Here is a 56,617-nt window from a genome sequence, read left to right as displayed (position 1 = left end):
TCGCGAGGTGTCGACGTCGTCAAGACCCGGGCCAACCCCCGCGCCGGTCTCGCCGAGCAGGACCCCCGCGAGCTCGTCTACGACCGTGAGCAGCTGCACGCGGTGGTCCGAGCCGCCGGCAGCCGCCCCGTCCTGTGCCACGCGTACAGCGAGGAGGGCATCGACGGCGCCGTCCGGGCGGGCGTGCGCAGCATCGAGCACGGCGTTTTCGTCGGCGACGCGACGATCGCCGAGATGGCCCGCCGGGGCACCTACTTCACCCCGACCCTCGCCGCCATCACCGGGATGATCGGCTCGAGCAACCCGGTCCTCGACGGTCGTGGCCGGGCCTACACCCCCGTGCTGCAGGCGGCGGTCCGCGAGGCGCACGCCCGCGGCGTCACGGTCGTGGCGGGCACCGACTCCTTCGGCACCGACGTCGACCCCATCGGCAGCGAGGTGCGGCTGCTCGGCGAGGCCGGGCTGTCGCCGCTCGAGGCGCTGCGCGCCGCGACGACGTACGCCGCCCGGCTGCTCGGCACGCCGCGCGCCGGACGGCTCGTGCCCGGTGCCTACGCCGACGCCGTCGTCGTCGACGCCGACCCGCTCGCGACGGCCGCGGCGGCCGAGCAGGTGCGGGTCGTCGTCGCGCAGGGTGTCGTCGTCCGCCAGGACTGAGCGAAGGACGTCGACGGGCCTCGCGGCGTCCTCAGGGGCCCGCGAGGCCCGCCAGCAGGGTGACCGCGCCCGACAGGGCGACGGTCACGAAGAAGAACGACACGACGATCGCGGCCACCGCCCACCGGCGGGCCGAGCGCGAGGCCGCCCAGGCCTCCTGGTGCCGGCCCGTCGCCCACAGTGCCGAGACGCTCACCGCGCGCAGCACGGCCACGAGCCCGAGGGGGAAGAGGGCGATCAGGGCGACGATCGCCAGGAGGAGGAACGAGGGCGGGGCTCCGGGTGTCAGGCCGGTCGGTGCCGGCTGTGCCGACGTCCAGCGTCCGGGCCTCGGCGGCGGGAGCGGGTCGCCGGTCGGCGGCCTCGTGGCGCGTGGCCGTGGTGGCGGTGCGGTCGGGGCCGGCGGGTACGGCAGGGCCGGGTTCGGAGGCGGGGCTGGCGTGCCGGGCGCCGGGGGAGCGCCGCCGCCGGTCGCGCCTGCCGGGCGATGGCTGTCGAGGTCGGGCAGCCAGGCGGTCCACTCGTCGGACGTCGGGTCGGGCGCGGCGTCGCGGCGCGACGCGTCACGCGTCGGGTCCGGTTCGGGGGTGCCGGCCATGGCGTCGAGCCGGTCAGATGATCCTGGCGTCGCCGTCGGCGACGACCGCCTTGCCGGCCCGCTCCCACTCGAGCATGCCGCCCTCGACGTTCGCGACGTCGTAGCCCTGCATGACGAGCCACTGCACCGCCCGGGCCGACCGGCCGCCCATGCGGCAGACGATGCCGACCGTGTCGTCGGACTCGGGCAGCTCGCCGAGGCGGCCCGGCAGCTCGCCGAGCGGGATGTGGACGGCGTTCGGGGCGTGGCCGGCCGCCCACTCGTCGGCCTCGCGGACGTCGACCATGACGGCGTCGTCGGGCAGCTCGGAGACGGTCGTCGTCGGGATGCTCATGCCCTCATCGTGACACGACGGGCCGTGAGGGCGGTCCGAGGTCAGGACTCCCGCGCCGCGAGGGTGTTGAGCACGGCGGCGGCCTCCGACGCGTCGTCGACCGTGACGACCACCGCCGGCTCGCCGACGCGCTCGACGACGAGGGCCTCCCCGCCCCGGGTGACGAACCCCCGCCGGCCGTCCCGGCCGATGCGCCAGCCCCAGCCGCCGAACTCCCGCAGCGGCGAGACCGTCGTGACGTCTGCGCGGGCCACCCGCCGCAGGGGGACGTGGGCCCACGTGATGAAGAGGCTGGTGACGCGCAGCCCGTCGGCGTCGACGACGACCCGGGCCGAGCAGGTGACGACGAGGAGGGCGACGAGGGCCGCCACGAGGAGGAGCACCCAGGGCGTGCCGACGACGGCGACGACGAGCAGCGGCAGCAGGGCGAGGACGACGACGAGCACGACGCCGCGGCTGGGCAGGGCGGCCCGGCCGGTCCACGCGAGGCGCGTCGTGTCGGGCACGTCGAGCCGCGGGGCGTCGGCGGGCACGGGCGCGCGGGTGGCGTCGAGCGGCGGGGGCGGCACGCGTCCCCACCACCAGAGGGCCAGCCCGGCGGCGATCGCGCCGAGGACTGTCGGCAGCACCCACGGCGTCGGGAAGGCCTGGGGTGGCACGCCGGGACGCTGCGCGGTGAGCCCGCCGAACGACAGGCCGAAGAGCAGGACCGCCAGGGCGCCGGCGATGCCGGCGAGCGGGCCACGCGTGGTGGGGTGCATCGCGGCTCCGAGCCCGACGAGCAGCAGGGGGAGCAGTGCCGTCATGGCGGCGGCGGTCGCCACGGCTCCGGCCACCGACGCGTACCGGTCCGGTTCGCCGTCGAGGCCCCAGTGCACGGCGATGCTGGCGGGCAGCTCGTCGCGCACCGACCACGTCAGCACCAGCCCCACGAGGGCGAGGACGGGGCCGACGAGGGCGCTCGCGACGAGCGCGGCGGTGGGGCGGCGGTGGTGGCCGGGCTCGCGCGGGCCGGAGGTCATGTCAGTACTCGCTCTCGATGAGTCGGGCCAGGTCGGTGGGGGTCGCGCCGACGCGTCGTGCCTCGGCGACGAGCTCGGTGACGAGGGTGCGCAGGCGCGCCTGGGGGGCCGGGTCGGCGGCACTGACGACGGCGCCGCGGCCGCGACGCAGGTCGATGAGGCCCTCGTCGCGCAGCGACTGGTAGGCACGCAGCACGGTGTGGAGGTTGACCTCGAGCAGACCGGCGACCTCCTTGGCCGAGGGCAGCCGGTCGCCGCGGTCGAGGCGCCCGGCGGCCATCTCGCGCCGGACGCACGCCGCCACCTGGACGTGGAGCGGCGTGCTCGAGGTCGGGTCCACCTGCCACAACATAGTTCTAGTATGACTAGAACTAGTGGGGATCTGCAACGCACTAGGGTGAAGCGGGTGAAGATCCTGTCGATCCAGTCCCACGTCGCGTACGGCCACGCCGGCAACTCGGCCGCGGTCTTCCCGCTCCAGCGCCTCGGCCACGACGTCTACCCCGTGCTCACGGTGACCTTCTCCAACCACACCGGCTACGGCGCGACGCGGGGACCGCTCATCGCCCCCGCCGACGTCGCGGAGGTCATCACCGGCGTCGAGGAGCGCGGCGCCTTCCCGTCGATCGACGCCGTGCTGTCCGGCTACCAGGGCGCCGAGTCGGTCGGTGAGGTCGTCCTCGACGCCGTCGCCCGCGTCAAGGCGGCCAACCCGGCGGCGATCTACTGCTGCGACCCGGTCATGGGCGACGTCGGGCGCGGCTTCTTCGTCCGCGAGGGGATCCCCGAGTACATGCGCGACCACGTCGTGCCCAAGGCCGACATCGTCACGCCCAACCAGTTCGAGCTCGAGTTCCTGTCCGGTCGCACCGTGCAGACGCAGGACGACCTCCTCGCCGCGGCCGACCAGCTCCGCGCGACCGGTCCGGACGTCGTGCTCGTCACGAGCGCGCACACCTCCGACACCCCGGACGGCTCGATCCAGATGGCGTGCGTCACCGGCGAGGGTGCGTGGACGGTCACGACGCCGATGCTGCCGATGACGGTGCGCGGCGGCGGCGACGTCACGGCCGCGCTGTTCCTCGCGCACGTCCTCACCGACGGCCCCGAGGTGGCGCTGCGTCGCACCGCGGCGACGATGTACGCCGTCCTCGAGCGCACCCACGCCGAGGGCTCGGACGAGATGCTCCTCGTCGCCGGGCAGGACGCCATCGCCCGTCCCGACAAGAAATTCGAGATCACCCGGGTTCGGTGACCCATTCCGGCTCCGGAGCCGTTATAGTCACAGGCGCGCCGTTCCGCATGACCACCCCTGACCGTGCGGAACGGCGCCTTTTTATGCCTGTTTTCAGTGGAATTCGCATCTAACGACCGGTGATTGCCATCAGACCGTGCATCGGTCGGGGCGACACGCTCTCGCCCCGTATGCGGATGTCTCCGGTCTGCCGTAGAGACGCGTATAGCCTCCGATCGTGGACCCGATCACGAACCCGTACGCCCCGGGCGCGGGCCAGCGTCCGCCCGAGCTTGCCGGTCGCGACGAGCAGCTGCGCACCTTCGACGTCGTCCTCGAGCGCATCGCCCGCGGGCGCGCCGAGCGCTCGATCGTGCTGACCGGTCTGCGCGGCGTCGGCAAGACCGTGCTGCTCAACGCCCTTCGCTCCTCGGCCGTTCGGGCCGACTGGGGCACGGGCAAGTTCGAGGCGCGCCCGGACCAGCGGCTGCGCCGGCCACTCGCGGCCGCGGCCCACCAGGCCGTGCGCGAGCTGGCACACCCGCGCGGCGACGACGTCGACCAGGTGCTCGGCACCGTCAAGGCCTTCGCCCTGCGTGACAACCCGACCGGCGCCAAGCTGCGCGACCGGTGGCAGCCGGGGATCGACGTGCCCACCGTGTCGGGTCGGGCCGACAGCGGCGACATCGAGATCGACCTCGTCGAGCTGTTCACCGACGTCGGCGGCCTTGCGGCCGACGTCGGCAAGGGCATCGCGTTCTTCATCGACGAGATGCAGGACCTCGACCCCGACGACGTCTCGGCGCTGTGCGCGGCGTGCCACGAGATCTCCCAGTCCGGCCTGCCGGTCATCGTCGTCGGCGCCGGCCTGCCCCACCTGCCCGCGGTGCTCTCGGCGTCGAAGTCCTACTCCGAGCGGCTGTTCCGCTACTCGCGCATCGACCGGCTGCCCCGCGAGGCCGCCGACCACGCGCTCGTCGGCCCGGCCGCCGAGGAGGGCTGCGCCTTCACCCCCGACGCCCTCGACGAGATGTACGCCGTCACCGCCGGCTACCCGTACTTCATCCAGGCCTACGGCAAGGTCGTCTGGGACGTCGCGCCCACCTCGCCCGTCACGGCCCAGGACATCCGCGTCGCCGTGCCGGAGGCCGAGGGCGAGCTCGCCGTCGGGTTCTTCGGCTCCCGCTTCGAGCGAGCCACCCCCGCCGAGCGCGAGTACCTGCGCGCCATGGCCGACGCCGCGATCACCGAACCCGCTGCCTCGCAGGAGGATCCGCATCCCGAGGAGCGCGAGGCCGTGCCGACGTCAGCGGTCGCCGAGGTGCTCGGGCGCAAGCCGCAGTCGCTGTCGCCGGCCCGCGACTCACTCATCAAGAAGGGCCTCATCTACTCGGGCGAGCGGGGCCTCATCGCCTTCACCGTCCCCCACTTCGGCCGGTACCTGCGCACCCAGGCCTGACCGCGCTCCTCCGGGCCCGACTGCTTCTTCCGGCGGCGTGGCCCCTCGGTTGGCGATGCTGCTCCGTGCCGCGCCGGACCGCCGTAAAGGCGTCCGTCGAGCTGGACGCAGGCCCCTTCCCCGAGGGCTTCCACCACGTCGAGTCGTAGGTGCCGCAACGGGTCGTCACTGCGACGGGCCCGAATCCGTTGCCGCGCTGAGCGACGGTGCCGTCGGTCGCCCCGCCCGCGGCGCCTCGGGCGCGGGCTCGATGCCCCTGAATGCCAGGACGGCGGCCAGGCAGATCTCCCAGGCGAAGAGCGGTACGGCCAGGGCGGGGACCGGGTGGGCCACGCCGAACAGGACGGCGAGGTTGCCGCCGGCGACGAGGAGTGCGCCGCCGATGCCGAGGACCGGCACGAAGAGCGGTACGAGGCGGCGTCGCAGGAGCAGTAGTGCGAGGACCGTGGCGTTGACCGGGTTGACGAGCCCGGGGCCGACGAGGAACGTCCAGTCGTGGACCAGCTGGAGGGCTGCGGTGACGTCGCCGCCCAGCTGCGGCGGGGCCGTGGTGGCGGGGCGGGCTACGGCGGGCAGCACCGCGACCACGCCGACGAGGACCACTGATGCCTCGAGGGTGCGCAGCGCCACGTAGCCGAGGGCCGGGCCGGCGCCGTGCGGACGCAGCAGCGGGTAGAGGGCCACCGCCGTCCCGACGACGGCCAGGGCCAGGACCACCTCGAGCAGGGCGGCGACGAGGACCGAGGAGCGGCCCGCGAGCGCGCTGGCCGCGTCGAGTCCGGAGCCCCCGTAGAGCGGGAGGGCGGCCACGGAGGTGACCCAGGTGACGAGGAAGAGGACCGCGGCGAGGCGGGACCGGACTCGTGGACGGCTCATCGTGTTCTCCCGGTGGTTGTGAGGTGTACGCCGTACACCATCGATCTCCGAAGGGTGGCATACGATGTACACCTCGTCAACGTCGGAGGGTGGATGGCGCGTCAGCAGGGCACGGACCGTGTGCCGCTCAACCGGGCCCGGGTGCTGCGTGCCGCGGTCGCACACGCCGATGCGCACGGCATCGACGGCCTCAGCATGCGGCGGCTGGCGGAGTCGCTCGGGGTCGTCCCGATGGCGCTCTACAAGCACGTCGCCGACAAGGAGGACCTCCTCGACGGCATGGTCGACACCCTCGTCGCCGGCATGCCGAGGGTCGCGGCCGAACGGCCGAACCGGTGGAGGACCGCCGTGCAGGACACGGTGCTCGGCGCCCGCGACGTCGTGACGAGCCACCCGTGGGGCCGCCGGGCCGTCGAGACGCGCGTCGTGCGCACCCCGGTCGTGCTCGGCCACATGGAGCACCTGACCAGCCTCTTCCTCGCGGGAGGGTTCACCCCCGACCTCACCCACCACGTCATGCACCTGCTCGGCAACCGCATCTGGGGCTTCAGTCCCGAGCTCTTCGACGAGTCGGGCGCACCGACCCCGACCACCGGGACCCGACGCCGCACGTCCGGCGAACCCGACCCGGCCGACTACCCGGGAATCCTCGCGGTCGCCGCCGACGCCCGCGCCCGTCGCCCCGGCGCCACGAGCTGCGACGAGGACTTCGAGTTCGCCTTCGCCCTCGACGTCCTGCTCGACGCCGTCGCACGGCTGCACCGCGCAGGCTGGCAGTCGCGCCCCGCTCCGGCCGGCTAGCCGGTCGCGTCCACCCGGGGTGCCGCCCGTACGCGTTCCGTGTGCGACCCGGGTCGCGCTGCAGGGCAGCCGTTCTCGCGCCACGGGTGGATGCGCCTGGAGGCCGGCGGCCGTAGCGTCCGAGCCGGGCCAGAGCCGCGCCCGCCCCGAACGCCCGAGGAGCCCCGATGCCCACCGCCCGACACCGACCACCCGCCCCCACGGGCTCCCGCGCGCTGCTGATCCCCGCCGCAGGCGTCCTGGCCGCCCTGGCCGCCGTGGCCCTGCTGCCCTTCCCCGCCGCGTCGCTCTGGCCGGGCGGCGGGTATTCCGACGTCGCCGCGCTCGGTGCCGCCCTCGCACGCGGCCTCGAGCACTGGTGGCGGTCCGGTGCGGTCGACGCCGGCCCCGACCTCGATGCCGCCGTGGCCTTCTGGGCGCGCTTCCACGTCGTCAAGGCGATCCTGTCCGCGGTCCTGCTCGTGCTCGCGGTGCGGCTCGGCCGGCGGACGTGGCACGAGTACCGGCAGGCCACGGGCCGGGGGCGACGCGCCCGGCTCGCGGTGGCGGGCCTGGCGGTGTCGCCCGTGCTCGTGCTCGCGGTCCTGCTCGTCGCCGCGAACGTGCAGGGCGCCCTCGCGCCGCTGTCCTCGGCCCTCGGCCTGCTGCCGGTCGGGCGCGTGGGCGCCGGGTCGGGCTCGGGCGGGGGCGGTCTGGCCGGCACGGTGCGCGAGATCCGGCTGGCGCTGCATTCGCCCGACGCGTCGGTGCCGCCCGCGCTGGCGCGCCTCGTCGGCGACTTCGCGGCCTACCACGCGGTCATGGTGGGCGTCGGCGCCGTCGTGACGCTCGGGCTGGCCGCCGCCGCGGTGCGGGTCCGGCAGCGCCGCCGCGGGGTCGAGGCCGAGCCCTGGCGGCTGCGCGGCCCCCGCCTGCTCACCGCCACCTCGATCCTCGGTCTGGCCGTCGCGTTCGCGGTGGTCACGGCGGCCAACCTCAGCACGTACCTGCACCCGGCGCCGGCGCTCCTCGGCTTCTTCGAGGGCGGGGCCTGACGCGTCGGCCCGGGTGGGCGGATGGGGAGTGCTCCCCGGTTCTCGGCGCGCCGCGACGAGCGTCGCTGCCCTAGCGTGATCGCGCCAGGACCGGGGGCGCGACCGCGCCCGCGGCGCAGGGGCCTCGGCCCCGAGACCACACAGGGGATCACATGAAGAAGACCATCGCGGTGGCCGCGGCCGCGGCCGCCGTCGCCGCAGCGCTCGTCGCACCCGCGCCCGCCGCGCAGGCGGCCACCGCCCGCAACGGCGTCTGCGAGACCGGCGAGTTCTGCCTCTACTACAACTCCGGCAACGGCGGGTCGCTCGTCGACCTCGCGAACAGCCAGTCGGACTACGGCACCGGTGCCGGCTGCGTCACCTTCGTGTCGGCCGGCAACGGCCAGGGCCAGTGCGTCAAGAACAACGCCGCGTCGGTGTGGAACCGCGAGGCGGCCGTCGCGACGGTCTTCTACCGCAGCGGCTGGTCCGGTGCCATCGACTCCATCGAGCCCGGCGTCAAGGCCGACCTGCGTTCGGAGCTGAAGAACGAGAACGCCGGCCACCTCGTCGGCGACACCGCGAACGACTCCTTCGAGTACGGCGTCTACCACTCGTCGGCCGCCCGCGTGACCGCCTGGTTCGACGGATACCTCAACACGGCCGGGCGCCACGAGGGCATCGACGTGGCCGACGCGGCGGGCGCGGACGTCTTCGCCGTGCTCGGCGGGACCGTGACCCGGGTGACCGAGGGGAGCGATGCCACCGACGCCCTGTCCACGCTCGCGGTCTACAACGCGACCTACGACAAGACCGTCGTGTACCTGCACCTCAACCCGCTGGGCCTCGCCGTGGGCCAGTCGATCTCCAAGGGCCAGAAGATCGGCGACGAGGCCGCCCGCGGCGCGGCCGGGTCGCACACGCACGTCGAGCTGCGGCCGGGCCGGCAGACGGCGGCGACGTTCAGCAGCGACACCGACCTCGTCAACCCGGTGCCGACCCAGTTCTGGATGGACCGCGGCTACAACGCGTGCTGCCAGTGACCGGCTGAGCCCCGCGGCGCTGCCACCTGCCGACGCGGGTGGCAGCGCCGCCGGGCCTGCGGACGCGTCAGGCGCGGGCGAGCACCGCCAGCTGGACGCCGCCCGGCAGCGGGGTCGTCGACACGTGACGGAACGCGCGGGGCGTCGTGAGGCCGCGGAAGAGCGGCACCCCCGAGCCGAGCACGACGGGGTTGACCTTGAGGTGCAGCTCGTCGATCTCGTCGACGAGCTGCCCGGCGAGGTCGCCGCCCCCGCAGAGCCAGATGTCGCGGCCCGGCTGCAGCTTGAGCTCGCGCACCGCGCCCACCGGGTCGTCGGCGACGACGGTCACGGTGGGGTCCTCGGGCAGGTCGTCGCGACGCGTCACGACGTACTGCGCCAGGTGCGGGTAGGCGCTCGTCAGGCCGGCGTCGAGCGCGGGCTGGTGGGTGGCGCGGCCCAGGACGACGGCGTCGAAGTGCCGGGCCGGGGCGTCGACGCCGAGCGCCTCGCGCACGTGCGTCGGGCACGTCTCGGGGTACTCGGCGAAGAGCGCGGCGAGGGTGAGCGGGTCGTCGACGAAGGCGGCCCAGGAGCCGGCGTCGTCGGCGATGAAGCCGTCGAGCGAGGTGGCGACGTAGTACACGAGCGAGCGCATGGGGGTCCCTGTCGTCGGCGGTCGGCGAGGCGCGTCGGCGCGGTGCCCCACGGTAGCCGGGTGAGGCGTACGCGACCCGAACGGGTACGTACCGCAACGTCCGCAGACCAACCGTCCGCCCCGGGAGACGTCGTGCCGGCCTACCGCCTCGACTCCGTCGCGCCCAGCCTGACCGCGCGCATCGGTGCCGCGACCCCCGGGGGTGCCCGCCGCTTCGCCTTCGCGGCTGCGCGGCTCGCGTGCGGGGTCGCCGGCGTGCACGACCGCACCGCCCTCGACGTCGCCCGCGGTGGGCTCAGCGCGGGACCCGGCATGGACGAGCTCGTCCGCCTCTGGGAGCTCGAACGCCGCCTCGACGCCGCCTGCGACCAGGGCCTCGACCCCGACGCCGCCTACCCCGACGCCGCGACGCTCCGCCTGCACGACGAGTGCGCCGAGGCCAAGGCGGTCGCCTCGGTCATCGCCGCCCTCAAGCCCGACGCGCACGACGCGGCCCGCGAGTCCGCCTACGAGGCGTGGGCCGCCGGCTGCGAGCCGGCCGCGCTCGACGCCCTCGCGGCCCACCTCGGGGCCGCCGACGCCGACGCGAGCTCCTGACCCGAGCGCCTGACCCGAGCGCCGCAGGCGGGCGTGCGGTCGAGCCCGTTGGGTCACCGCGCGGCGGAGCCCACCCCGACGAGCTCGAGCGTCGCGTCGATGGAGGGGAGCAGCACCTCCACACCACCGGCGAGCGAGAAGGTCAGCCACGCCGCGGCGAGGAAGAGCGCCGGCCCGACGACGAACCGCTCCGTGGCGTGGTCGGTGCTCAGCGAGGCGTAGTTGTACCGGTGCCGGTTGAACGGCCAGAACAGCGGGCAGCCCTGGACGGTGGCCATGTCGCCGACGAGGTGCGTCAGGGCGCCGACCGCGACCGCCCACGGCACGACGTCGACCGGGAAGGAGTCGGCGAGGGCGCCCCGGGCCAGCAGCGCGCCGACGACGAGGCACATGAGCGTGTGGCCGACCGTCGCCCGGATCATGCTGAGCCGCAGGGCGGCCGAGGCGATGGCGAAGAGGAAGGCGAGGAAGAGGCCGAGGGCGAGGCCGCCGACGTGGGTCAGGAAGGTCGCGAGGCCGGTGAAGAAGGCGACGCCGAGGATCGAGTGCGTGCCGTTGCGGTGACCGCCCGAGATCGCGCCGACCCCGCGCGCGAGCAGGGCCGTGACCGGTCCGACCGACCTGGCGATCGTGGCGTGGTGGTGGTCGAAGTCGGGCAGCATGGCGGCACCCGCCCCGACGACGGCCGCGACGGGCACCGCCCAGCCGTCCACGGTGACGCCGTGGTCGCGCAGCACCGGCACGAGGGCGAGGACGGCGACAGCACCCGACGTGGCATGCGTCCTACCGAGCACGGCTGGCCGCCAGACCGATTCGCGCATTGCGATGGCGGCAGCCAACGGGGACAACGGATCTCGCGGGCAGCGTCACGCGCCGAAGCGTAGCGGCGACCGCCGACGGCCATCCGGCCACCCACGGCGGAGTCGTCGCGTGGCTCGGGCTCGGCCGGCCGGCGCGTCTCGCCCACGGCTCGCCCGTAGGGTGGGTGCATGACGCCCGGGGCACGACGCTGCAGCGACCGGGCGCCGTGGGGTCTCCCCGCGTGAGGCCGGCCCTCGACCTTGCCGCCGCGGTCCTCGCCCTCGGGCTCGCCGGAGCGTGGTGGCGCCGCGAGCCGCGCCGCTGGCGCATCGGGGTCGCGCTCACGGTCGTCGTGTGGCTCGCAGCCGCAGCGGCTCTCGACGGCCTCGACGCCATCCTCGACGGGACGCGCTGGGGCGACGCCGTCGTGCTCACCCTGCCGTGGGCGCTGGCCCTCGTCGCCGGCGTGGTCCTCGTCGTCAACGGCCTGCGGATGGTCCGGCGCGAGGGCCGCACCCTCGCCAACCTCCTCTCCTTCGCCCTCGGGGCCGCGATGACCGCCGCCACGGTGCTGGGGGTCGCGCTCTTCTGGTTCGGCTCCGGCTTCGGCGGCGGGTCCACCCCGCTCGCGGTGCTCGGCGTCGTCGTCCTGCTCCTGCCCGGCTACCCGGCGCTCGTCATGCTCAGCTACCTGCTCTACTGCCTCGCCTACGTCGCCTCCGTGCGACGCCGTCCGCGGCCCGCACCGGCCGCCGTCGTCGTGCTCGGCTCCGGGCTCGTCGACGGGCAGATCCCCCGGCTGCTCGCCAACCGGCTCGACGCCGCCCTGAGGGTGCTCCACGCCGAGCAGGCCCGGGGCCGCGACCCGCTGCTCGTCCCCTCGGGCGGCCAGGGCGAGGACGAGCCGATGGCCGAGGGTGCCGCGATGACGACCTACCTCGCCGACCGCGGCGTCGACCCGGCGCGGATCCTCACCGAGGACCGGGCCACGACGACCGAGGAGAACCTCGTCCTGTCGCTGCGCCTGCTCGAGGAGCGCGGGGTCGGCGGCCCGCTGCGCGTCGTCACGTCGAACTACCACGCCGGTCGCGCCGCCCTCCTGACGCGCAGCCTCGGCATCGACGCGGACGTGACCCCGGCCCGGACCGCCTGGTACTTCCTGCCCAGCGCCTTCCTGCGCGAGGTCGCCGCCGCCGTCACCTACCGGCCCTGGGTCAACGCCGCCGGGCTGGTGCTGTGGGCGGCGTCCACCGCCGTCGTCGCCGTGGCGGTCGTCCTCGGCTGAGCCGTTCGACGCGGCGCCACGGTCCCACGTGACGCCCGCCACGGAGCCCGGCGTGTCGGGAATGTTCCGGCGTCGACGCGTCGTTGCCCACGACCGTACCGATCGTCGAAATGTCAACGAACGAGGAGCTGTCCCCATGTCGCGTGCCTTCGAGAGCATCCGGGTCGGAGCCTTCGACCTGCCCCAGCGGTTCGTCATGGCGCCCCTGACGCGCAACCGCGCGGGTGCCGGCGGAGTGCCCACCGACCTCAACGTCGAGTACTACCGCCAGCGCGCCTCCGCCGGCCTCATCGTCACCGAGGGCACCCAGCCCTCCGCCGTCGGCCAGGGCTACCTCGACACCCCCGGCATCCACAGCGACGAGCAGGTCGAGGGCTGGCGCCGCGTCGCCGACGCGGTGCACGAGGAGGGCGGCCACGTCGTCGTCCAGCTCATGCACGCCGGCCGGATCGCCCACCCGGACAACAAGGGCGGGCTCGAGTCAGTGGCCCCGAGCGCCATCGCCGCGCCGGGCGAGATGGTCACCGCGAACGGCCAGGAGCCGCACCCGGTGCCCCGTGCCCTCGACACCGACGAGGTCCCCGGCATCGTCGCCGACTTCGTGCACGCCGCCCGCCAGGCCCGCGCCGCCGGCCTCGACGGCGTCGAGATCCACGCCGCCAACGGCTACCTGCTGCACCAGTTCCTCGCGCCGTCGAGCAACACCCGCACCGACGCCTACGGCGGCTCGCCCGAGAACCGGGCGCGCCTGGTCGTCGAGGTCGCCCGCGCCGTCGCCGAGGCCATCGGCGCCGACCGCGCCGGCATCCGGATCTCGCCGGCGCACAACATCCAGGGCGTCCTCGAGGAGGACGCCGCCGACGTCGCCGCCACGTACGGCCACCTCGTCGACGAGATCGCCCCGCTCGGCCTGGCCTACCTCAGCATCCTCGCCGACCCGGCCTCGGACCTCGTCCGCGACCTGCGGCAGCGCTTCGGCGGGCCGGTCGTCGTCAACACCGGCTTCAGCGCCGTGACCGACCTCGAGGAGGTCGAGGACGTGCTCGAGCGCGACGACGCCGACCTCGTCGCCGTCGGCCGCCCGTTCCTGGCCAACCCCGACCTGCCGCGCCGCTGGCGCGAGGGCCTGCCGCTCAACGAGCCGAACCCGCAGACGTTCTACGGCGGCGGCGCCGAGGGCTACACCGACTACCCGTACGCCGCGGCCTGACCGGCCGGCCGACCGACGCGCCGGCCGCCGACGACGAAGGGCCCGACCGGGACGTCCCGGTCGGGCCCTTCGGGCTGTCGACGGCGATCGGGCGACGGCGATCAGGTCAGCAGGGCGTGGATGCCGATGGCACCGAACACGACGACGAGGAGCACGAGGGTGATGCCGCCGAACCACAGCGCCCCGAGCTGCTCGCCGTTCATCTGCTCCTTCCAGCCCAGGTCGGTCGCCGCGCGCCGGACGAGGTCACGGCCCTCGCCGGCGCGGAAGGAGTAGTCGACGACCTTGCCCAGCTTCCCGGTCCGGGCGTCGACGCCGAGCTCGACGCGGCGCTGGTAGCTGAGGACGCGTCCGCGGGAGACCTTCTTCGCGGCCGCGAGGCGCACGCCCGCGGGCCCGGCGCCGCCGCCGTAGGACACCTCGTTGTCGATGTCCGTGATGCCGTAGCGCCCGGGCTTCTTGACGTGGACCTCGTGGGTGAAGACCCGCTTCAGGCCGTGCGCCGCCGTGAGCGTCAGCCACCGCGCGTCGGCGAGGTCGACCGTGAGGTCGAAGCCGTACGGCTTCTCGACGACCGTGTACGGCGTGCCCTCCGCGTCGGCGCGGACGCGCTCCATCAGCTCGTGTGCAGACTCCATCGAACTCCCCTGTGGTGTGGTCGTGCCCGGGTCAGGCCTCCGGCTGGAGGCCCGCCTCGACCGCCGCGATGATGCGCGGCCGGATGTCGTGCGGTGCGACGACCTCGTCGACCGACCCGACGGTGACGGCGCGCTGGATGCTGTGCACGCCGTCGAACTCCGAGGCCACCTGGCCGAGCTTCTCGGCCCGGACCGAGCCGCGCACCTCGGCGAGCTCGGTGGCCAGGCGCGCTCGCTCGACGCCCGACGCCGCGGCGACCTGCTCCTGCAGCTGCGCGACGCGCGGGTCGGCGGCCGTGCGGGCGTCGACGTCGCGCGAGAACACGACGGCGGCGGCCGGTGCGCCACCGAGCACCGAGGCGAAGGACCCCTCGACGGCGAGCACGGTCATGCGCGGGTTGAGCGTCTTGGAGAAGACGACGAACGCGCCACCGTGGTAGCGGGACACGACGGTGAAGACGATCGGGCCGTCGAAGTTGACGATGGCCCGGCCGATCTCGGCGCCGTACTCGAGCTGGAGGCTGCGCATCGACTCCGGCGAGCCGTCGAAGCCCGACAGGTTGGCGAGCACGACGACCGGGCGGTTGCCGCTCGCGGCGTTGATGGCGCGAGCCACCTTCTTGCTCGACCGCGGGAACAGCGTCCCGGCCGTGTACGTGTCGGGGCCGTCGGTGGGCGGGAACCCGCGACGGGGCACCGGCTTGGACTCGATGCCGATGAGCGTCACCGGGATGCCGCCGAGGTGGGCGTCCTGCACGACGGCGGTCTCGGCGTCGGCCATTCCGGCCCAGCGCTCGAGCGGCTCGTGGTCCTGGTCGCTGACGGCCCGCATCAGGGTGCGGATGTCGAACGGCTTCTTGCGGTCGGGGTTGGTGACCGCCGAGAAGATGTCGCCGACGGTCTTGAACCCCGACTCGGGCAGCTCGTGCGGGTAGAGCGTGACGTCGCGGTGCGACGGGTCGCTCGTCGGGACGCGCCTCGGCCCGGACTCGCCCGGCGCCACGTACGCGTGGTCGTAGTGCGCCATGAGGATCGCGCGCGCGCCGACGAGGTCCTTGGCCCAGTACTGCGCCTGGCCGTTGGGGCCCATGACGCGGTCGTAGCCGCCGATGCCGAAGTTGTCCTCGGCGCTGACGCCGCCGGAGAAGTCGAGCGACTGCTTGCCGGTGAGGACCATGGCGCTGTCGGGCGTCATGACGAGGATGCCCTTGGTGTGCATGAGCATCGTGGCCTCGGCGTTCCAGTACGGCTGGGCGCCGACGTTGATGCCGGCGACGACGATGTTGATCTCGCCGCCCGCCTGGGTGAACTCGATGATCCGCTTGAGGGCGCGGGCCACCCAGTCCATGTTCTCGGTGCCGGAGTCCATCGAGATGCGGGCGCCGGCCGACAGCGAGTACCACTCGAGCGGCACGTGCATCTGCTCGGCGAGGTCGATGGCCGCGATGATGCGCGCGCACTCGGCCTCGGCGACCGAGCCGAGCGAGCGCAGCGGGTCACCGGACAGCACGACGCGCGTCACGCCCTGCGGGTGGCGCTGCGTCGGCGTCGTGACGACGGCGACGATGATGCCGGCCTTGTTGAGCCCGACCGGGCGGTCGACCGGCACGAGCGCGCCGGTGTCGTCGAGGTCGTGCTCGACGACGGTGCCGCCCTGACCGGCGATCATCGACTGCAGCTCGTACGGGTACACGAGCCCGCGGCGGCGGGCCCGCACGACCTTCGAGGCGTAGTCGTCGAGCGGCGCGAGCGGCTCGGTGGGCGGGGCGCCGACGGATGCCTCGACGCCGGAGCCCGGCTGGTAGAAGAAGCGCCCGGCGATCGGGGCGGGCTTCTGGTCGGGGGCGGTCGCGACGTCGGCCTCGACGAGGACCTCCTCGATGCCCGCGCCGGCGGTGAGCGGGGCGATCTTGCCGCGCAGCGCCGTCAGCTGGCCGAGATCGGCCTCGATCGTCGGCCAGATCTGCACCCAGACGTGGTTCATGTCGAGGCGCGAACCGCCCGGGCCGCGCGCGGCGCGGACCCGGCGGATGGCCTCGAGGCAGTTGGCGATGGCCCGCTCGACGTGCGGCAGGCCGGACACCTGGCCGTGCTCGTCGCGCACGACGACGATCTGGCGCACCTGCGCGAGGGCGACGAGGCGTCGGTCCTCGGGGTTGTCCTTGGCGACGCACTCGTAGAGCAGGACGTCGTCGGGGGCGTCGAGGCGCGTCACGTCGAACGCGGTGAGGCGCCAGAGGTTGAGGCGGCGGCCGACCATCGGGTGGACGCCACGCACCAGGCGGTCCTCGACGAGGCGGCCCTCGACCGGGCGGAACGTGAAGTAGTCGACGTTCCGCTCGGTGCCGCCGCTGACGGCCACGGCGACCCGACGCGTGTCGTGGGCGAAGCGCAGCTCCTGGAGCAGCGCCGCGAGCCGGTCGCTCGCCTCGTCGGGCGACTCCGGCTCGTCGGGCCAGCGCAGGTAGAGGTCGACGACCGAGTGGCTGCCCTCGGTGCGGGCCCAGACGTCGGCCGACACCGCGGTGTCGAGGGCGCTGCCCGGCACGAGCTCGTCGACGGCGCCGATGCTGGAGGTCAGGTGCGTGTGGCGGTCGTCGAGGGTGTAGTCGGCCGTCGCGAACGGGCGGCCGGCCTCGGTGAAGGTGCGCAGGGCGTGCAGCTCGTGCCCGCGGTAGTGGCGCTTGATGAGCACCTCGAGCATCGGCTCGTGCGCCTGGATGCCCTCGGGCGTGTCGGCCGAGGCGTGCAGCCGCTCGGCGAGGAACCGCACGATCTGCTCGGGGATCGCCGCGAGCTCGTCGACGCGCAGGGCGTGGTCGGCGGCGTCGGCGTCGGCCGCGAGGGCCGCCACCTTGTCGCGGACCCCGGCGAGCACGCTGGCGCGGCCCTCGTCGACGAGCGGCTGGTCGAACCAGCGGAACCGGACGCTGCGCGCGAGGTCGCCGATGACGGGGAAGCGCAGCTGCGTGGCGACGACGAGGCGGTCGAGCGCGTCGCGGGCCGACGCGTCGAGCGGGGGAGCCGGGACCGGCTCGGCGAGCCAGCGCTGGAGCACCGACGTGGCGAAGGCGATCTCGGGTGCCGAGCGCTGCTGCGACAGGAAGATGCGGAACACGGCCTCCTCGAGCTCGGGGGTGCGCTCGAAGTCGGTGAGGCCGTAGTGGCGCAGGACGCGGGCGAGCTTGTCGCGGAAGTCGGTCGGCAGGCCGGCCCGGTCGGGGTCGAGGCTCTGCAGGTAGGTGTGGAAGAACTCCTTCGGGCTGTGCACGAGCAGCTCGGTGTGGCGCTCCTCGAGGGCCGGCCGGTTGCGGCTCAGCTCGGCGAAGTCGCTGATGAGGTCGAGGATCGCGATCTCCTCGACGAGCGGCTCGTCGCCGCGCGGGCCCGTGGCGGCGAGCTCGTCGCGGGCCGCGAGGTAGGCGGCGAGGGTGCCGCGGTCGCCGCCGTCGGCGCCGCCGTCGAAGCCGAGGACGGTGGCCGAGAGGTCGGCCAGGCCACGGGCGGCGCGCTGCTCGGCCGTGGCGGTGCCGGTGGTCGGCTCGGGCAGGTCGAGGTCGACCGACTCGTCGGCCGCCGGGGCCGCGTCGGCCGCCTCGTCGGCGTCCTCGAGGGGCTCGAGTCGCACGAGCGGCGCACCGGTCTCGACCTGGCTGCCGACGCTCGCGAGGATCTCGCGGACCCGCGCGGCCATCGGGGCGACGAGGACGGTCTCCATCTTCATCGACTCGAGGACGAGCACCGGGGCGCCCGCGGCGACCTCGGCGCCGACCTCGACCGGCGTCGCGACGACGAGCGCCGGCGCGGGGGAGCGGACGACGCCGCCCTCGTCGCGGCTGACGCGGTGGGTGACGCCGTCGACCTCGACGAGCTGCACGGGACCGTGCGTCGCCGTGACGAGGCGGTGGTTGCGGCCCTCGACGCTGATGCGGCCGGCGTACTCGTCGATGAGGTCGAGCTCGGCCTCGACGACGTGCTCGGCGCCGCCGCCGGCGACGGTGACCCGGTAGCGGTGCGAGGCCGTGCGCAGGACGGTGACCTTGTAGGCCGTGCCGCGCAGCTTGAGGTCGATGGCGCGGCCGACGGTGTGCTGCACCTGCGGGCGACCACCGCGCGCGGACTCGAAGAGGCGTGCACGCTCGATGGCCTCGGCGTCCTCGTAGGCCTCGATGCCGGCCGCGACGAGCGCGACGCCGGAGTGGCGGTGCGAGACGAGGCGGCCCTCGGCGCGGACCCGGTCGATCCAGCCGGTGTCGGCCGAGCCGTCGATGACCTCGGGCTGGTCGAGCAGGTCGAGGATGAAGGACTTGTTCGTCGAGCCGCCCTCGATGACGACGGTGGTCTCGGACATGGCGCGGCGCAGGCGGGCCAGCGCCTCGTCGCGGTCGCGGCCGTAGGCGATGATCTTGGCGATCATCGAGTCGAAGTCGGCGGGGATCGAGTCGCCCTCTCCCACACCGGTGTCGACGCGGATGCCGGGGCCGGCGGGGAACTGGAGCAGGCTGATGCGCCCGGGGCTCGGGGCGAAGTCGCGGTCGGGGTCCTCGGCGTTGAGGCGGGCCTCGACGGCGTGGCCGCGCTCGGTGGGCCGGCCCTGCGGGAGGGCGTCGAGGCGTCCGCCGTCGGCGACGTGGATCTGCAGCTTGACGAGGTCGGTGTCGGTGACCGACTCGGTGATCGGGTGCTCGACCTGCAGGCGGGTGTTGACCTCGAGGAAGGCGAAGAAGCGCTCGCCCGGGTGGTAGAGGAACTCGACGGTGCCCGCGCCGGCGTAGCCGACGGCGATCGCGAGCCGCTCGGCGCTGTCCTTGACCTCCTGCGCCTGCTCGGGGCTGAGCACCGGCGAGGCGGACTCCTCGATGACCTTCTGGTTGCGGCGCTGCACCGAGCAGTCGCGCACGCCCACGGCCCACGCGGTGCCCTGGCCGTCGGCGATGACCTGCACCTCGATGTGGCGGGCGCCGGTGACGAGCTTCTCGAGGAAGACGACGCCCGAGCCGAAGGCCCGCTCGGCCTCGTCACGCGTCCGCTCGTAGGCGTCGGCGAGGTCGGCGTCGGAGTCGACGCGGCGGATGCCGCGCCCGCCGCCGCCGGCGGTCGCCTTGAGCATGAGCGGGTAGCCGATGCGCCCGGCCGCGGCCGTGGCGTCCTCGAGCGTGTCGACGCCGCCGCGGCTCCACGGCGCCACGGGCACGCCGACCTCCTCGGCGATGAGCTTGCTGCCGATCTTGTCGCCGAGCTTGGTCATCGCCTCGGCGCTCGGGCCGATGAAGGTGACGCCGATGCGGTCGCACAGCTCGGCGAAGGCGGGGTGCTCGGCGACGAAGCCCCAGCCGACCCACGCGGCGTCGGCGCCGGTCTCGCGCAGCGCGCGCTCGAGGACGGCGTAGTCGAGGTAGGGACGCGCGGACGCCGGCCCCAGGTCGTAGGCGTGGTCGGCCTCGCGGACGAACATCGCGCGGCGCTCGCCCTCGGTGTGCAGGGCGACCGTCTCGATGCGGTGGCCGTCCGGCCCGGCTGCTGCGTTGAGGTCACGCACCGCGTGGATGAGCCGCATGGCGGCCTCGCCGCGGTTCACGATGGCGATGCGCGAGATCATCGAGTGCTCCTTCACAGGGGGCTGACGGGGTGGTGTCGCACCCTGCAGCCTTCCACGCCACCTCGGTGACCGGCGAGTAGAGGGTGTGGGTCGTGTCGGCGATCAGGTCAGCTCGGCGAGGACCGCCTGCACCATCCGCCGACCGTGCTCGGCCATCCGCGGGAAGGTGTGCCGGTAGTACCCGATGCCGGTGAGCGAGGGTGCGAGCGCCCAGCCGCAGGCCCGCAGCCACGTCGCGTCGTCGGGGGCCACGGCGTCGCGGTACGTGTCGCGCGCTGCGCCGGTGAACGTCCACAGGGCGGCCGCGACGTCGGGTGCCGGGTCGCCGACGCCGAGGGCGCCCCAGTCGATGACGGCCCGGAGCCGACCGGCGTCGACGACGAGGTTGCCGGGCTGGAGGTCGCCGTGGATCCACACGGGGTCGCCGTGCCAGTCCGGTGCGGCGAGGCACGCGTCCCAGGCCCGCTCGGCGGCGGCGAGGTCGAAGCCGTCGTCGTGGCCGCGCAGCCGCCCGAGCGCGGCGCGGACGGCGTCGTCGGCGTGCCGCAGCGGCGTGCCGCGCGAGCCGGGCGGCTTCGAGGGGCCGCCGGCGGCCTCGACCGCGTGCAGGGCACGGGTGAAGGCCGCGAGCTCCCGGGCGAGAGGGGCGTCGTCGGAACCGAGGCGCGGCGGTGTCGTGCCCTCGACCCACGGCACGACCGCCCACGCCCACGGGTAGCCCTCGCCCGGGCGCCCGAGGTGCGCCGGCACCGGGACCTCGGCGGGCAGGTGCGGCGCCAGGCCCGGGAGCCACCGCGCGTCCGACTCCGCCTGGCCGGCCGCGTACTCGACCTTCGGCATCCGGACGACGAGGTCCTCGCCGAGGCGGAAGAGCACGTTGTCGGTGCCCTCGACGTCGTCCGGCAGCGGCGTCACCGGCCGGTCGGCCCACTGGGGGCACTGCGCGTCGACGAGCCGGCGCACCAGCTCGGGGGTGGCTCGGACCTCGTCGGCATGCATCGGCACGCCGACACGCTAGGTGGCGGCGCGCCCGGCGGGCGAACCCTTTTGCCGCGCAGTAGCGTCGGCCCACGGTGCGCACAGGGGCGCGCCACGTCGACAGGGGATGACATGGGGACGACCTCTCCTGACGCCGGCGGCTCGCCGCGCGTCGACCACCGGGCGCCCGCCGCGCCGCAGTACGCCGAGCACGGTTCGCAGTCGCCGACGGGGGCCGTCGAGCGCAGCCTGCGCCGGCCGCTCAGCGTCGGGCTGGCGCTGGCGCTCGTCGTCGGCAACGTGCTCGGCTGGGTCTGGTTCGTCGACAGCCAGGACCGCCGGTTCGAGTCGCTCGAGTCTCAGGTCAACGAGGCGCAGTGGCAGGGGGCCGGGCTGACCGTTGCCGACCCCGACCTGTGCTGGCTCCTCGGTGCGCAGGCCCGCGCGGCGGGTCATGCCGACGCGTTCCTCGCCGCCACGGGTTCGGAACCGCAGTTCACCGCCTGCCAGGAGGCGGCGGTCCACGGTGCCCGCGGCGAGCCACGCTGAGCGCCGTCGGTCCGGGCGGATACCGTTGCCGCCCGTGACCACGATCGACGACGTCAGGCAGGCCGTCCGCACCGCGAGCGAGGTGTCGCTCGACGTCGTCCTCGGGCCGATGAAGTCGGGCAAGAGCCTCGAGCTCATCCGCCTGCTCTCGCCGCTGCAGTACACGCGCGTCAAGCACCGCGTCTACCAGTCGGCACGCCACGTCCGCGACACCGGCGTCACCTCCCGCAGCGGCGGCGTGCTCACGACGACCAAGACGCTCGCCCTCGCCGAGGCCCTCGACGCCGAGCTCGACCTCGTCGCGGTCGACGAGGTGCACATGTTCGACGTCGCCGACATCGAGGTCGTCGACCAGCTGCTGCGCCGGGGCACGCGCGTCGTCGTCGCCGGCATCGACCTCGACCACCGCGGCGAGCTCTTCGCGCCCGTGCGTGCTCTGCTCGAGCTCGGGCCCGACGCCGTCACCTACCGCCGCGCGGTGTGCGACGTGTGCCGCGACTTCAGCGCGACGCACACCCAGGTGCTCCGCGCCGGCGTGCCGTTCCTCGAGCGGCTCGGCACCGGCGAGGCGGGCGGGTCGGAGGCGCTGCCCGACGACGGCACGTTCTCCTACGAGGCCCGCTGCCGCACGTGCTTCGTGCGCCCGCGCGACTGAGGCCGGCTCCGACGCCGTCGCGGGTCAGTCTCCGCGGTGCCGGGCCCGGTGCGCCGCGGCCTTGACCCGGCTCTGGCACCGGGCCGAGCAGAACCGGCGCCCGCCGTTGCGCGAGGTGTCGACGTAGACGCGGTCGCACGCGGGCGCCGCGCACACCCCGAGCCGGCCGGCGAGGTCGGAGCCGAGGGCGACCGCGAGCCCGGCGGCGATGCCGGCGGCCCAGCCGCGGTCGAACGAGTCGTCGGGTCCGTGGAAGTGCAGGCGGTAGGCGCCGGAGGCGTCGCGGTCGAGCTGCGGCCGGGGGGAGGTGGCGTCGACGAGGGCGTTGACGCGTGCCGCGGCGGCGTCGAGGTCGCCGGCGTCGGTCGCCTCGAACACCTCGCGGAGGCGCGGCGCGAGCTCGGCGAGGCGGCCGGTGGCGGCGCGCTCGGGCCGGGGCCGGCGTCCGTCGGCGTCGAGGAGCGCGCCCGTGACGGCCTCGTGGCGCTCGGCGCCCGCGGGGGCGGCGACCGGGTGTCCGCCGTCCTGCCCCGGCGTCAGGGCGTTGACGAGGCCGGCCGCGGCGTCGAGGAGCCGTCCGAGATGACTGTCGAAGTCCACTTGACCAGTCACGCCTCTCGTGGTTGGGTGCGTCGGGTGGTGACCGCTCAACCTTAGGTCACCAGTCATCGTCTCGAGGGAGTCCCATGCCCCGCGCGTTCGCCGTGCTCGTCCTGGCCCGCTGCGTCAACCGCCTCGGCGGCTTCAGCATGGCTTTCCTCGGGGTGCACCTCGGCACCGCCCTCGGCGCCTCGCTCGCCGTCGTCGGCGTCGTGCTCGCGGCCTTCGGCCTCGCGACGATCCCGTCGCGGCTGCTCGGCGGGTACCTCGCCGGACGCTTCGGGGCCGTGCCGACGATGGTCGCCGGCCTCGTCGGGTGCGCCGCCGCCCAGCTCGTGCTCGCCGCGGCACCGACGCTCGGCTGGGCGCTCGTCGGCGCCGTGCTGCTCGGGCTCGCGTTCGAGGTCGTGGAGCCGCCGAGCCAGGCCCTCGTCGCCGACCTCGTCGACCCGGCCGACCTGCCCTCCGCCTATGCGCTCCTCTGGTCGGTGCTGGCCGTCGCCGGGGTGGCGGCGGGCGGGATCGCGGCGGTCGTGGTGCGGGCCGGCATCGCGTGGCTCTTCGTCGTCGACGCGGTCACGTGCCTCGCGTGCGCCCTGCTCGTCGCGCTCCTGCTGCGGGCGCCGGCCGCAGGGGCCGAGGCGTCGGAGCCCACCGGGCGCGGGCCGATGCTCGCGGCCGCGCGCGACCGTGGGCTCCTGCGGCACACGGCCCGGGGCACGGTGTTCGCGACCGCCTACATGGTCGTCGTCTTCGCGCTGCCGCTGTCCGTCGAGGCGCTGCGTCTCGGCCCCTCGACGACCGGGGTGCTGCTCGCGGTCGAGGCGGCGGCCGCGCTCGCCGCGCAGCCGCTCGTGCGCCGGGTGCGCGACCGCGTCCGGGCCGATGCGACGGCGCTGCGCCTCGGGTACGGCGTCGTCGCGGGCGGCCTGGTCGTCGCGGGGCTCGCCGTCGGTTCGGTCGGCTCGCTCGGGACGCCGGGCCTCGAGGCGGTCGTCGTGCTCGGGGTGGGCCTGTCGGTCGTGGCCGTCGGGTCGACGCTCACCCTCGGCCCCCTGCAGGCCGGGGCCGCGCGGCTCGCGCCGGCCTGGGGTCGGGCCGCCCACCTCGCCGTGTTCGGCCTGGCGTGGGGCGTCGCGACGACGGTGGCGCCCGGCGTCGTGTCGACGCTGCTGCCGCACGGCGTCGCGTGGCCGTGGGTGGCCGCGGCGGTGCTCGTCGTGGCGCTCGCCGCCCTGCCGGCGCGCGACGAGCCGGTGCCGGGTGCGCCCACGCCGTCCGGGATGACGACCACGACTCCCGCCCGCGCCACGCGCTGAGCACGCCTGACGCGTCCGTCAGCGGATGGTGGTCGTCATCCGTGACGAGCGGCGTCGAGGTCGGCGCGCGTCAGCACCGACCGCGTCTCGACCCCGACCTCGTGGAGCCGGTTGGCGCCCGGCTCGCTGCGGTCGATGGCGCACACGACGACCCCGACCGACGCGTCGCGCTCGCGCAGCGCCACGGCCGCGTTGCGCACGGCCCCGCCGGTCGTCACGACGTCCTCGACGAGGGTGACGCGCCGCCCGGCCACCGCGGGACCCTCGGCGAGCTTGCGGGTGCCGTACGCCTTGGCCTCCTTGCGCACGAAGATGGCGGGCAGGCCGGTCAGGCCGCTCAGCGCCGTGACGATGGGGATGCCTCCGAGCTCGAGCCGAAGTGGGAGCTCATCCCGGCCATGCTGCCAGCGGGACAGGTATCAGTGCGGACCGCGCGGCCCACTGTCTGGGATGAGCGATGATGTCGTGTTCGTCCATGGCAGCCCCGTGCGGGTGGAGGACGGGGAGTGGCGGCGCGGCGACGGCCCGAGGGTCGTCGTCCGCTTCGGCACCCCGGTCGACGCGCGGCTGCGGTCGGCCCTCGACGCCGCCGGCGTGACCGTCCGGTTCTGGTGCCCGCCCTCGGGCGCGTGCGTCGACCTGCCCGACGCGTCCGGCCCGCTCGAGGATGCCGTGCCCGGAGCGGTGGGCGCGGTGCCTTACGACGCGGCGGCCTGCGCCCGCGAGGTCGTGCCCCCGTCGGTCGTGGGGCGCGACGTCGTCGACGTCGTCGTCTTCGCGCGGGCCGAGCGCGACACCGTCGCCCGACGCCTCCGCCGGGCCGGGCACACCGTCCTCGCGCAGGAGCGGAGCAAGCTGCGGGTGCGCCTCGCACCGGGCACGACGCCGGGCGACCTCGCCGGCGTCGTCGGGGTCAAGCTCGTCACGACGCCGCGGCTGCCGCACGTGCTCGACGACCCGCTCGACGCCGCGGTCGGCGCGGCGGTGCCGCGCCACGACGGCCTCGACGGCACCGGCGTCGTCGTCGGCGTCGTCGACACCGGCCTCGACTCCGGGCGCCTGGACGACCTGCACCCCGACCTGCGAGGGCGCGTCGCGAGCCTCGTCAGCCGCCCGATCGACGCCAGCTGGGACGCCGTCGCCGTGCACCCGGGTGCCGACGACGGGGCGGCCGACACCAACCGCGGCCACGGCACCTTCGTCACCGGTACGGTCGTCGGCACGGGCGCCGCGAGCCAGGGCGCCAAGCACGGCGTCGCGCCCGGGGCGAGCGTCGTGGTGCAGGCCATCGAGCAGTACGTCGACGCCAAACCGTTGCAGGAGAACGCCTTTCCCGACGGCTATTACCTCGCGGGCCGGCCGCTCGACCTGCGCGACCTCTTCGAGTCCGCCGCCGGGCGTGGCGCGCGGATCCACGTCAACGCCTGGGGCGACGCCGTCGCGGGCGCGTACACCGACGACGCGCACGAGGTCGACCTCTTCCTCGCCGAGCACCCCGAGCACCTGGTCCTCTACGCGTCGGGCAACCTCGGCTCCGACCCCGACGGCGACCGCGCCCCCGACGGCACGACCGTCTACTCGCCCGCCTGCGCCAAGAACGTCCTCGCCGTCGGCGCGACCGAGGGGCCGACCGTCGGCGTCGGGGAGCGTCGGGGCTGGGCCGCGTTCGAGAACGCGTCGCGTCGGTACCCCAACCCCGCCGACCGCGTCGACCCGGTCAGCGGCGAGCCCGACCGCATCGCCCTGCTCACCTCCACCGGACCGACGCCCGACGGGCGCCGCAAACCCGACCTCTGCGCGCCGGGCACCAACCTCGTGGGGCTGCGCAGCCTCGTGTCGCCGGACGTCGGCAACGGCATCGCGTCACCGCAGCCGTACTACTGCTACCGGTCGGGCACCTCGATCGCCGTGGGCGTCCTCGGTGGGGGTGCGGCGCTCGTGCTGCAGGGCTGGCGGCTCGCACGCCGTCGCCCGACCGGCTTGGGGCTCAAGGCGATTCTCATGATGGGCGCGGCGCCGGTGCTGCGACGCGGAGGCACGAGCGGGCAGCGCGAGGACCCGCAGGTGTGCGGGTGGGGGCGGCTCGACGTCGCCGGCTCGCTGCCCTCGGGGCCCGACCACGTCGCGTGGCTCCTCGACGCCGCGGACGACGCCGTCGACACCGGCGGCCGGCGCGGCTGGACGCTGCGCGTGCCGCCCGGCGGCGGTCCCGTGCGCGTGGCCCTCGCCTGGTACGACGCGCCCGACCCGCGCCTCGTCGACGACCTCGACCTCGTCGTCGCCACCCCCGAGGGCACCACGTGGTGGGGCAACCACCCCGAGGGTGCCCCCGGCCGGCCCGACACTCTCCACACGGTCGAGGTCGTCGACCTGCCGTCGGCGCCCGGCGGGCTGCTCCGCGTCGAGGTCGCCGGCAGCCGCGTCATGACCGGCCCGCGACGCTTCGCGCTGGCCGTGCGTGCGCCGCGCGGCAGCCGGCTGCGTCGCACATCGGGACGTATCACCCCCACGCCGTCCTGACTCTGACCGGCATCGGGGGCACGGGTCCGCCCCCGTGACGGTCTGCCGAGGCAGACCGGCCACGCAGAGAAGTCAGGAGCCACATCATGGCTGACACCAAGACTGCGTCCCGCGCCCGCCGGTCCTCGGCACGTCGTCCCGCGACGGCGTCCAGGGCGGCGAGCGCGGTGGCGCCCACCGACGGCGCGAACGGCTCGAACGGGTCGAGCTCGCGGGCCGTCACCCGACGGGCGACGCGTCCCGTGGGCGGGGTCGCGCTCGACGACACCGTGCCCGCCGGGGCCGCGACGACGCCCGCCGAGCTCGGCGCCGACGTCACCGACGAGCTCGGACGCGTCGCACCGACGTTCGGCAACGTCCTGTCCTCGATCGGCCTCGGCGTCGCGACGTCGCAGACCGCGCTCGACAAGGGGCTCGTCGACAGCGTCCAGGCCTTGTCGGACAAGAAGATCAAGGTCGTCACCGACGTCATCCAGACGCTCGACGACGACGGCCTGCCCGACCTCGACGCCACCGAGCTCGTCACCTCCGAGGTGTCGGTTCTCAACTTCATCACCCCGACGGTGCACGAGTGGAAGTACGTGCGCCTCGCGATGGACCTCGAGGTCGGCGAGATCGACAACACGCAGGCCATGACGTTCAAGCGCGAGCAGGTCTCGATCGGCTACAACGCCGTGGGGATGTTCTGGGGCTTCCTCGGCTGGTTCGACACCCACGACACGTCGAAGACGACGAACGTCACCTCGAGCTCGGAGCAGGAGGTCGACTGGTCGCAGGGGCAGGTCCGCGTCGACGCGCTCCTCGCGCCGCGCGAGGCCGACGGGTTCACGCCGCCGGCCAACGTCGACATCGGCCCGCGCCTCTACTTCTCGCAGGGTTCGGTCACCGACACCACGGCCGCCGGCGTGCGGACGCGGTCGGTCAAGGTCCGCGTCAAGGTGCTCAAGGCCTCCGGCGCCGTCAACCCGGCCAAGAACCTCGTCGTCGAGGCGACCGGCCTCGGCATCAGCTTCACGACGGGTGGCGGGTTCAACGGCAGCACGACCAACACCGACGGCGAGGTCGAGGTCACCCTCTCGCGCGTCGTCCCGGTCGCGGCCACCGTGACGCCCCGCCAGTTCCCGGTCACCGCCTCGCTGGGGCAGGTCCGCCAGAGCAGCCAGGTCACGCTCTGACGCGTCGCGCCGGAGCCCACCCACCACCGCGCGACATCCGCGTCTTCAGCGATTTCAAGGAGCAACCATGACCATCACACCGGTCGGGGCCGGAACGGCCTCGCTCGACATCCCCAACTCCGACGTCAGCGACGAGCTCGCCCGCGCCGGAACCTCTTTCGGTGACCTCGTCGCCGGCGTCGGCCAGGCCGTCGCGACGACGCAGCGCAAGCTCAACGACACCGCCGTCACGACGACGACCGCCCTCGCCGAGACCACCGTCGACATCCTCGCGGTCCAGGAGACCGTGTACGACGACGACGGCAACATCGACGAGTCGGTGTCGCACGAGCAGCGCCTGCCGCTCATCACCTTCATCGACCCGGTGCTCTACCAGTGGAGCCAGGTGCGCCTGCAGGGCAGCTTCGTGGCGAGCGAGCTGTCGGCGGGGTCGTCGAGCACGACGACGACCACGACCGACAGCGAGGGCTCGAGCCAGGGCGGCCTCTTCGTCATCCTCGGCGGCGGCCGCACCTACCTGGACTACGACCGGACGACGACCTCGGGCACGAGCAACGTGACCTCCGACGTCTCCCGCGGCCGCATCCGGATGTACTCCGAGCTGACGCCGCGGCACGACATCGGGGTGCCGAAGCCGCGCCAGGCAGTGCAGGGGCCGCGCCTCGCGGTCAGCGCCGGCGAGATCATCGACATCCCGGCGGCCGGCGGCACGCCCGCCCAGCGGACGATGCAGGTGACGGTCGAGTACTTCCGTCGCGACAGCACGCCCATCGCCGGCAAGACGATCTCGATCGAGACCTCCGGCGTGCCGTTCGAGTACGTCGGAGGGGTCGACCAGACCGACGCGGACGGCACGGTGGAGATCCTGCTGCGGCGGACCTTCCTCGACGAGACGGCGGACCGCTCGCCGGTCGAGTCGATCGTGTCGGCCCGCATCGGCATCGTCTCCAACGACACGACCGTCGTCTTCTGACGGCCGCGACCGCCATGGGCAGCACCAGCCCGGCCGCGGAGCTCGGCGACCTCGTCGCCGGGCTCCTCGGCGCGGTCGTGTCGGCGCAGTCGACGATCGACGCCGACGCGCAGGCCCGCACCGACGCCTGGCTCAACGACGCGCCCGGCGACGTGCCGGTCCCGCCGCCGCTGTGGTTCACCGTGGGCTCGACGGCCCTCGAGGTGCAGCTCGCGGCCCGGGTCTCGGCGACGGTGCCCGGGCGGCCGAGCCTGCTCGTGCGCACGGCCAGCCCGGTCGACGCCGCGCTGCTGGGTTACGACGCCTCGACGCAGGTGCGCCTCCGCGTCGTCATGGACGCCCGGCCGCGCAGCGCCCTCCCGGCCGACTCACCCGATCCGGCCGACTCAGCCGATCCGCCTGACCCGGCCGGCCCTCCCGCCGGACCCACCCCCTGAACGCTCTCACCCCGTGGAGGACGATCCTCATGACCGACCACATCACGCTGCCGCCCGGCTCGGCGACCCACCTCGGCACCGCCACCTCGGGCGGTCTGTCCGGGTCGCTGTCCGGTGCGGTGCTCTCCGGGGCCGTGCTGCGCCCGAGCACCGCCGTCATCCGCAACGACGGAGTGCTCGGCATCTTCCGCCCGGTCGACTCGGTCGAGGACGACAGCGACCGCAAGCTCGTCGAGGACCTCGCCGCCGAGGTGGCGCGCCTGCAGAAGGAGAACGACGCCCTGCGCTCGCAGGTCGCCGCGCTGCAGGGTGAGGGCCGCCACTACGACGAGCTCGGCACGGCCATCGCCAACGCCACCGACCAGCTGCAGCGGCAGCTGTCGGAGTCCGCCAACGGCGTCACCCGCTTCGCGCTGCGCGAGGTGCAGCTCGACACCAAGGTCAGCCTCGACCTCGACGAGCTCGGCAACCTGCGCTACCGCTTCCCGACGCCGGGCGCGCCGGAGGACGCGTCGGTCGGCCGGCTGGCCATGACCATCGTGCCGATCCCCGTCGAGAACGCCGAGGCGGCCTCGTTGCTGCGCCCGTCGGTGCCGCTCGAGGCGCTCCCCTCGGTCGACGCCACCGGTCGCAAGGCGCTCGCCGCCGCGGGGCTGTTCCGCGCCGGCGACCTCGTCAGCGTCGGCTCGCGGGCGCGCGTCGCCACCGAGCTGCAACGCCTGCTCGGCGTCGACCGGGCCACGCTGCGCACCTGGGTCAGCGAGGCCGAGCTCGTGACGTTGCCCGAGGCCACCGGCAAGCACGTGACCGTGCTGCGCGCGGCCGGCTACGACTCGCTCGCTGCCGTCGGCACCGCACCGGTCGAGGACCTCGTGGCCCGCTTCGACAAGGCCGCCGGCTCCGTGCCCGGCGCCAAGCCGCTCGACCCCGCCCTCGCCGAGCGCTGGGTCTCCGCGGCCGCTGCGGCCCGTCGCCCCTGACGACGCGGCGCCGTCGCCCGGCGACGTGTCACGGATGACGACCACCATCGCCCGACGCGTCGGGCGCCGAGCACGTCGCGGGCCGGCGCACGCTCGTGTTGGTCGTCATCCTGAACGCAGCGCACCGGAGTCCGCCCCGGGCGGGGCGTTAGGTTCGGGTCATGACCGCACCCGACAGCGTCGTCCGGCTCGTCCGGTCGACCTCGCTCACCGACATCGCTCCGTACGCGTACGCGGCGACGACGGACGGGCCGGCCCGCCTCGTCTTCGCGGCCGGCGCATGCCCGCTCGACGCCGCGGGGGCCACGGTGGCGCCCGGCGACATCGAGGCCCAGGCGCGGCACTGCATCGCGAACCTCGTCACCGCCCTCGCCGAGGCCGGCGCCCGCCTGAGCGACGTCGTCTACACGCGTGTCCTCGTCGCGACGACCGTGCGCGAGGACCTCGTCTCCGCCTGGATGGTCGTGCACGACGCGTTCGGCGAGCACGAGGTGCCGAGCACGCTGCACGGCGTCACGGTGCTCGGCTATGCCGACCAGCTCGTCGAGATCGAGGCCATGGCGGCGCTTCCCGCCGACTGACCTCGCTCAGTACCTCCGGGACGTGATGGCGTCGATGCGCACCGGAGCGGACGTCGTCGAGATGACCCGCACCGTGGCGCCGGTGAAGAGGATTCCGCGAAGCACGAGCGTCTGGCGGCTCCACGTCGAGGCGGACAGGGAGTAGCGGCCGAAGACGTGGTTGTTCGCGCGGACCTCGACGGTGCCCTGCCCCGGCCCCTTGAGGACGGTCAGGTGCACCTCGTCACCGGACAGGCCGGCGCGGTAGGCGACCGCGCCCTTGGCGTTGAGGCGGGTGATCGTCCCGTTGACCGCGAGCGAGCTGGTGATCCGGCTGGCACTGCCGGTGGTGGACATGGCCCGGTCGTCGAGCGGCACGATGGTGCACCGCTGGCTCGTCCACGCCGTGGTGTTGCCGATGACGTCCCGGGCTCGGACCGCGAAGCACACCTGGCCGCCGGGAGGGACGGACAGGCTCGCCTGCGTGGCGGTCGTGCCCTGCCAGTAGGACGCGTAGCGCCACCCGCCCATCAGCTGGCCCGGCGCGGCGTACCGGTAGGCCACGTCGTAGCTCTTGACGCCGAGGTTGTCGGTGGCCCGGTAGGCGAACGTGACCTTCGTCGTCGTGGCGCTCGTGCGGAGCAGCGGCCCGGCGCTCGCCGAGGTGATCGTGGGAGCGGTGCCGTCGGGTGAGGAGCATCGGCTCGCCGACCAGGCCGACAGCCGTCCCGCCTTGTCACGGGCCCGGACCTGCACGCAGACGTCCTCCCCCTTCCGCGCGGTGAGGCCGGTGGACGTCGCTGCTGTCGCCTGCCGGTCGGAGCTGTAGACCCAGGCGCCGTAGGCGCCACCGACCGTGGACGCGCTCTGCATCCGGACGTCGTAGGAGGCGACGCCGGTGCCGGGCACTCCCGCCGCCTCCGCCGGATCGGTGAAGGACCAGCTCCACCGGAGGCTCGTCGTCGACGCGACTCGGGGACTGGACGTGAACGAGGTGAGCGACGGGGCGTGCCCGTCGGCGAGGGTGCAGCGGGCCGTCGACCAGGCACTGGTGTTGCCGGACCGGTCGCGGGCTCTGACTGAGAAGCAGGTGTCAATCCCTGGAGCAGGCGTGAGGGCGGCCGCGATGGACGACGTGGCCTGCAGGTGCGGCGGTTGAGTCCACGCCCCGTACGGACCACCGAGCGGGCCCTGCTGATAACGCACGTCGTAGTCCCTGACCCCACTTGGCCGCTCCGCCGGGTCGCCTGTCGTGTCGGTGAAGGTCCACGTGGCCGAGACCCCGGGACCGCTCACTCGCGGGCTCGTGGTGAAGTGCGCGAGGGTGGGTGCCACGGTGTCGAGCGATGTCGTGGGCGCATCGGTGAGCCACGCGAGCTCGACGACGCGCAGCTGACTGCCGTTGTCGACGTACGCGAGTCGGGCGCCGCCGGACTCGTCCGCGGCCGCCGCGGGGAGAGACCGCGTTTCCAGGGCGAGTGGACCGTAGGTTCGCTCCGCGCCCCCGGGAGCCAGGTCGCGCACGCGCAGGACCGCAGACCGCGTACCGGACGCATCCGTCCGGATCTCGCGGAATCCGACGAAGCCGTTGCCCATGACATCCGGGAACGGGAGGTGCTGGTCCACCAGGACGCCCTGGAGGTCGGTGACCACCACCTCCGTCTGCGGACCGCACCACAGGAATGCCCAGCGGCCCTGGACGTCGAGCAGCGAGCTGCACGACGGGTCGACGGGAATGGTCCGACGTGTCGCCCCGGTCAGCAGATCGGCTTCTTCGATCGCATTGTTCGAGGGTCCTCTCCACAGGGTCGCTCCGCTGACAAGCGCGCCCGTCGTACTGCTGGCGAGCTGGTCACCGGTGCGCGCGTCTTCGACGATCGTGGAGGTCGAGGTATGACGCACGATCGCCCGACCGCCGTGGCCAACCTGGGGTTCCGTAGTGCTGAGGACCATTCGTTCTCCACCGGGCCACGTAACGCGATAGAGCTGCCGCCCGCTCACTGCGGTGATGGCGACGTCACCCGATGTGCTGATGAGGCCGCCTTGGAAAGAGGGCGAATCGGGCGAGGATCGGTCCTCCCAGGTCCCGGAGCCGTCGGCCGCCGTCGCGCGGGTAGGGCCGGAGCCACCCGCCCGACCGAAGGCGTTGAAGTCGGCCGTCAGACGGGTTCCTGAGAGTACCCACGACGCAGCGTCCAGCGGTGGGCCAGTGAGGGTGCCGACCCGACGCGGCGTCGACGTGGCGCTGTCGACCACGAGGACGGCACCGCTGGTGGGGGACTCCGTCGCCACGACGATCGCCTGGCCCGGCCCGGCCTGGCCGGGCAGGGCATGGGGCAGGTGCGTGACGATCGGCGCGCCAGCAAGACCAGTGGCCGGGTCGAAGGGCACGAGCGACCCCTCGTCCGTGAGGATGTCCCAGGAGTACACGGCCAGACCGTCGCCGACGGCAACCCATCCCCGCGTATCCAAGGGCGCCCAGATCTGCACCGTTCCGCCGGCCGACCCGTCATAGGCCGACCAGTTGAGCCACTCGGCCTGGTCGTGCGCGGTCCAGTAGATGCGGTCGCGCTGGAAGACGACCTGGTCGATGGTCTGCCCGGGCTTGCTCGGCAGACTGGTCACCACTCCGGAGGAGAGGTTCACAGTGAACAAGGCGTTGTCGAACGTTCCGCGGAGCACGAGCAGGTCGCCGGTGCTGCCCAGGGCGCTCGACACGTGGTCCAGGGGGCGCACGACATCCGAGCCGTCAGGACGGTGGACGTGCAGTTCGACGCAGGGGTCCCCGCAGGTGACGATCCTGCTGGCCGAGGCGCTCATGACGCTGTGGCCCGGCGCTGGGTCGAATGTCCAACGGAGTGCATCGGACTCGACGTCGCGGACCGTGACTCGTCGGCTGCTGGAGCTGTAGTCCGTGGTCACGTACGAGGGGCCGTCGAAGGTCAGGCCCCCGACCTCCTCGACCGTCCGGACGACACTGTTGTCCGACATCCGCCGGATGCGCGAGGCCGACGGAGCGTAGGTGTCGCGAGTTGGATCCAGGTAGTAGTCGATGCCCCCCACGAGCGGGCCGGTCACGGGCTGGCCCGGAAAGGCCGGAAGCCGGACTCCCTCTGTCACATCGGGCCCGGCTCCCGTGGCGAGCGCCGACGGAGCAGCGGGGGCCGTCAGTACAGCCGTGGTCATCAGGACCGCCGTGACGGCGGCACGCAGGACGCGCATGTCGTTCCCCAAACCCTTGCGGGCCCCCCTGTCGTACGCCCGTCCGGGCGCCATCGTAGGCGCGATTCGCACCTTTCGTGGCGGCCTGGCGAAAGCGATGAGCGGTCCGTCAGGCGGGTGGGTCGGGCTCGTGGGTCGTGACGATGTCGTTGGCGGCGGCCCACGCGGTGATGTCGCGCTTCTCGATCGCCGTGGCCATGAGCTCGGGGAACCGGTCGGGGGTGCAGGCGAACGCCGGGACGCCGACGGCCGCGAGGGCCGCGGCGTGCTCGGCGTCGAAGCTCGGGCTGCCGGAGTCGCTGAGCGCGAGCAGGGCCACCATCGTGGCGCCCGAGGCGACGATCGAGGACGCGCGGCGCACCATCTCCTCGGCGATGCCGCCCTCGTAGAGGTCGCTGATGAGGACGAGGACGGTGTCGGCCGGCTGCTCGATGAGCGACTCGCAGTAGGCCAGGGCGCGGTTGATGTCGGTGCCGCCGCCGAGCTGGACGCCGAAGAGCACGTCGACGGGGTCGTCGAGCTCGTCGGTGAGGTCGACGACCTGGGTGTCGAAGACGACGAGGCGCGTCTCGACCGACCGCAGCGAGGCGAGCACCGCGCCGAACACGCTCGAGTAGACGACCGACTCGGCCATCGAGCCGGACTGGTCGATGCAGAGGATGATCTGCCGCTCGACGCGGTGCGCCCGACGCGCGTACCCGACGAGCCGCTCGGGCACGACGGTGCGCAGGTCGGGCTGGTAGTGCCGCAGGTTGGCCGCGATGGTGCGGTTCCAGTCGATGTCGGAGTGCCGTGGGCGGCGGGTGCGGGCCGCCCGGTTGAGCGCCCCGGTGACGGCCTCGACGGTGCGCTGGCGCAGCCGCTCCTCGAGCTCGTCGGTGACGGTGCGCACGACGGCACGGGCGGTGGCTCGCGACCGTTCGGGGATGACGCGGCCGAGCCCGACGAGCGTCGACACGAGGTTGATGTCGGGCTGCACCGCCTCCATGAGCTCGGGCTCGAGGAGCAGCTGGGTCAGGCCGAGCCGGTCCATGGCGTCGGCCTGCATGACCTGCACGACCGACGAGGGGAAGTAGCCGCGGATGTCGCCGAGCCACCGCGCGACGCGGGGTGCCGACGCGCCGAGCCCGCCCCTGCGCTGCCCGTCGTAGAGCTCGCGCAGGGCCTCGTCGCGCTTGACGTCGTCGGCGTCGAGCGACGCGTCCTCGCCGATGCCGTCGGCGTCCTCGCCGCCGAGGACCAGACGCCACCGCGTCAGCCGGTCCCGACGCGTCGGGGAGGCTTCGGGCTCAGGGTGTTCGGTCATCGCACGCCTCCGGTCTCGAGCCCGAGCAGGCGGGCGACGGTGGCCACGGCGGGCGCAGCGCGCTCGAGGTCGACCGACGCCGCCGCGTCCGCCCCCGGTGCGCGGGCGCCGCTGCCGAGCGCCCGCAGGTGCTGGCCGATGAGCCGGCGCTCGGCGTTCTCGTACCGCGAGAAGGTGCGCCGCACGAGCGGCAGGAGGTCTTCGAAGACGGCATCCGGCGCACCGGTGAGCCACTCGTCGATGATGGCGAGCAGCGCGTCGTCGGTGACGAGGAGCAGCGCCTCGCCGGTGAGGAACCCGTCGACCCAGGCCGCGGCCGCCGGGGCGCTCGCGCCCGTCGAGAGGCGCCGGCCCAGACGACCCGCGGCCTCGTCGCGCTCGAGGAGGCCGGCATCGAGCAGCAACCGGTTGGCCCGCCCGGCCACGGCGCCGTGGAGGTTCTCGTCGGCGGCGACGGAGGCGAGGGCGCGCTGCCACGGCTCGCGCAGGTCGGGCAGGTCGAGCAGGGCGACGCCGCGGTCGGCCGACTCGAGGGAGGCGCGCATCGCGGCGGCCGCGTCGTCGTCGAGCGAGGCGCTCGCGGCGCGCAGCCCGACCGACGCCCGCACGACGACGGTGCGCAGGACGTGCTCCACCTCGCCGACGTCGACCCCGCGCACGTCGCCGTAGCGGCACGTGCGGGCCAGGGGTTCGACGGTGTCGAGCAGGGCCCGTGTGTCGTGCTGGCGCGCCGTGCGGTCGGCCAGGGCGGTGACGACGGCACGGAGGGCGTCGGGCAGCTCGGCCAGGAGGCACTGCTCGATGAGGCTGCCGAGGCGGCCGAGGTCGTCGGCGGTGCCGGCCTCGTCGGCGACCTTGACCTCGGCCGCGCTCTGCACGGTGTTGCCCCAGAGGCTCGCCTCGACGACCGAGACCGCGAGCTCGGGATCCCACTCCAGCTGCCAGGCCTCCTTGAAGGTGCCGGTGGAGCGGCCGGCGTCGACCTGCTCGCCCCACGGCACGCCGAGCAGGCGCAGCCGGTGCAGCAGCACAGAGCGGGCCAGCTGGGCCTCGCGCCGCAGGTCGAGCTGCACGGTGGTCACCGACGCGGACGGCTTGAGCCGCAACGACTTCTGCTGCCGGGTGAGGTCGGCGGCGAGCGGCACCATCGGCGTCGAGTCGGGCACCCGGCCGAGCAGCTCGCCCACCACGATGCGCCGGTCGACGAGCCGCAGCGGCAGGTCGGAGCCGTCGGTGAGCACCGCCTGCGCCGCGTCGGTCAGCTCGGCGAGGCCCACCGACGGCCGCCCGCGGACGGCGGCCAGCGCGTCGGCCAGGCGGGTGGCCTCGACGACGGCTGCGGTGGAGGTGTCGAGGTCCTCCTCGCGCAGCGCCCGCGCGACGCGGACGAACCACGACGGCACGACGTCGTCGTCGGGCGTGACGAAGAGGTGCTGGTACCAGCCGGGGGAGCGGACGCCGGCGCCGTAGCCGCTCGCGTACGCGAGGCGCGCGGCGGTCCACGGCGCCCACGTGGCGGCCACCTTGACCTTGGGCAGCTTCGCGAGCAGGGCGTTGTCGCGGCTGGCGGGCGGGAACGTGTCGGGGTCGAGCACCGGCGCGTGGAAGGCGCCGCAGACGACGGCGACGCGCTCACGACCTGCCTTGACCTCGGCGCGGATCACCTTGCGCATGAACGCTTCCCGACGCGCGTCGTCGCCGACCGTCGTGTCGCCGCGGACCCCGCGCATCGCCTCGAGCAGGAACCGGAAGTGCTCGAGCGAGGAGGTGCGCCGGTGCTCGACGGCGTCCTCCCACCAGCGCTCGGGGTCGTCGTAGCCGGCGGCGCGCGCCAGCGTCGAGATCGGGTCGACGCGCTCGCGCACGACGCCCTGGGACGCACCGTCGGGCTCGGGCTCGGGCTCGGGCTCGGGGGCGTCAGGCGCCGGCGCGTCGGCGAGGAAGTGCGCGGCCGGCAGGTCGGCGAACCGCACCGCGACGCCGCGCGCCACCGCCCACTGCAGCGCCACCCACTCCGGCGAGAAGACGGCGAAGGGGTAGAACGCCGCGCGCCGCGGGTTGACGACGGCGTAGACGAGGCCGGCCACCGGAGGCACGAGCTCGGGGTCGGCGACGAGGGGCACGAGCGCGTCGAGCTCGGGCGGCCCCTCGATGACGACGGAGTCGGGCTCGAGCTCGTCGAGGGCGCGCGCCACCGACCGGGCCGACCCGGGCCCGTGGTGGCGGATGCCGAGCACCTCGACGGTCATGCGCAGCGGCCCCCGCTCAGCCGAGCTCGCGGCAGGCGCGGTAGAGGTCGGTCCACTCGCGACGGTCCTTGACGACGGTCTCGAGGTACTCCTGCCAGACGATGCGGTCCTGGACCGGGTCCTTGACGACTGCACCGACGAGCCCCGCCGCGACGTCCTCGGCCCGCACGACGCCGTCGCCGAAGTGGGCGGCGAGCGACAGGCCGTTCGTCATGACCGAGATCGCCTCGGCCGTCGACAGCGTCGCGGACGGCGACTTGACCGTGGTGCGCTGGTCGGCGGTGACGCCGGAGCGCAGCTCGCGGAACACCTGCACGACCCGCTCGATCTCGGCCAGCGACTCGAGCTCGGCGGGCAGCTGCAGGCTCTGCCCGAGCGACGCGACGCGCGTGCGGACGATCTCAACCTCCTGGTCGAGGCTGTCGGGCAGCGGCAGGACGACGGTGTTGAAGCGTCGCTTGAGGGCCGAGGAGAGGTCGTTGACGCCCTTGTCGCGGTTGTTCGCCGTGGCGATGACGTTGAAGCCGGGCCGGGCCTGCACCTCGGAGTCGAGCTCGGGGACCGGGAGCGTCTTCTCGGACAGGATCGTGATGAGGGAGTCCTGCACGTCGGCGGGGATGCGCGTCAGCTCCTCGATGCGCACGAGCGCGCCGGTCTCCATGGCGCGCATGACCGGGCTCGGCACGAGGGCGCCACGGGTCGGGCCCTCGGCGAGGAGCCGGGCGTAGTTCCAGCCGTAGCGCAGCGACTCCTCGGGCGTGCCCGCGGTGCCCTGCACGACGAGCGTCGACGCGCCGCTGATCGCGGCGGCGAGGTGCTCGCCGACCCACGTCTTGGCCGTGCCCGGCACCCCGAGCAGCAGCAGCGCCCGGTCGGTGGCGAGGGAGGCGACCGCGACCTCCATGAGCCGCCGCGACCCGAGGTACTTCGGCGCGATCTCGGTGCCGTCGGGCAGGGTGCCGCCGAGCAGGTAGGTGGTGACGGCCCACGGCGACAGGCGCCAGCTCGGCGGGCGGGGCCGGTCGTCGGCCGCGGCGAGCGCCGCCAGCTCGGACGCGTAGGCGTCTTCGGCGTGCGCGCGCAGGACGTCGGGGGTCGTCGCTTCGGTGGTGTCGGTCATCGGAACGCCTCGCTGATCGATCGCTTGACGGAGTGGAACTGGAGCAGGTTGCGCAGGTGGGTGGCCAGGGCCCGGTCGGCGTCGCCGAGCGCGCGCTGCCAGCGCTCGAGGGCATCGAGGGCGGCGGGGTGCAGCCCGGCGACGAGGTGCGGCATCGCGTACGACACGAGGGTCGAGGCGGTGCGGGCCTGTCGCAGGCGGCCGACGAGGGCGACGCTCGTGTCCGGCGACCACGGCGCGTCGAGCGTCGCGATGGCGCCGACGACCTCGCCGACCTTGTCGCCGGACGCCTTGACGCGGTCGAGGACGACGGCCTCCCGCTCGGCGCGGGGGAGGGCCGGGACGAGCGCCGCGTCCCAGCCGCGGCGCAGCAGGGCCGCGGCCCAGACGGCGTCGCGACGGGCGGTCACCGCGCGGCGCAGGCCGAGCAGGGCGTCGTCGTCGGCGAGGCGGCCGAGCGTCGTGGCGACGTCGGCCCCCGTGGTGTCGGTCCACACCTCGAGGGGCGCACCCGCCACGATGCGCTCGAGCCACCAGCCGCGCGCGGACCGACGCGGCGGCGGCTTGCCGAGGCCGTCACGTCTCCCGGCGACGTCGGGCTCGTCGGGCAGCGTCACCTCGAGCCCGCGCCGCAGCATGCCGGTGGTGTGCACCAGGGGCCGGAGTCGCTCGGCCATCCGGGCCGCCCGCGCCGACCCGGGGAGGCCGTCGAGCAGGTCGGCGGCGACGTCGCGCACTCCGGCGGAGCGGTCGTCGAGGGCCCGTTCGAGCAGCGGTTCGTCGGCCGGGCCGAGGCCGACGCGGAACGCCTCGAGGTGGGCGCGGCGGTCGCGGGCGGCGTCGGTGGACCAGGTGGACTCGACGAGGTGGCGGGCGGCGTCGGGGTCGCGGGCCCGGAGCGAGGCGACGACCGGCACGCGCTCGGCCGAGGGCAGGCGGGCCCAGTCGTCGGGGTCGATGTCGGGCTCGGCCGACACGTCGGCGCCGGCCGCGGCGTCGATGACCCAGGACCAGTCGGGCCGCTGCCCGGCGAGCCAGAGCCCGCGCTCGTCGACGACCCGGGCCGCGACGCGTCGCAGCGACCGCTGGGCCGTGGCGAGGTCGAGGAGGGTCGGCAGCAGGGCGTGCGGCACGCGGTGGCCGCCGGCGTCGCACTCGCGCAGCCAGTGGATCAGCAGGGCCGGACGCTGCTGGGCGCCGGCGGGCGGCTGGGTCATGACGAGCTCGAGCAGCTGCACCGCGAGCCGCGACGCCTCGGGCCGCGCGTCCGCCGGCGCGGTCGGCGGGGTGTCGGCCGGGTGGGACACCCGCCCCGACTGCAGGGCCGCGGCGCCGAGCGCAGCGGCGTCGAGGAGGGCGGCCTCACGGGGAGCGTCGCCCGACGCGTCGGGGCGTCGGACGCCGAGGACGTCGAGCGTCGGGGCGCTGCGGCGGGCCGTGCCGACGAGGGCGGCGTTGCCGACCTCGCGCCACCAGGCGTCGAATCCCGTTGGGGTCGTGGGGTGCTCGGTCACAGCGCAACCGCCTCACCGCGCTGGACGATGGTGAGGGGCCGGAAGCGTCCGTGGTCGAGCTCGCCGAAGACGTCGGTGGGGTGGCCCCCGGTGCGTGCGAGCAGCGCCCACACGTCTGCGTCGGTGGTGAGCCGGATGCCGGCGCCGGACGGGTCGACGGCACGGGCGACGGGCGGCGGAGCGTCGGTGCCGGAGCGCGCGCCCCGGGTCGGACCGGCGGCCTCCACGCCGACGCGGACGGCGGCCAGCCCCACGGGGACGCGCCGGGTCCACGGGTTCGCGGCCCACACCCGGGCCGCCCACGCGTGCGCTGCGTCGACGTCGGTGCCGCCCGGCAGCGTCCCCTCGGTGGCGACGGGCGCGGGCTCGTCGACGAACAGCGCCCGCCGGACGCCGCGGCCCGGGTAGCGCGCGACGGTGGCGTCGAGGACCGAGCCGGCGAGGCGGGCGACGGGCAACGACTGCGTGCCGGCGGCGAAGTCGAGCACGACGACGGTCTCGCCGGAGGTGGCGCCGCGCAGCCAGGTGCGCTGCTGCTGGAGGCGTCCGTCGTCGGTGCGGTGGGCGCCGAGGACGGTCCAGCGGTCGGGCAGGGCGTCGCCGGCGCGGACGGTGTCGGTGGGCACCGACCAGCCGAGGTAGGTGCGCAGGTCGCCGAGCTCGTCGGGCTCGAGGGTGTCGCGCCCCGCCCAGGCGCGCGTGGCGGTCCACCAGCGGCCCAGCGCGAGCAGGAGACGCTCGGACCAGTCGGCGCGCCAGGCCACCTCGCTGCCGACGGAGCGGACGTCGTCGGCGACGCCGGGCAGCTGGGCGTCGACGAGGCGGGCCGCCGTGGTCTCCCACCACGCCTGCGGCTGGCGCCGGGCGGTGGCGGTGCCGCTGCGGACGAGGTCGCCGAGCCAGCGGGAGAAGTCGTCCATGCCGCTGGACATGAGGGTGAGCCGGTCCTCGAGGCGCCTGGCCTGGGCGTCGGGGTCGGGGGCCTTGCCGGCCCGCGCCTCGGCCCGGGCGTCGCGGGCGGCACCGCGGGCGGCACCGCGGGCGGCGCGCTCGGCGGCCCACTCCTGCGCGAAGCCGGCGGCCTCCTCGACGTCGGCGACCGAGCCCGACCCGTCGACCCAGAGCAGCAGCAGAGCGAGGCCGTGCTTGCACGGGAACTTGCGGCTCGGGCACGAGCAGCGGAACGCCGGCCCGGCGAGGTCGACGCTCACCTGGTACGGCGTCCGGCCCGAGCCCTGGCACTTGCCCCAGACGAGCGTCTCGGTGGAGCCGGTGTCGCTCCACGGCCCCGGGCGCGCGAGCCTGCGGGCCGCCGCCAGCGACGCGTCGTCGGGGGCCAGCCCGGCCACCTGCGCCGGAGTCCATCGGGTCATGACGGGCACATCATGACCGAGAACGCGGACAGAGGGGGCCGGTCCGGGTGGGTCGGGTCAGTCCTCGTGCAGGTCGAGGTCGACGAGCAGCTCGGTGGCGAGGCGCTCGAGGTCGGCGCGCAGGTCGGCGAGCTCGGTGGAGGCCGGCACCTCGACGACGACGTGCGCCTCGAAGAGCAGGCCGCCGGCCATCGGCGCCTCGCGGGTGCCGGTGGTGATCGTCTCGATGGAGAGGTCGTGCCGGCTCAGCACCGAGGACACCTCGCGCACGATGCCGGGGCGGTCGTTGCCGAGCAGGTGCAGCGTCAGGCGCCGCGCGGGCTCGGCGGGCGTGGCGTCGGCGGACGCGTCCGCGCCGGGGTGGGCGGCGACCTCGAGGAGGCCGTCGAGGCCGCGGAGCGAGGTGGTCAGCTCGTCGCGGCGCGCGTCGGGCACGGTGACGACGACGATCCCGGCGAACTTGCCGGCGAGCTCGGCCATCTGGCCCTGCTCCCAGTTGCCGTCGTGCGCGGAGACGACGTCGGCCAGGGCCGAGACGAGTCCGGCGCGGTCGTCGCCGATGACGGTGAGCACGAGACGGGCCATGACCGCAGCCTAGTCAGCCGGCGCGGCGTCGGTCGCCTCCGGCAGCAGCGGCGTCTCGGTCGGGTCCGGGGGCAGCTCGACGGCCATGTCGGGCGTCGGGTGGTCCTCCTCGACCTCGCCGATGTGGATGATGGCGTCGCCGCGGTTGAGCAGCGGCGCGTGCGTGCGGCCGATGACGATGCCGGGCCGGTCGGCCCGCACGAGGCGGACGCGTCGGCCGAAGGAGTCCGACAGCCCGCCGAGCCGGTCGCCGGGCTGCACCCGCTGCCCGAGCGTCGCCTCGAGCTGGAGGATGCCGCTGCCCGCGGCGCGCACCCAGCCGCTGGAGCGGCACACGAGGCTCGGCGCGGGCTCCGGCTCGTCGATCGCGTCGATCATGCCGAGCCGTGCCAGCACCCGCCGCACGCCGACGACGCCGGCCTCGATGGCCCACTCGTCGAACCGCCACGACTCGCCGCCCTCGTAGAGCAGCACCGTCGACCCGCGCTCGCGCGCCGCCGCCCGGAGCGAGCCGTCGCGCAGCTTCGCGTGGTAGACCACGGGCGCCCCGAAGGCGCTCGCGAGCTCGAGGGTGCGCGGGTCGTCGAGGTCGGCTCGGATCTGCGGGAGGTTGCTGCGCCGGTCGGCGCCGGTGTGCAGGTCGATGCCGACGTCGCCCTTGGCCACGACCTCGGTCATGAGCAGGTGGGCGATGCGCCCGGCCAGCGACCCGCGCGCCGAGCCGGGGAAGGCCCGGTTGAGGTCGCGGCGGTCGGGCAGGTACCGCTCGCCGGTCTGGAAGCCGAGCACGTTGACGATCGGCACGGCGATGACGGTGCCGACGAGCGAGCTCGGGCGCAGCGAGGCGAGGACCCGGCGCACGACCTCGACGCCGACCACCTCGTCGCCGTGGATCGCGGCGGTCAGCCACACGGTCGGGCCGTCGGTGCGGCCGTGGACGACGCGCACCGGCAGGCTGACCTCGGCCCCGGTGACAAGGCGCGTGATCGGCAGCCCGACCTCACGCGTCGAGCCGGGGCGCACGCGGACGGCGCCGATCGCGAACGACGGTCGGGGCATCAGCGTCCTCGGTTCCTGCGTCGGACGGCGAGCGGGGGCCGCTCGCCGAGGTAGGAGCGTCCCGAGTCGACGAGGAAGCCCTGGCGCAGGGCCTCGCGCCCCACGAGCATCCGGAAGCCCATCTCGTCACGGTCGGTCAGCGACACCTCGGCCGTCACGGTGCGGCCGACGAGGCCGACGTCGAGCAGGACGATGAACCGCTCCTCGGCGTGTCCCGACGACGAGCGCACCGAGCGCCGGTCGTGGACCGGGCGCTCGACGACGGCGGCGTCGGACTCGGACCGCTGCCACGGGTGGATCGAGAAGCGCACCCAGTCGCTGCCGTCGCGCTCGAACTCGACCACGTCGAAGGCGTGGATCGACGAGGACCGGGCGCCGGTGTCGAGCTTGGCCTTGACCCACTCGACATCGCACCCGGGCAGAGTCACCCATTCCCGCCAACCGGCGAGAGTGCTTGAATGTGGCGGCCCGGACACCCGACCATCCTTGCAGGCATCCTCCATGAAACTTGCGATCCTCTCCCGCGCCCCGCGCGCCTACTCCACGCAGCGGCTCAAGACCGCTGCCCTGTCACGCGGCCACGAGGTCAAGGTGCTCAACACCTTGAGGTTCGCGATCGACCTGTCCGGGCCCGAGCCCGACCTGGTCTTCCGCGGCCGGCCGCTGTCCGACTACGACGCGATCCTCCCGCGCATCGGCAACTCGATCACGTACTTCGGCACCGCCGTGGTGCGCCAGTTCGAGCAGATGGACGTCTACACGCCCAACACGGCCAACGGCATCAGCAACGCCCGCGACAAGCTCCGTGCCACGCAGATCCTCTCGCGCCACGGGATCGGCATGCCCGCAACGACATTCGTGCGCAACCGTGCCGACGTGCGGCCCGCCATCGAGCGCGTCGGCGGCGCCCCCGTGGTCATCAAGCTGCTCGAGGGCACGCAGGGCATCGGCGTCATCCTCGCCCCGGAGATCAAGATCGCCGAGGCGATCATCGAGACGCTGCACAGCACCAAGCAGAACGTCCTGATCCAGAGCTTCGTCAAGGAGAGCAAGGGCCGCGACATCCGCGCGCTCGTCGTCGGCGACCGCGTCGTCGCAGCGATGCGTCGCAGCGCCGAGGGCGACGAGTTCCGCTCCAACGTGCACCGGGGCGGACGCGTCGAACCCGTCGAGCTGACAAAGGAGTTCGAGGAGGCGGCGGTCCGGTCGGCGCAGATCATGGGCCTGCGCGTGGCCGGTGTCGACATGCTCGAGGGCAACGACGGCCCGCTCGTCATGGAGGTAAACTCCTCGCCGGGCCTCGAGGGCATCGAGCGCGCCACGAAGCTCGACGTCGCCGGCGCGATCATCGACCACATCGCCAACCAGGTGGCCTTCCCGGAGATCGACGTGCGCCAGCGGCTCACGGTCTCCACCGGCTACGGCGTCGCCGAGCTCGTCGTGCACACCGGCGCCGACCTCGTCGGCAAGACGATCAGCGAGTCCGGCCTCGACGAGCGCGACATCCAGGTGCTGACGCTGCACCGCGGCACCGCGGTGATCCCCAACCCGCGCCGGCGCACCGAGCTGCAGGCCGAGGACCGGCTGCTGTGCTTCGGCCGGCTCGAGGAGATGCGCTCGATGATCCCCGAGCGACGACGCCGTCGTACCAAGGTGCGTCGCCTGCCGAAGGAGCCGATGCTGATCACCCGCACCGACGCTCCGGCGTCGGTCGCACCGCCCGCGGCACCCGCAGCGCGCTGAGCGCCACGCCGAGCGCGACGACCGCCAGCGTCACGACCGACGCCACCACGCCGGCCCAGCCGCGTCCGGACCATGCGTACCCGAGCAGCCAGCCGACGACGGCCGACCCGCTGTAGTAGGCGACGTTGTAGAGCGCCGTGGCCTGGGCGCGTCCGGTCGTGGCCCGGGCGCCGACCCAGGCCGACGCGGTGGCGTGGGCGGCGAAGAAGCCCGCCGTGAAGACGAGCAGCCCGGCCACGACGATGACGAGCGCGCCCGAGAGCGTGGCCACCGCTCCGGCGACCATCGTCGCCGTGCCGCCGACGAGGACGGCGCGACGGCCGAACCGCGGCACGAGGCGCCCGGTGAGCCGCGAGCTGACGGTGCCGGCCGCGTACGCCGCGAAGATGAGCGAGCCGATCGTCGCCGGCAGGGCGAACTCCGGGCCCTCGAGCCGGAAGGCGAGGTAGTTGTACACCGCGACGAAGCCGCCCATGAGTAGCGCGCCCTGGGCGTAGAGGGCGAGCAGCCACGGGTCGCGGACGCTGGTGCGGACGCCGGCGAGCACGACGGCCAGCGTGGCCCGGCCGGTCGGGGCCCAGCCACGGGCGCGCGGCATGAGGCGCAGGAAGACCGCCGACGCCACGGCGCAGAGGGCGGCGACCGCGAGCAGCGCACCCCGCCAGCCGATGACGCCGGCGAGCGGCCCGGCGACGAGGCGCCCGGTCATGCCGCCCACCGTCGTGCCGGAGATGTAGGCGGCCGCCGCGGCCGCCGTGTGCGACGCATGGACCTCGTCGTGGAGGTAGGTGACGGCGAGCGCGGGCAGGCCGCCGAGGGCCATCCCCTCGACGAGCCGGAGGCCGAGCAGCGCCGGCAGGTTCGGGGCGAGCGCGACGGCGACGCCGAGCAGCGTCGAGGCGATGATCGCGACCTGCATGGCGCGCAGGCGTCCCACCCGGTCGGCGACCCACGACCACGGAAGCACGGCGAGGGCGACGCCGAGCGTCGCGACCGACACCGACAGCGCGGCCTCGGCGGCGTCGACACCCAGGCCACGGGCCAGCGTCGGCAGCAGGCCCTGCGGCGAGTAGAGCTGGGCGAAGGTCGCGATGCCCGCCGCGCCGAGCCCGACGAGGATGCGCCGGTACTCGCGGCTGTCGGGCAGGTGGCCGTCCCAGGTCATGACCCCGACGCTAGGAGGCGTCGGCGCAGAGCACCAATGCATGTCAGGATCGCCAGTCATACGCTGAGTGCATGAGTGTGGACCGACGGGCCGTCGCCGCCCTGCTGCCCGTCCTCGTCACCGTCGCCGAGGTCGGGCAGGTCACGACCGCCGCCGCCGTGCTCGGACTGCCGCAGCCGACCGTCAGCCGAGCCCTCGCCCGCCTGGGCACGCTGCTCGGTACGCCGGTCGTGGAGCGGCAGGGCCGCGGCATCGCCCTGACCGCGGCCGGTCGGGCGCTGCTGCCGCACGCCCGCGACGCCGTCGCCGCGCTCGACCGCGGGGTCGACGTCGTCACCCGGTCGACGCTCGTCGGGCACGGCACCGTGGCCCTGACCTTCCAGACGCTGCTCGGCGAGGTGGTCGTGCCCGCGCTGATCCGCCGCTTCCGCGACCAGTGGCCCGGCGTCGGCTTCGACCTGTCGCAGGGTGCCCGTGCCAAGTGCCTCGACGAGCTCGAGGCCGGACGCGCCACGGTCGCGCTCGTCGCGTCCCCGCCGGACCAGCCGGGCGTGTCGACGACGGTGCTCTACGACGAGCCGCTCGTCGTGGCCGTGCACCGCACGCACCCGGCCGCCGCGACCGCGTCGGTCACCGTGGACGCGCTCGCCGGCGACGACGTCATCGTGCTCAAGACCGGGTTCGGCCTCCGCGGTCGCGTCGAGGAGATCTGGGCCGACGCCGGGGCCGACCTGCGGGTCGGGTTCGAGGCCGAGGACGTCCACACGGCCCGGGGCCTGGTCGCCGCGGGCCTCGGCGTCGCCGTGCTGCCGGCCTTCGCGCCCGAGGGCGACGTCGTGCCGGTCGGCCTCGACCACCCGCAGGCCCAGCGGACGATCGGGGCCATGGTGCGCAACCCGGCGCACGACCCGACGGTCACCGCCTTCGAGGAGTTCGTCGCCCGGTCCGGGCGCTCGGTCGCGCTGGCGGCCCTCAACCGGAGAAGCTGATCACCAGGGCCACGAGGCCCCCGACGAGCGCCGCGGCCACGGCGATGCCGGCGACGGCCAGGGCCACCCTCGGGTCGCGTCGGTCGAGGACGGGAGCGAGCGGCTCGGGGGCCGCGTCGGTGAGGGAATCGGGGGCCGCGTCGACCGCCTCGCCGCTCAGGGCGTCTGCGAGCGTCTCTTCGGGACTCATGGGCCGCGAGCCTAGTCCGGCACGGCGCGAGGAGGAAAGACCTACACCGCAGTGGATTCCGCGTCGTCGACCCCCGGGGCGACCGGTGCGTATCCTTCGTCGACGACGCGCGCGGCCTGCACCGGGTCGCCGTCGAGCCAGACCGCGTCGCACAGCTCGGCGACCTCGGAGGATGCACCTGCCGCCCCCACGTAGACGGTCGTCGTCCGGGCGAGGCGGCGCAGGGCGGGGGCGTGCGCCGCGAACGCGGTGGGTCGCAGGGCCGACACCACGACGGCGTCGGGCAGCACGGTGCGGCACGCGAGCGAGAGCTCGGCCGTCGGCGTGTTGGCGCCGAGGTAGCAGACCTGCCAGCCGAGCCGCGAGAGCGTCAGCGCGGCGGCCATGAGCCCGAACTCGTGGTGCTCCCCGGGCAGGCAGGCCAGGACCACCAGGGGGCGCCGGGCCGTGACCTCCTCCGCGGCGTCCTGCATGAGCAGGGACAGCCGCGAGCGCAGGACGTTGCTCGCGAAGTGCTCCTGGGCGACGCCGATCCGCCCGTTCTCCCACCGCTGGCCGACGGCCCGGAGGTAGGGCAGCACCACCTCGCTCAGCGCGTGCTCGACGTCGAGCTCGGCGAAGACGTCAGCGAGGACGCGGTGGCCGCCGGCCTCGTCGAAGGCCTCGAGGGTCTGTTCCAGCTGCTCCACCCGGGTCGCGGGGAGCGTGCGGTCTGCCGACATGTGGGGGGTGCCCCTTCCGGGGTGGTAGTGCGGGCGTCAGGCCAACGTACCCAGCCCCGGGCGGCTCAGACAGCCTGCGCGCCACCGGTCGGCGACCGTGACCGAAACGTGTCGTCGGGCCCGCGCCGGGGACACCCAGAGCCGGCCGCGCGCGCAGGAGTGAGCTGCGGCGCACGGCCGGATCGTTCTGTGTGACAGAGGTTTTCGGACCCTCGTGGTTCAGCGGAAGAGGTCGAGCTTTCCGTACTTCTCGGCGAGGAGGTAGTAGACGGTGACGCGGTTCTTCGTGCGGTCCGCGCTCATGGTCTTGCCGACCTCGGCGAGCGCGGCGTCGAGGTCGGCGTCGGAGTCGGTGAGCCCGAGCTTCTTCTTCATGAAGCCGTCCCGGACCCGGTCGGTCTCCGACGCGTCGCTGAACGACACGAGCGCGGAGTCGCGCTTCTGGAGTGCGATGCCGCAGTGTCGGACGATGCCCTTGATCGCGGCGTCGTCGGCGTTCGGCGAGTACTTCCTGACGTCTGCTGCCCAGTCTTCTGCCATGTGCCCTGCCCTTCTCCATCGATGGACGGCGACACGCGTGACGCTAGTCCTGCCGAGGGCCGGGTGGTGGTGAACGGACGGCGAACTCTCAGGCCGTCAGCTTGGCCCAGGTGCGCGTACCGACGACGCCGTCGGCGGTGAGGCCGTGGGTGGACTGGTAGGCCTGCGTCTTCGTCGCCGTCATCGACCCGAAGACGCCGTCGGCCGTGAGGCTGTAGCCGCGGTGGGTCAGCAGCTTCTGTGCGGCGACGACGGCCTGGCCCTTCGAGCCGCGCTGGACGGTGACGACGAGGGCGGTCCACGTCTTCGGCCCGACGACGCCGTCGGCGACGAGCTTGCGCGAGGACTGGAAGGCCTTGACCTTGCTCTCGGTGCCGGCGCCGAAGACGCCGTCGACGGTGAGCGAGTAGCCGCGCTGGCGCAGCAGGTGCTGGATCGCCGTGGTGCGGAAGCCGCTGGCGCCGCGCTTGACCGTGGTCCAGGCGATCGGCGCGGGAGTCGGGGTGCTGCCGCCGCCGATCTTCTTGACCAGCTGGGCGATCCGCGGGTCGCCCGGACGCACGTTGATCTCGAAGTGCATCTCGTCCTTGCGGCCCGAGTAGTCGCCGCCCCAGCGGACGACGCCGTTGCACGAGGCGACGATGGCGTGGATCTTCGAGCGCTGCGCGGACGAGAAGGTGCCCGACTTGCCGAGCGGGTGGCGCGGGGCGTTGCAGTCGATGGCGGTGCCGCTCGAGTGGTTCGACAGGCTCGTGCTGCCGGAGATGACGCGGTAGCTGTGGCCCCAGCACCAGCCCTTGACGAGCGCCTCGACCTCGCGGTCGAACCGGCCCGCGACGTAGGCGAGGATCGTGTGCACCTGGCCGCTGCGGACGCCGGCGGGGAAGGTGACGCCACCGACCGTGAGGCCGACGATCGGGATCTGCGAGGTCGAGCCGGCCGGCCAGCCGTTCTGCGAGGTGGCGGCGCTCGCGGCGGTCGCGGTGGCGGCGACGAGGCCGCCGCCGAGGAGGAGGCCGCCCGCGCCGCGGATCAGCGTCCGCCGGCCGACGCCCTCGGTGAGCGGCGAGGCCGCCGCGCCGGTGCTGCCGAGGTCTTCGTGGAGCTCACACATGACTACCCCTGTGTTCCGTGTGGTGGAGGGCAGGTGCTCCTGCCCGCGCCGACGCTAGGGGCCCTCGGGCCGCACGTACATGGGGAGAACTACCCGGCGCCGGACGCGACGAGGGCGTCACCGAGAGCCGTGCGCCAGTAGAGGACCTCACGTCCCGAGCGGCGTCGGAGCACGACGCCGGCGGCGAGGAGCACCTTGAGGTGGTCGCCGACCGTCCCGAGCGCCATCCCCGTCGTGGCAGCGAGTCCCGTCGTGCTGCTGGGGGACTCGAGGGCGACGAGCAGGCTGGCGCGCGAGCGGCCGACGAGCCGTTCGAGGCCGTCGGGGGCGCCGGCGTCGACGCGGGCGAGCGCGCCGGTGACGGGGTAGTACACGGCGTACCGACGCGGCAGCAGCCACCCGACCCACCGCGCCTTGTGGTTGACCGGCACGAAGAAGAGGTCGGCGTCATCGGGCAGGACGCGCGAGGGCAGGTCGTAGTGGTTGATCCGCAGGTGGCCGTCGCCGACCCACTCGCGGTCGCGGCCGAGATCGCGGACGACGGCGGCCCAGCCCTGGGAGGCGAGGCGTGAGGTACGGGCGACGACGTCGGCGCGCAGGATGCGCTCGCGGCGTGCCCAGTCGGTGGCGAGGACGTGCGTCCACACCCACTCGAGGAGGTCGGCGGCGTGCTCGGTGACGCCGTCGCGGAGCAGCACGTCGGGCAGGTGGCCGGTCGGCGAGCTCTCGGCGAGGCACGTGCGCAGGTGGTCGTCGCCGAGGTCGCGCACGTCGTCGAGCTCCTCGGCGAAGGTGCGGGTGCCCGACGTGGGCGCGACCGGGGGCAGGCAGAGCCAGTCCGAGATCCACTGCGGCCGCCAGCTGTGGTCGAGGACCACCTGCCGCACCGGGTGTGCGTCGAGCATGGCGCGGAAGGCCTCGCCGTGGGCGGCTGCGAGGGCCCGCCCCTCGGGGTCGGACGGGCGGACGAGGTCGTTGAGGGCGCCGACGGTCTCGATGCGCGGCGAGACGACGAACCGGCTCCGCGCGAGCAGGTCGGCCGAGATCTGCCAGGTCCCCACACCCACCACCTTTCGCCTCGAACCGAAACATTAGCGCCGAGGCGCCGGCGTCGGGCACCGTGTGCCGGTGCAGACGTACCGACAGCTGTTCGCCGTGCCCGAGTTCCGTGTCCTCTTCCTCGTCCAGTGCCTCAACATCGGCGCGTACTCCGTCGCGTCGCTCGCGCTCGGGACCATCACGTACGCCGCCACCGGATCGCCCGTGCTCACCGCGCTGTCGATGTTCGGCGCGCCGCTCATGCGGATCGTCGGCCAGACGCTCTTCGGCTCCGGGTCCGACCTCGTGCGGCCGCGCACCGCCCTCGTCCTCGTCACGAGCACGACGCTCGTCTCCGACCTGCTCCAGGCGATCCCCGGCCTGCCCTGGGGCTGGCGCTTCGTGCTCCTCGCGGTCGGCCCGCTCATCACCTCGGCCCTCGGCGGCAGCATGATGGCGCTCGTCTCCGACATCCTGCCGCCCGACGGCTTCATCCTCGGCCGGGCCACGATGAACATCGCCGTCGGCGGCATGCAGATCGTCGGCTACGGCATCGGCGGCCTGCTCCTCATCGCCTTTTCGACGACCCAGCTCTTCCTCGGTGCCGCCGGGGCCCTTCTCGTCGCCGTGCTGCTGCTGCGCCTCGGACTCTCCGACCACCCGCCACGGCACGCCGGCGCCTCCATCGTGAAGCGCACCCGCGAGGTCAACCGCCGCCTCCTCGGCTCCCGGGTCGTCCGACCGATCTACCTGACGCTCTGGGTGCCCAACGGCCTCATCGTCGGCTGCGAGGCGCTCTTCGTACCGTTCGCGGGCGAGCGCGCCGGTTACCTCTTCGCGGTCACCGCCGCAGGCATGCTCATCGGCGATGTCGTGGTCGGGCGGTTCCTGTCGATCCCGCTGCGGGACAAGCTGATCGGGCCGCTTCGGCTGCTGCTCGCGGTGCCCTACCTGGCGTTCTTCGTCGTGCCCTCGCTGCCCCTCGCCGCCGCGCTCGCGTTCGTCGCGTCGGCGGGCTACTCCGCCAGCCTGCCGCTGCAGGAACGACTCGTCACCCACACCGACGCCGAGGCGCGCGGCCAGGTGTTCGGCCTGCAGGGCACCGGCCTCATGGTCGGCCAGGCCGTCGGCGCCCTCCTCGGTGGCACGGTCGCGAGCGCCCTCGGCGTCGGCCCGGACGCCGCGGCCCGGGCCATGGGGGTCATGGCCGTCGCGTCTGTCGTCGTGTCGGTCGCGCTGACGCCCGGGCTGCGTCGGTCGCGCCCCGGCGCCGACGTCGCCGACGTCACTCCCGCGCGTCGGCCATCCGGAGGAGCAGCTCGCTCGCGCGCCTGAGCACCTCGCGGTCGGCGTCGTCGAGGACGCCGAGGTGGCCGGAGATCCACGCGTCGCGCTGCCCGCGGGCAGCCACCGAGAGCCGCGCGCCCTCCTCGGTCGCGGCGATGAGCACGCGTCGGCCGTCGGCGGCGTCGCGGACCCGTTCGGCGTACCCGCTCGAGGTGAGGCGGTTGACCGTCTGGCTCATCGACGCCGGAGTGACGCGGTAGAAGTCGCTGAGGTCGGTGAGGGAGAAGGGGCCGTACTTCTCGACGCGCGCCAGCACCTCGAGCGCGCCGTCGCCGAGGTCGCCGGGCGGGCGCTCGGACCGGATCCGCGTGTAGAAGCGGCTCACCGCCCGTTTGACGGCCAGGACGAGCTCGGCATCCGACCCGGCACTTGATCTGCGCGTCACAAGTGCTTAGTGTACCTAAAGAAATGGTTAGGGTTACTAAGGATCTCCTGCGTCGCCGCGCCCCGCGCGACCGGTCGGGCTTCGACCGCCGGCTCGTCGCGCCCATGGTGCTCGGGTCGGTCCTCAACCCCGTCAACAGCTCGATCATCGCCATCTCGCTCGTCCCGATCGGGCGCGACCTCGGCGCCGCCCCGGCGCAGACCGCCTGGCTCATCTCGTCGCTCTACGTCGCCACGGCCATCGGGCAGCCCGTCGTGGGCCGGCTCGTCGACCGCTTCGGTCCCCGCGCGCCCTACCTCGTCGGCACGGCGATGGTCGGCGCGGCCGGCGTGCTGGGCATGGTGGCGCCCGGCCTCGGCTGGCTCGTCGTGGCCCGGGTGGTGCTCGGCCTCGGCACGTGCGCCGGCTACCCGGCCTCGATGCACCTGATCCGCCGCGAGGCCGAGCGCACCGGCCAGGACTCCCCGAACGGCATCCTGACGACGCTCGCCGTGGCCAACCAGACCGTGGCCGTCATCGGCCCCACCCTCGGCGGCCTGCTCATCGGCGTCGGCGGCTGGCGCGCGACCTTCGCCGTCAACGTCCCGCTGTCGGTCGCCTGCCTCGTGCTCGGCGCGACCCGCCTGCCGCGCGGCACCGGAGCGCTCGGGGTGTCCAGGGCGCCCCGACGGGAGCCGACGCGACCGGGCCGACGCGACCCGCTGGGCCCGCTCGGCGTGGTCCGCGGCAACCGTCCGCTCGGGCTCACCTACGTGCGGATGCTGCTGACCGCCGTCGTCAGCTACTCGGTCCTCTACGGCTTCACCCAGTGGCTCGAGGAGGGCCGCGGGCTCGAGCCGTCGCAGGCCGGGCTGCTGCTCCTGCCCATGTTCGGCACGGCGATCATCGTGTCGACGCTGACCGGGCGTCACGCCGCCGTGCGCGGCAAGCTCATGGTCGGCGGCACGCTGCAGGTCGTCGCCGCGGTGCTCATGCTGCTGCTCGGCGGGCACAGCGCCGTGTGGCTGCTCGTCGTCGTCGTGCTGCTGCTCGGGGTGCCGCAGGGGCTGCTCAACCTCGCCAACCAGAACGCCGTGTACCACCAGGCCGACCCTCAGCGGCTCGGTGCCTCGGCCGGCCTGCTGCGCACCTTCATGTACGTCGGCGCCGTCCTCGCGTCCGCCGCCACCGGGCACTTCCTCGGCGCGTCCGCCGACAGCGACGGGCTGCACGAGATCGCCGTCTTCGCCGCGGTGGCCGCCGCCCTCATGCTCGCCGTCACCCTCGCCGACCGGTCGCTGACCGCGATCGGCCGCCCTCGACAAGAAGGAGAACCCGTGCCGCTCAGCACCCTCGACCCGACCCCCGCCCTCGTCGTCATCGACCTGCAGAAGGGCATCCTCGCCGTCCCGGCCGCCCACGACCTCGACGCCGTCGTGCGCCGCAGCGGCGACCTCGCCGCGGCCTTCCGCGCCCGCGGCCTGCCCGTCGTGCTCGTCAACGTGACCGGTGGCGCTCCGGGCCGCACCGACGCGCAGCAGGCCGGGGCGCCCCGCCCCGCTTTCGGCGCCGACTTCGCCGAGCTCGTGGCGGAGCTCGACGTGCAGCCCGAGGACGAGCTCGTCACGAAGCAGACGTGGGGAGCCTTCACCGGCACGTCGCTCGAGTCGTACCTGCGCGACCGCGGCGTCACCCAGGTCGTGCTCACCGGCGTCGCGACGAGCGCCGGGGTCGAGTCCACGGCGCGCTTCGCCCACGAGCTCGGCTTCAACGTCGTCCTCGTGTCCGACGCGATGAGCGACCGCAGCGCCGCGGCCCACGACCACTCCGTGTCACACGTCTTCCCCCGCATCGGGGAGGTCACGACGACCGAGGAGCTGCTCGCCGCGCTCCCCGAGCCGGCCCGTCCCTGAGTCGAGTCCGCCGCTAGCCGACGAGCCCGCGGCGCCGCGCGATGGCCGCGGCCTCGGTGCGGCCGCTCGCGCCGAGCTTGGCCAGCAGGTTGGACACGTGCACCGAGACCGTCTTGGTGCTGATGAACAGCTGCTTGCCGATCTGCCCGTTGGTGAGGCCCCGCGCGAGCAGCTCGAGCACCTCCTGCTCGCGGGCCGTCAGGGCCGCCGAGCCGGAGGGTCGTGACCCGGCCTCCGCCGGGAACGTTCGGTCGAGCTCGGCGAGCAGCGGTTGGGCACCGAGACGCGTCGCCACCTCCCGCGCGGCGGCCGCCTCCTGCCGGGCGGCGGCGTCGTCGCCGACGGCGTGGAGGGCGGCGGCGAGCCGGGCCCGTGACCGGGCGGTCTCGTACACGTGGCCGTAGCGCTCGAACGCCGAGACGCTCGTGCGCCAGGCCGCCACGAGGTCGTCCCCGGCGGGCGGGTCGTCGAGGTCGGTGGCGCGCCGCAGCCGCAGGGCCTCGGCCTCGGCGCGCGCCAGCCAGGCCCACGTCTCGCGGCTCGTGCGCTCGAGGTCGCTGGCTTCGGACCGCTCGAACTTCGGCCGGCTGGCGCGCTCGACGGCGGGCTTGAGGCCACCGATGCGCCGGGCCCGGGTGAGGAGCCGCTCGGTCAGGGCGACCATCCGGTCGCGGACGGCGGGGTCGGCGACCGGTGCCGCCGCTGCGGCCTGGCCGCCGACGAGGGCGGCGAGCCGAACCACCGCGTGGTACTCGCCCCACGCGGCGTCGAGCCGGCCGAGGGCGTCCTCGACGAGGTCGACGAGCTCGTCCGGTCGACCGGCGTCGCCGAGGAGGTCGATGCCGGGCATCACCGACAGCACGACGGCGAGGCCGTCGTAGGGCCACCAGCGCCGCAGCCGCGCGAAGAGGTCGGCGTCGACGGACTCGCCGCGGCCCGCGTCGACGTGCAGCCTCGCCCCGGTGAAGATCGTGCCGCCCGGCTCGGGCGCCGGCGCCTCGCCGAGGTCGAGACGCCGGAGCGCGCCGTCCCAGTCGCCGAGCTCGTAGGCCGTGAGCCCGCCGAGCATCCGGCACTCCTGGCCCCACGGTGCCCACTCGCGGTTCATCCGGCGGGCCAGCTCGGCCCCGGCGTCGTAGCGCTCGAGCGCGAGCGGGAGGTCGCCCCGCCGGTGCGCCAGGGAGGCGAGCTGGTGCTGGGCGCGCAGGCGCAGCGGGTCGTCGGCGTCGAGCCCGGCGATGACGCCGCGCAGGTGCTCCTCGACGGCGTCGAGGTCCTCCTGCACCTCGAGCACGCGGGCCTGGATGGTGCGCACGACGGCGAGCTGGCCGGTCAGGCCGAGCTTCTCGGCGAGCACCGAGACCTCGTCGCCGACGACCGACGCGTCGATCCACAGCCCGAGGTCGATGAGGGCCTGCAGCCGGGCCGACAGGACGCGGACGCGACGCTCGTCGGGCGTCGGCGGCTCGACGAGGGCCAGCGCCTCGTCGGTGAGCGCCACGAAGTCGAGCGGCACGTCGAGGTTGCGGCCGACGTGGACGAGGGCGGCGAGCAGGTCGGCGCGCAGCTCGGGACGCTGGGCCCGCCCGGGGTGGGCGAGCCGGTCGCGGAGCAGGTCGACGGCCCGGACGGAGTCGCCGGCCACGGCCGCGGCCTCCGAGGCACGGAGCGTGACCTCGTCGCGCTGCGGGTCGTCCTCGTCGAGCCACTCGAGCGCCCGCTCGAGGTGCAGGAGCGCGTCCTGGGGGCCGCCCATCCTCATGGCGGACTCCGCGGCGCGCCGGCTCGCGGCGACGGCGGTGGTGAGGTCGCCGACGGCGGCCGCGTGCCGGGCCAGCTCGGAGGCCGGGGCCAGCCCGGGGTGCTCGGCGAGCACCGACGCGTACGCCCGGTGCAGGCGCAGCCGCTCGCCGGGCAGGAGCGAGTCGGCGACCGTCTCGCCGAGGAGCGCGTGCCGGAACGTGTACGCCGGCGGCCAGCGGGTCTCGAGGACGTGGTGCTCGACCGCGGCCGCGAGCGCGGCCTCGAGCTCGGCGTCGGGGAGGTCGACGACGCGGGCGAGCAGCTCGTGGCCGAGGTAGACCCCGCCCTTGAGGGCGATGGCTCGCAGGACGCGCTGGGCGGTGTCGTCGAGCTGCTCGACGCGGGCGCGCAGCACCCGGCTCAGGCCACCGGTCAGCGCCTGGCCGGCGGCGGCGCTCGCGACGAGCTCCTCGGCGAAGAACGGGTTGCCCTGGGCGCGGTGGGCGATCTCGTCGGCGGTGCCGGTGTCGGTGGGCGCGCCCTCGAGGTGGGCGACGATCTCACGGACGGCGTCGTCGGGCAGCGGGGCGAGCTCGATGCGCTCGAGCCCCGCGATGCGGGCCCAGACGGCGAGCGTCTCGTGGAGCGGGTGGCGGCGGTGCAGGTCGTCGGAGCGGTAGGTGACGACGAGCGATACGTCGGTGGAGAACCCGCGCGTCAGCAGCACGGTCATCAGGTCTCGCGAGGAGTGGTCGGCCCAGTGGGCGTCCT

The 56,617-nt window shown here is 74.4% G+C and carries 51 protein-coding genes (1 of these 51 cut by a window edge); 22 read left to right on the top strand and 29 right to left on the bottom strand.

What is annotated here, in order from left to right:
• Positions 1–657: the end of an amidohydrolase family protein gene (locus BIV28_RS05630; protein ID WP_076260064.1), read on the top strand. It extends 672 nt beyond the left edge of the window; the window shows 657 of its 1,329 coding nt (coding positions 673–1,329); its start codon lies beyond the left edge, outside the window; it ends in the stop codon at positions 655–657.
• 31 nt (positions 658–688) lie between these two features.
• Here BIV28_RS05630 and BIV28_RS05625 read toward each other — a convergent pair whose 3' ends face one another.
• Genes BIV28_RS05625 through BIV28_RS05610 form a run of 4 tightly spaced genes read right to left on the bottom strand, consistent with a single transcriptional unit; the run spans position 689 to position 2,963 of the window.
• Positions 689–1,255 (bottom strand): CD225/dispanin family protein, encoded by a 567-nt coding sequence (locus BIV28_RS05625; RefSeq protein ID WP_076260063.1) that lies wholly within the window; start codon positions 1,253–1,255, stop codon positions 689–691.
• Between the two features lie 13 nt (positions 1,256–1,268).
• The gene (locus BIV28_RS05620) at positions 1,269–1,589 is read right to left on the bottom strand and encodes a rhodanese-like domain-containing protein (protein ID WP_076260061.1); all 321 of its coding nucleotides are present in this window, start codon (positions 1,587–1,589) and stop codon (positions 1,269–1,271) included.
• A gap of 41 nt (positions 1,590–1,630) precedes the next feature.
• Positions 1,631–2,611, bottom strand: a complete 981-nt coding sequence (locus BIV28_RS05615; protein WP_076260060.1) for a DUF1648 domain-containing protein — start codon at positions 2,609–2,611, stop codon at positions 1,631–1,633.
• Position 2,612: 1 nt separating this feature from the next.
• Positions 2,613–2,963 (bottom strand): GntR family transcriptional regulator, encoded by a 351-nt coding sequence (locus BIV28_RS05610; RefSeq protein ID WP_076260058.1) that lies wholly within the window; start codon positions 2,961–2,963, stop codon positions 2,613–2,615.
• A 54-nt stretch (positions 2,964–3,017) separates the two neighbouring features.
• On the opposite strand from BIV28_RS05610, the gene pdxY reads away from it, so the two are divergent.
• Both pdxY and BIV28_RS05600 read left to right on the top strand, forming a co-directional pair.
• Entirely contained in the window at positions 3,018–3,866 is an 849-nt protein-coding gene (gene pdxY, locus BIV28_RS05605; RefSeq protein ID WP_076260057.1) for a pyridoxal kinase PdxY, read from the top strand.
• 217 nt (positions 3,867–4,083) lie between these two features.
• Positions 4,084–5,304 carry an ATP-binding protein gene (locus tag BIV28_RS05600; RefSeq protein WP_076260055.1) on the top strand — a complete coding sequence of 407 codons (1,221 nt, stop codon included), beginning with the start codon at positions 4,084–4,086 and terminating at the stop codon, positions 5,302–5,304.
• Between the two features lie 165 nt (positions 5,305–5,469).
• Here BIV28_RS05600 and BIV28_RS05595 read toward each other — a convergent pair whose 3' ends face one another.
• The gene (locus BIV28_RS05595; protein WP_076260053.1) at positions 5,470–6,180 is read right to left on the bottom strand and encodes a DUF4386 domain-containing protein; all 711 of its coding nucleotides are present in this window, start codon (positions 6,178–6,180) and stop codon (positions 5,470–5,472) included.
• A gap of 93 nt (positions 6,181–6,273) precedes the next feature.
• Between BIV28_RS05595 and BIV28_RS05590 the strand changes: the two genes are divergently transcribed.
• The 3 genes from BIV28_RS05590 (at position 6,274) to BIV28_RS05580 (ending at position 9,037) form a co-directional block, all read left to right on the top strand.
• Positions 6,274–6,981, top strand: a complete 708-nt coding sequence (locus BIV28_RS05590) for a TetR/AcrR family transcriptional regulator (RefSeq protein WP_076260052.1) — start codon at positions 6,274–6,276, stop codon at positions 6,979–6,981.
• A 167-nt stretch (positions 6,982–7,148) separates the two neighbouring features.
• On the top strand, positions 7,149–8,015 hold the full coding sequence (locus tag BIV28_RS05585; RefSeq protein ID WP_076260050.1) for a hypothetical protein: 867 nt from the start codon (positions 7,149–7,151) through the stop codon (positions 8,013–8,015).
• Between the two features lie 152 nt (positions 8,016–8,167).
• The gene (locus BIV28_RS05580) at positions 8,168–9,037 is read left to right on the top strand and encodes a peptidoglycan DD-metalloendopeptidase family protein (protein WP_076260049.1); all 870 of its coding nucleotides are present in this window, start codon (positions 8,168–8,170) and stop codon (positions 9,035–9,037) included.
• A gap of 67 nt (positions 9,038–9,104) precedes the next feature.
• Here the strand turns inward: BIV28_RS05580 and BIV28_RS05575 are convergent, their stop codons facing one another.
• Entirely contained in the window at positions 9,105–9,674 is a 570-nt protein-coding gene (locus BIV28_RS05575; RefSeq protein ID WP_076260047.1) for a dihydrofolate reductase family protein, read from the bottom strand.
• Positions 9,675–9,806: 132 nt separating this feature from the next.
• Here BIV28_RS05575 and BIV28_RS05570 point away from each other — a divergent pair, with 132 nt between their 5' ends.
• Positions 9,807–10,271: a hypothetical protein gene (locus BIV28_RS05570; RefSeq protein ID WP_076260046.1), complete on the top strand. Its 465-nt coding sequence runs from the start codon at positions 9,807–9,809 to the stop codon at positions 10,269–10,271.
• Between the two features lie 53 nt (positions 10,272–10,324).
• On the opposite strand, the gene BIV28_RS05565 is transcribed toward BIV28_RS05570, so the two are convergent.
• Positions 10,325–11,065: a metal-dependent hydrolase gene (locus tag BIV28_RS05565; RefSeq protein ID WP_207555796.1), complete on the bottom strand. Its 741-nt coding sequence runs from the start codon at positions 11,063–11,065 to the stop codon at positions 10,325–10,327.
• 248 nt (positions 11,066–11,313) lie between these two features.
• Here BIV28_RS05565 and BIV28_RS05560 point away from each other — a divergent pair, with 248 nt between their 5' ends.
• A complete protein-coding gene (locus BIV28_RS05560; RefSeq protein WP_076260043.1) occupies positions 11,314–12,357 on the top strand; it encodes a YdcF family protein in 1,044 nt (347 codons plus the stop codon).
• A 136-nt stretch (positions 12,358–12,493) separates the two neighbouring features.
• Positions 12,494–13,567: an alkene reductase gene (locus BIV28_RS05555; RefSeq protein ID WP_076260041.1), complete on the top strand. Its 1,074-nt coding sequence runs from the start codon at positions 12,494–12,496 to the stop codon at positions 13,565–13,567.
• Positions 13,568–13,668: 101 nt separating this feature from the next.
• On the opposite strand, the gene BIV28_RS05550 is transcribed toward BIV28_RS05555, so the two are convergent.
• The 3 genes from BIV28_RS05550 to BIV28_RS05540 form a co-directional block, all read right to left on the bottom strand.
• A complete protein-coding gene (locus tag BIV28_RS05550) occupies positions 13,669–14,205 on the bottom strand; it encodes a hypothetical protein (protein WP_207555795.1) in 537 nt (178 codons plus the stop codon).
• Between the two features lie 31 nt (positions 14,206–14,236).
• Positions 14,237–19,804, bottom strand: coding sequence for an ATP-binding protein (locus BIV28_RS05545; RefSeq protein WP_076260038.1), 5,568 nt, complete (start codon positions 19,802–19,804; stop codon positions 14,237–14,239).
• A 102-nt stretch (positions 19,805–19,906) separates the two neighbouring features.
• A complete protein-coding gene (locus BIV28_RS05540) occupies positions 19,907–20,803 on the bottom strand; it encodes an aminoglycoside phosphotransferase family protein (RefSeq protein ID WP_076260166.1) in 897 nt (298 codons plus the stop codon).
• Between the two features lie 111 nt (positions 20,804–20,914).
• Between BIV28_RS05540 and BIV28_RS05535 the strand changes: the two genes are divergently transcribed.
• A complete protein-coding gene (locus BIV28_RS05535; protein WP_076260037.1) occupies positions 20,915–21,331 on the top strand; it encodes a hypothetical protein in 417 nt (138 codons plus the stop codon).
• 34 nt (positions 21,332–21,365) lie between these two features.
• Entirely contained in the window at positions 21,366–21,986 is a 621-nt protein-coding gene (locus tag BIV28_RS05530; protein ID WP_083707072.1) for a thymidine kinase, read from the top strand.
• 24 nt (positions 21,987–22,010) lie between these two features.
• Here BIV28_RS05530 and BIV28_RS05525 read toward each other — a convergent pair whose 3' ends face one another.
• Positions 22,011–22,598: a CGNR zinc finger domain-containing protein gene (locus BIV28_RS05525; protein WP_076260035.1), complete on the bottom strand. Its 588-nt coding sequence runs from the start codon at positions 22,596–22,598 to the stop codon at positions 22,011–22,013.
• Between the two features lie 74 nt (positions 22,599–22,672).
• Between BIV28_RS05525 and BIV28_RS05520 the strand changes: the two genes are divergently transcribed.
• The gene (locus BIV28_RS05520; protein ID WP_076260034.1) at positions 22,673–23,905 is read left to right on the top strand and encodes an MFS transporter; all 1,233 of its coding nucleotides are present in this window, start codon (positions 22,673–22,675) and stop codon (positions 23,903–23,905) included.
• A gap of 35 nt (positions 23,906–23,940) precedes the next feature.
• Here BIV28_RS05520 and BIV28_RS05515 read toward each other — a convergent pair whose 3' ends face one another.
• Positions 23,941–24,258 (bottom strand): orotate phosphoribosyltransferase, encoded by a 318-nt coding sequence (locus BIV28_RS05515; RefSeq protein WP_278247760.1) that lies wholly within the window; start codon positions 24,256–24,258, stop codon positions 23,941–23,943.
• Positions 24,259–24,355: 97 nt separating this feature from the next.
• Between BIV28_RS05515 and BIV28_RS05510 the strand changes: the two genes are divergently transcribed.
• The 6 genes from BIV28_RS05510 (at position 24,356) to BIV28_RS05485 (ending at position 30,571) form a co-directional block, all read left to right on the top strand.
• Complete coding sequence (locus tag BIV28_RS05510) at positions 24,356–26,425, top strand: S8 family serine peptidase (RefSeq protein ID WP_207555793.1); 2,070 nt, start codon at positions 24,356–24,358, stop codon at positions 26,423–26,425.
• An 86-nt stretch (positions 26,426–26,511) separates the two neighbouring features.
• A complete protein-coding gene (locus BIV28_RS05505) occupies positions 26,512–27,600 on the top strand; it encodes a hypothetical protein (protein WP_207555792.1) in 1,089 nt (362 codons plus the stop codon).
• Between the two features lie 67 nt (positions 27,601–27,667).
• Entirely contained in the window at positions 27,668–28,573 is a 906-nt protein-coding gene (locus BIV28_RS05500) for a hypothetical protein (protein WP_076260029.1), read from the top strand.
• Positions 28,574–28,587: 14 nt separating this feature from the next.
• Entirely contained in the window at positions 28,588–29,010 is a 423-nt protein-coding gene (locus BIV28_RS05495; RefSeq protein WP_076260028.1) for a hypothetical protein, read from the top strand.
• A 29-nt stretch (positions 29,011–29,039) separates the two neighbouring features.
• The gene (locus tag BIV28_RS05490) at positions 29,040–29,990 is read left to right on the top strand and encodes a DUF4332 domain-containing protein (RefSeq protein WP_076260026.1); all 951 of its coding nucleotides are present in this window, start codon (positions 29,040–29,042) and stop codon (positions 29,988–29,990) included.
• A gap of 161 nt (positions 29,991–30,151) precedes the next feature.
• Positions 30,152–30,571 carry a RidA family protein gene (locus BIV28_RS05485; RefSeq protein WP_076260025.1) on the top strand — a complete coding sequence of 140 codons (420 nt, stop codon included), beginning with the start codon at positions 30,152–30,154 and terminating at the stop codon, positions 30,569–30,571.
• 6 nt (positions 30,572–30,577) lie between these two features.
• Here the strand turns inward: BIV28_RS05485 and BIV28_RS05480 are convergent, their stop codons facing one another.
• From BIV28_RS05480 to BIV28_RS05440, 9 genes are all read right to left on the bottom strand, one after another.
• Positions 30,578–33,628 carry a hypothetical protein gene (locus BIV28_RS05480; protein WP_207555791.1) on the bottom strand — a complete coding sequence of 1,017 codons (3,051 nt, stop codon included), beginning with the start codon at positions 33,626–33,628 and terminating at the stop codon, positions 30,578–30,580.
• A gap of 253 nt (positions 33,629–33,881) precedes the next feature.
• Complete coding sequence (locus BIV28_RS05475) at positions 33,882–35,078, bottom strand: VWA domain-containing protein (protein WP_076260021.1); 1,197 nt, start codon at positions 35,076–35,078, stop codon at positions 33,882–33,884.
• Positions 35,075–37,327, bottom strand: a complete 2,253-nt coding sequence (locus BIV28_RS05470) for a DUF5682 family protein (RefSeq protein WP_076260019.1) — start codon at positions 37,325–37,327, stop codon at positions 35,075–35,077. The genes BIV28_RS05475 and BIV28_RS05470 overlap by 4 nt, the downstream gene beginning before the upstream one ends.
• A gap of 16 nt (positions 37,328–37,343) precedes the next feature.
• Entirely contained in the window at positions 37,344–38,447 is a 1,104-nt protein-coding gene (locus BIV28_RS05465) for an ATP-binding protein (RefSeq protein ID WP_076260018.1), read from the bottom strand.
• A complete protein-coding gene (locus BIV28_RS05460) occupies positions 38,444–39,961 on the bottom strand; it encodes a DUF5691 domain-containing protein (RefSeq protein ID WP_076260016.1) in 1,518 nt (505 codons plus the stop codon). The genes BIV28_RS05465 and BIV28_RS05460 overlap by 4 nt, the downstream gene beginning before the upstream one ends.
• Positions 39,958–41,334, bottom strand: coding sequence for an SWIM zinc finger family protein (locus tag BIV28_RS05455; protein WP_076260015.1), 1,377 nt, complete (start codon positions 41,332–41,334; stop codon positions 39,958–39,960). The genes BIV28_RS05460 and BIV28_RS05455 overlap by 4 nt, the downstream gene beginning before the upstream one ends.
• A 57-nt stretch (positions 41,335–41,391) precedes the next feature.
• On the bottom strand, positions 41,392–41,919 hold the full coding sequence (locus tag BIV28_RS05450) for a glycine cleavage system transcriptional repressor (RefSeq protein ID WP_076260013.1): 528 nt from the start codon (positions 41,917–41,919) through the stop codon (positions 41,392–41,394).
• 9 nt (positions 41,920–41,928) lie between these two features.
• Entirely contained in the window at positions 41,929–42,978 is a 1,050-nt protein-coding gene (locus BIV28_RS05445) for a succinylglutamate desuccinylase/aspartoacylase family protein (RefSeq protein WP_076260012.1), read from the bottom strand.
• Positions 42,978–43,481 (bottom strand): ATP-dependent zinc protease family protein, encoded by a 504-nt coding sequence (locus BIV28_RS05440; RefSeq protein ID WP_076260010.1) that lies wholly within the window; start codon positions 43,479–43,481, stop codon positions 42,978–42,980. The genes BIV28_RS05445 and BIV28_RS05440 overlap by 1 nt, the downstream gene beginning before the upstream one ends.
• Between BIV28_RS05440 and BIV28_RS05435 the strand changes: the two genes are divergently transcribed.
• Entirely contained in the window at positions 43,480–44,721 is a 1,242-nt protein-coding gene (locus BIV28_RS05435; protein WP_076260009.1) for a RimK family alpha-L-glutamate ligase, read from the top strand. The two genes, BIV28_RS05440 and BIV28_RS05435, sit on opposite strands and share 2 nt — an antisense overlap.
• Here BIV28_RS05435 and BIV28_RS05430 read toward each other — a convergent pair.
• The gene (locus BIV28_RS05430) at positions 44,663–45,886 is read right to left on the bottom strand and encodes an MFS transporter (RefSeq protein ID WP_076260007.1); all 1,224 of its coding nucleotides are present in this window, start codon (positions 45,884–45,886) and stop codon (positions 44,663–44,665) included. The two genes, BIV28_RS05435 and BIV28_RS05430, sit on opposite strands and share 59 nt — an antisense overlap.
• Positions 45,887–45,957: 71 nt before the next feature.
• Here BIV28_RS05430 and BIV28_RS05425 point away from each other — a divergent pair, with 71 nt between their 5' ends.
• Positions 45,958–46,875, top strand: a complete 918-nt coding sequence (locus BIV28_RS05425) for a LysR family transcriptional regulator (RefSeq protein ID WP_076260006.1) — start codon at positions 45,958–45,960, stop codon at positions 46,873–46,875.
• On the opposite strand, the gene BIV28_RS05420 is transcribed toward BIV28_RS05425, so the two are convergent.
• From BIV28_RS05420 to BIV28_RS05400, 5 genes are all read right to left on the bottom strand, one after another.
• Positions 46,859–47,065 (bottom strand): hypothetical protein, encoded by a 207-nt coding sequence (locus tag BIV28_RS05420; protein WP_076260004.1) that lies wholly within the window; start codon positions 47,063–47,065, stop codon positions 46,859–46,861. The two genes, BIV28_RS05425 and BIV28_RS05420, sit on opposite strands and share 17 nt — an antisense overlap.
• 41 nt (positions 47,066–47,106) lie before the next feature.
• Entirely contained in the window at positions 47,107–47,787 is a 681-nt protein-coding gene (locus tag BIV28_RS05415; RefSeq protein WP_083707069.1) for a cobalamin B12-binding domain-containing protein, read from the bottom strand.
• A 219-nt stretch (positions 47,788–48,006) separates the two neighbouring features.
• Positions 48,007–48,327, bottom strand: coding sequence for a DUF2853 family protein (locus BIV28_RS05410; protein WP_076260001.1), 321 nt, complete (start codon positions 48,325–48,327; stop codon positions 48,007–48,009).
• Between the two features lie 88 nt (positions 48,328–48,415).
• Positions 48,416–49,441 carry a peptidoglycan-binding protein gene (locus tag BIV28_RS05405; protein WP_076259999.1) on the bottom strand — a complete coding sequence of 342 codons (1,026 nt, stop codon included), beginning with the start codon at positions 49,439–49,441 and terminating at the stop codon, positions 48,416–48,418.
• 89 nt (positions 49,442–49,530) lie between these two features.
• Positions 49,531–50,502 (bottom strand): ArsR/SmtB family transcription factor, encoded by a 972-nt coding sequence (locus BIV28_RS05400; protein WP_076259997.1) that lies wholly within the window; start codon positions 50,500–50,502, stop codon positions 49,531–49,533.
• Between the two features lie 67 nt (positions 50,503–50,569).
• Here BIV28_RS05400 and BIV28_RS05395 point away from each other — a divergent pair, with 67 nt between their 5' ends.
• Positions 50,570–51,814: an MFS transporter gene (locus tag BIV28_RS05395; RefSeq protein WP_076259996.1), complete on the top strand. Its 1,245-nt coding sequence runs from the start codon at positions 50,570–50,572 to the stop codon at positions 51,812–51,814.
• Here the strand turns inward: BIV28_RS05395 and BIV28_RS05390 are convergent.
• The gene (locus BIV28_RS05390) at positions 51,765–52,211 is read right to left on the bottom strand and encodes a MarR family winged helix-turn-helix transcriptional regulator (RefSeq protein ID WP_076259994.1); all 447 of its coding nucleotides are present in this window, start codon (positions 52,209–52,211) and stop codon (positions 51,765–51,767) included. The two genes, BIV28_RS05395 and BIV28_RS05390, sit on opposite strands and share 50 nt — an antisense overlap.
• A gap of 23 nt (positions 52,212–52,234) precedes the next feature.
• On the opposite strand from BIV28_RS05390, the gene BIV28_RS05385 reads away from it, so the two are divergent.
• Positions 52,235–54,103: an MFS transporter gene (locus BIV28_RS05385; protein WP_083707068.1), complete on the top strand. Its 1,869-nt coding sequence runs from the start codon at positions 52,235–52,237 to the stop codon at positions 54,101–54,103.
• A 13-nt stretch (positions 54,104–54,116) separates the two neighbouring features.
• Here the strand turns inward: BIV28_RS05385 and BIV28_RS20405 are convergent.
• A partial coding sequence (locus tag BIV28_RS20405; protein WP_076259991.1) for a helix-turn-helix transcriptional regulator occupies positions 54,117–56,617 on the bottom strand: 2,501 nt, incomplete at its 5' end.

This window comes from Intrasporangium flavum, from assembly GCF_001956915.1.
Taxonomy (GTDB): Bacteria; Actinomycetota; Actinomycetes; order Actinomycetales; family Dermatophilaceae; genus Monashia; species Monashia flava.
This window is presented reverse-complemented; position numbering and strand designations above follow the sequence as displayed.

Bases quoted from the DNA above. Each gene is read 5' to 3' on its own strand.
- BIV28_RS05625 (WP_076260063.1), bottom strand. From the start codon at position 1,255: ATGGCCGGCACCCCCGAACCGGACCCGACGCGTGACGCGTCGCGCCGC.
- BIV28_RS05620 (WP_076260061.1), bottom strand. From the start codon at position 1,589: ATGAGCATCCCGACGACGACCGTCTCCGAGCTGCCCGACGACGCCGTC.
- BIV28_RS05615 (WP_076260060.1), bottom strand. From the start codon at position 2,611: ATGACCTCCGGCCCGCGCGAGCCCGGCCACCACCGCCGCCCCACCGCC.
- BIV28_RS05610 (WP_076260058.1), bottom strand. From the start codon at position 2,963: ATGTTGTGGCAGGTGGACCCGACCTCGAGCACGCCGCTCCACGTCCAG.
- BIV28_RS05595 (WP_076260053.1), bottom strand. From the start codon at position 6,180: ATGAGCCGTCCACGAGTCCGGTCCCGCCTCGCCGCGGTCCTCTTCCTC.
- BIV28_RS05590 (WP_076260052.1), top strand. From the start codon at position 6,274: ATGGCGCGTCAGCAGGGCACGGACCGTGTGCCGCTCAACCGGGCCCGG.
- BIV28_RS05585 (WP_076260050.1), top strand. From the start codon at position 7,149: ATGCCCACCGCCCGACACCGACCACCCGCCCCCACGGGCTCCCGCGCG.
- BIV28_RS05580 (WP_076260049.1), top strand. From the start codon at position 8,168: ATGAAGAAGACCATCGCGGTGGCCGCGGCCGCGGCCGCCGTCGCCGCA.
- BIV28_RS05575 (WP_076260047.1), bottom strand. From the start codon at position 9,674: ATGCGCTCGCTCGTGTACTACGTCGCCACCTCGCTCGACGGCTTCATC.
- BIV28_RS05555 (WP_076260041.1), top strand. From the start codon at position 12,494: ATGTCGCGTGCCTTCGAGAGCATCCGGGTCGGAGCCTTCGACCTGCCC.
- BIV28_RS05550 (WP_207555795.1), bottom strand. From the start codon at position 14,205: ATGGAGTCTGCACACGAGCTGATGGAGCGCGTCCGCGCCGACGCGGAG.
- BIV28_RS05545 (WP_076260038.1), bottom strand. From the start codon at position 19,804: ATGATCTCGCGCATCGCCATCGTGAACCGCGGCGAGGCCGCCATGCGG.
- BIV28_RS05540 (WP_076260166.1), bottom strand. From the start codon at position 20,803: ATGCATGCCGACGAGGTCCGAGCCACCCCCGAGCTGGTGCGCCGGCTC.
- BIV28_RS05535 (WP_076260037.1), top strand. From the start codon at position 20,915: ATGGGGACGACCTCTCCTGACGCCGGCGGCTCGCCGCGCGTCGACCAC.
- BIV28_RS05520 (WP_076260034.1), top strand. From the start codon at position 22,673: ATGCCCCGCGCGTTCGCCGTGCTCGTCCTGGCCCGCTGCGTCAACCGC.
- BIV28_RS05510 (WP_207555793.1), top strand. From the start codon at position 24,356: ATGAGCGATGATGTCGTGTTCGTCCATGGCAGCCCCGTGCGGGTGGAG.
- BIV28_RS05505 (WP_207555792.1), top strand. From the start codon at position 26,512: ATGGCTGACACCAAGACTGCGTCCCGCGCCCGCCGGTCCTCGGCACGT.
- BIV28_RS05500 (WP_076260029.1), top strand. From the start codon at position 27,668: ATGACCATCACACCGGTCGGGGCCGGAACGGCCTCGCTCGACATCCCC.
- BIV28_RS05495 (WP_076260028.1), top strand. From the start codon at position 28,588: ATGGGCAGCACCAGCCCGGCCGCGGAGCTCGGCGACCTCGTCGCCGGG.
- BIV28_RS05490 (WP_076260026.1), top strand. From the start codon at position 29,040: ATGACCGACCACATCACGCTGCCGCCCGGCTCGGCGACCCACCTCGGC.
- BIV28_RS05485 (WP_076260025.1), top strand. From the start codon at position 30,152: ATGACCGCACCCGACAGCGTCGTCCGGCTCGTCCGGTCGACCTCGCTC.
- BIV28_RS05475 (WP_076260021.1), bottom strand. From the start codon at position 35,078: ATGACCGAACACCCTGAGCCCGAAGCCTCCCCGACGCGTCGGGACCGG.
- BIV28_RS05470 (WP_076260019.1), bottom strand. From the start codon at position 37,327: ATGACCGTCGAGGTGCTCGGCATCCGCCACCACGGGCCCGGGTCGGCC.
- BIV28_RS05465 (WP_076260018.1), bottom strand. From the start codon at position 38,447: ATGACCGACACCACCGAAGCGACGACCCCCGACGTCCTGCGCGCGCAC.
- BIV28_RS05455 (WP_076260015.1), bottom strand. From the start codon at position 41,334: ATGACCCGATGGACTCCGGCGCAGGTGGCCGGGCTGGCCCCCGACGAC.
- BIV28_RS05450 (WP_076260013.1), bottom strand. From the start codon at position 41,919: ATGGCCCGTCTCGTGCTCACCGTCATCGGCGACGACCGCGCCGGACTC.
- BIV28_RS05445 (WP_076260012.1), bottom strand. From the start codon at position 42,978: ATGCCCCGACCGTCGTTCGCGATCGGCGCCGTCCGCGTGCGCCCCGGC.
- BIV28_RS05435 (WP_076260009.1), top strand. From the start codon at position 43,480: ATGAAACTTGCGATCCTCTCCCGCGCCCCGCGCGCCTACTCCACGCAG.
- BIV28_RS05440 (WP_076260010.1), bottom strand. From the start codon at position 43,481: ATGGAGGATGCCTGCAAGGATGGTCGGGTGTCCGGGCCGCCACATTCA.
- BIV28_RS05430 (WP_076260007.1), bottom strand. From the start codon at position 45,886: ATGACCTGGGACGGCCACCTGCCCGACAGCCGCGAGTACCGGCGCATC.
- BIV28_RS05425 (WP_076260006.1), top strand. From the start codon at position 45,958: ATGAGTGTGGACCGACGGGCCGTCGCCGCCCTGCTGCCCGTCCTCGTC.
- BIV28_RS05420 (WP_076260004.1), bottom strand. From the start codon at position 47,065: ATGAGTCCCGAAGAGACGCTCGCAGACGCCCTGAGCGGCGAGGCGGTC.
- BIV28_RS05415 (WP_083707069.1), bottom strand. From the start codon at position 47,787: ATGTCGGCAGACCGCACGCTCCCCGCGACCCGGGTGGAGCAGCTGGAA.
- BIV28_RS05410 (WP_076260001.1), bottom strand. From the start codon at position 48,327: ATGGCAGAAGACTGGGCAGCAGACGTCAGGAAGTACTCGCCGAACGCC.
- BIV28_RS05405 (WP_076259999.1), bottom strand. From the start codon at position 49,441: ATGTGTGAGCTCCACGAAGACCTCGGCAGCACCGGCGCGGCGGCCTCG.
- BIV28_RS05385 (WP_083707068.1), top strand. From the start codon at position 52,235: ATGGTTAGGGTTACTAAGGATCTCCTGCGTCGCCGCGCCCCGCGCGAC.